Source organism: Spirosoma aureum, from assembly GCF_011604685.1.
GTDB lineage: Bacteria > Bacteroidota > Bacteroidia > Cytophagales > Spirosomataceae > Spirosoma > Spirosoma aureum.
In genome coordinates this window covers 4,391,150-4,448,820 of record NZ_CP050063.1, presented here as the reverse complement: position 1 = coordinate 4,448,820, position 57,671 = coordinate 4,391,150, and the positions used below count along the sequence as shown (strand labels likewise).

Here is a 57,671-nt window from a genome sequence, read left to right as displayed (position 1 = left end):
AACCGGGCAAGCTCAATTTTGTGGCATCCACAAAAAGTCAGCTTCGGTACCAGCTGGCAGCCGTCAATAATCGGGAATTAGCCCTTATCGGTAAAGCCCCGGCCCATACCGACCCAAATTATGTTCGCGATAATCCACAACCCATTATATATGCTGATGCGAGCCAATGCCGGGGAATGCGCTTCGCGTTACGCATTCGGGCACTGCCCAGCGATGGCACCGTCACGACAGATACGGCAGGTATACACGTCAGCCATGCGACCAGCGTCGTGCTGCTGCTCTCTGCGGCAACGAGCTTCAACGGCTTCGACAAGTGTCCGGACAACGACGGTAAAGACGAAATTAAACTCGTAGAAAGCTACCTGAATCCAGCTGCCCGAAAAACATATACGGCTCTGAAACAGGCACACCTACAGGATTATCAAACCTATTTCAATCGTGTTTCGCTGGCCTTGACGGCTAAAAATGGCTCAGCGGATCGTCAGGCTCTGCCGACCGATGAGCGATTGAGCCAGTACGCAACGGGCGAAAATGACCCGACTCTTGAAAGTTTGTACTATCAATTTGGTCGTTACCTGCTTATTTCAAGTTCACGCCCGACTGGAACACCCGCCAATTTGCAAGGAATCTGGAATCCGCACGTTCGACCACCCTGGAGCAGTAACTTCACGATCAACATTAATACGCAGATGAACTACTGGCCCGCCGAGATCAGCAATTTATCTGAATTTCACCGGCCGCTATTTGGGCTAATTAAGGATGTAGCCAGCACCGGAAAAGCCACCGCTAAGAATTTTTACGGCATTGGCGGATGGACGGCCCACCACAACACCGACATCTGGGGCGTTTCTAACCCGGTTGGCGATCTGGGCAAAGGGAGTCCGTTATGGGCCAACTGGGCCATGGGTGGCGCCTGGCTCAGTCAGCATCTGTATGAACACTATCGCTACACGGGCGACAAAACATTTCTGCGCGAAACGGCCTACCCGCTCATGAAAGGAGCAGCCCAATTCTGCTCGGAATGGTTGATACCGGATAACGAAGGGCATCTGGTAACGGCCCCATCGACTACACCCGAAAATGTGTTTGTACTTCCGAATGGCAAACGAGGGGAAGTATCCATAGCCACGACAATGGACATGGGCATCATCCGCGACCTGTTCACGAACGTCATCGAAGCATCGACGATCCTTAATACAGATGTCGATTTCCGGAAAGTGATCAGTGATCAAACTGGGAAGCTATACCCGTTCCAGATCGGCAAAAAGGGAAATCTACAGGAATGGTATAAAGACTTCGATGAGGTTGAACCGCTTCACCGGCACGTTTCCCACCTGTTTGCCCTACACCCCGGTCGGCAGATTGCGCCATTGACGACGCCCGAACTGGCAGCCGCAGCCCGCAAAACCCTCGAACTTCGGGGCGATGAGGGCACAGGCTGGAGTAAAGCCTGGAAAATTAACTTCTGGGCAAGGCTCAATGATGGCAACCACGCTTACAAACTTCTTCGCGAGCTACTGAAACTTACCGGTGTGGAAGGAACCAACTACACCAATGCGGGCGGTACTTATCCCAATATGTTCTGCGCCCATCCGCCGTTCCAGATCGATGGAAATTTCGGAGGTATTGCCGGTATGAGCGAGATGCTCCTCCAGAGTCATCTGGACCATATCGGATTGCTGGCCGCTCTCCCCGACCAGTGGAACAGTGGTCAGGTAAAAGGATTACGGGCGCGGGGTGGATTTGACATCGTTGAAATGACCTGGCAGGATGGCAAAGTGAGTAAGGTCGTTATCAGGTCCAACGTTGGCGGAAACTGTCGTCTTCGCGTTCCCAACGCCCTGAAAGCCTCAGCTGGTGTAGGGCTGAAACCCGCCAGCGGGGCAAATCCGAATCCTCTTTTCCAGGGGCCAACTGTTCAGACCGTGCAGGGGGCAACGGCACAGGTTTATGATTTTATGACCCAGGCAGGACGAAATTATACGTTTGTGATGCAGTGAGCAAAGGATTCGGATAAACGATAAAAAAGCAGCAGATTGCCGGAAATTTTCGCCGGAACAATCTGCTGCTTTTGCAGTAACGGCTGCAATCACTTTACAGTCAATCCAATGAAACCTGCATTTCTACGCTTTGCTTTAGGAATCCTGTTTGGTATTCCGGCCTTTGCGCAGCAACACTCCGAACAGAAACATGACAAGTACATTTGGCCTAAAGACGAACAGGTCAAACAAAAACTGCAATCCTGGCAAAATATAAAATTCGGCCTGCTTATGCACTGGGGCACTTACAGCGAATGGGGAATTGTCGAATCCTGGTCGCTCTGCCCAGAAGATGAAGGCTGGTGCGAACGGAAAGGCCCATATGCTGCCAACTGGTTCGACTACAAGAAAGCATACGAAAACCTCCAGACGACATTTAATCCGGTAAAATTCAACCCTGAACGCTGGGCTGATGCTGCGAAACAGGCGGGGATGAAGTATGTGATTTTCACGACCAAGCATCACGACGGATTCTGTATGTTCGATACAAAACAGACCGACTACAAGATCACAGACCCGAAAACACCCTTCTCCACTAACCCACGAAGCAATGTAACGAAAGAAATACTTGGCGCTTTCCGTCAGCAGGGTTTTATGTTGGGTACCTATTTTTCCAAGCCTGACTGGCATGCAGAAGACTATTGGTGGGCTTACTTTCCTCCTAAAGACCGTAATGTAAGTTACGACCCTAAGAAATATCCTGACCACTGGAAAAAGTTCAGCGATTTTACCTACAACCAGATCGAAGAGTTGATGACAGGATATGGTAAGGTAGATATCCTGTGGCTCGATGGTGGTTGGGTTCGCCCGGCTAGCACAATCGACTCAACAGTAAGCTGGCAACGCACCATTCCCTATAGTCAGGATATTAATATGGCCCGTATTGCCGGGATGGCCCGCCAGCACCAGCCCGGTTTGCTGGTCGTAGATCGCACGGTATCGGGTGAGTTCGAGAACTATGTCACACCCGAACAGCAGATACCCGATCATTACATGCCTATTCCGTGGGAAACCTGTATGACAATGGGCGATAGCTGGTCGTATATTCCAAAGGAGAACTTCAAATCGGCAAGAAAGCTGGTGCAAACACTGGTTGATGTGGTAGCGAAAAATGGAAATCTCCTTCTCAACGTGGCCCCAGGTCCTGATGGAGAATGGCACGAAGAAGCCTATCTGCGGATGCAGGAAATTGGCAAATGGATGAACACAAACGGCGAGTCAATCTATGGTACGAAGCCGCTGGCACCTTATCGGCAGGGTCAATGGGCTTTTACGACCAATGGACAGGCTAGCTATGCGTCTTATTTGTCCAGTGACTCCGAAAAGCAACTTCCGGCTAATTTGGCGCTGCCGACGATCAATATCTCACCAACGGCTAAGATAACCTTGCTCGGCACAACCCAACCCCTAAAAAAGACTAAACTCACAGAGGGGGTAATTACCGTTTCGATCCCCGAAAAAGTGCGTCAGCAGTTTGCCGAACAGCCCGTATGGGTATTCAGGATTAGTGACAGATAGAGGTTGTTCTGCCAACGTAAGCGATAAAATTATCGCTTACGTTGGCAGAACAGTAATTGCTTAATCAACTTCCAGCAATACCTCTTCCATTTCTTCTTTTGGTGCATCACAGGTAGGACACGCATAATCACTCGGCAACGCGCTGAAAGGGGTTCCCGCTGGAATAGCGTTCAATGTATCCCCATATTGTTCGTCATACACTGTAAAACAATGTGGACATTGATATACCTTCGAAATGGGCGATAAGGCTGGTTCCGTTTTTTCGGTTTCCAGCCGAACGACCTCACCACGTTGCGTCAAACGACCTGTGCTGAATTTCCTGCAAAGCCGGTTTATCTGATTAGGCAAATGCAGCTTAAAGAGCCCTTTTTCAAACAGGTGGTACGTTCGGCTATTGGGGTTGAAATTGTCGGTATAATAGACATCGTAGACGCTAAAAAGCGCTAACTGACCAAGTTGAAGCAATGGCCGTTTCCGAACCAGTACCGAACCAAATACTTCCGATTTTGGCCGCGTCTGCACCCCAAAACAAAGCCCGAACGTTCGGGTATCGTGCTTTTCAAAATAGCGCAGCACGTAGTTCTTAAGCTGCGTTCCCTCATTGGTATGATCTTCGGTTTGCCAGGCCAGTTCATTGGCGGCATGGCGTACATTGATGTTGTGTTTGCCAAGAATATGCGACCAGGTAGCCCGGTCTTTTTCTTCAATTCCTTTAATAATGAGCGACTTCCAGGGCGTTACGCATAATTCGCCAACGCGTGTTTTCAGGCATAGCGCGCATACCTCGAGCAGAAACGCCACCGAAAACTGTTCGTCACGGCGGTAAAGGCCAAGCCACGAACGCTGCCCATAGCGGTTAAAGCCTTCGTAATAGGGTAATGAAAATTCGGGAAGTTCTACATCATTCGTTGCTGGTTGCGTAATGAAGCTTCGGCCTGTTGTCACGGCTCTGAAGAGGGCTTCTTCTTCCTGGTGGTCCTGCTCCAACATGGCTTCCTCTACGGCTTTTGCGAGTCGACCCATGTCGTTCGTATAGATCAGTTCCCGCCACCGGAAAAGCGAATTGCTCTGTTTCGGACGGACGTACAGATACCAGAAATGCGGTATCGGCGAAGCAATGAAGTTGAGATTCCCAGTAAAAAAAGGCGTAAAACTCTGGTTCGAATCTGACAGGTTGACTTTCAGACGTGGCTGATAATCAAACTGGTCCAGCACCGTATGGTATTCACTTTCGCGCAGCCATGCGCCCGTGCGAAACACATCTTCGCCACAATACGAGCTAATAATATTTGGGTACTGCTCTGTGTTGGCTTCATACGCAATCTGGTGTTTTTTCAGGTCTTTTTCCAGAAAGCGCATGTCTTCATAATGTACCGTCATCAGTAGTTGCTGCCGGGCACCGAACCGCACCGTATGTACGCCCGCATCATGAGCCAGTGTCAGCACATTCTGCAACGCTCCCGGCGAAACGATTCCAGCGGGCAGGTTGATTTTCAGGGTGTAATAGTCGCGCATAATCAATGACTGAATGTTTGAACGAGTGAATGACTGAATGGTTTGTCGCGGAGTGATCGCTCATTTACCCAGTCACTAACTCGCTCATTGATAACAGAATACTTCGCACTTCGGGTCGGCAGGAGCCACAGCCAGTTCCAGCTCCGGTTTTCTGGCAAAGCTGCTGAAAATCGGTACAGCCTCCCAGAATGGCCTTTTCCAAATTCCCCTGCCCTACCGAGTTGCAGGAACAAACCAGCTTCCCGGCTATCGGATCAACTTTTTTATTGGCTCGTAGCAACTGTAGGCGCTTTTCAGAAAGTTCGGTCCCGTTGGCAATCAGTTCGCGAAACTCCTGAAATTCGTTTTTATCACCGACCAGAATAGCACCGACCAGCCTGTCGCCCTGAACTATACACTTTTTGTAATAACGCTTGGCTTTATCGATGAAAACGATTTCCTCATAATCAGGAGCTCCTCGTTCGGCCGTTCCGGTGTTGGCAGGTACTTCGGCCATCCCTATACTACACAGATGCAGACCCTCCATTTTCAGGATACTGATGGACAAACTCCCCCGGTAGGGTTGCGATACGTCGCCGGCCAGAAATCGGGCTGCAATTTCGGCCTGCTGTTCGGCGGCCAGCGTAATGCCCCACATCTGCCCGTTCCACTGAGCCAGTTCGCCAGCGGCAAAAATATCGGGATCAGAGGTTTGCATGTAATCATTGACAACGACACCCCGGTTGCATACCAAACCGGCATCGCGTGCCAGTTCGATGTTTGGCTCTGTTCCAATGGCCACCACAACGACCTGGCATTGAATCTTTCGTCCCGAATTCAGTTGGATACCCTCTACCTGCCCGTTCCCCATAAACGTCTGAACTTCTTCATTGAAATAGACGTCGATGCCCCGATCCAGCAGTTCGAGGTATAGCAATTCACTGGCGAGCGGATCGAGCTGGCGTTCCATAAATCGCCCACCCCGCTGAATAACTGTAACCCGAACACCAATCTGCCGCAGTGAGGCTGCCAATTCGAGCCCCAATAATCCCCCACCGACAATTACGGCATGGGGTTCGGTCGAATCATCCGGCGATAGTTTCAGAAATGGCAGAAGCGAATCGGCATCCAGCCGGGAACGCATGTTGAAAATACCCGGCAAACGGGGCACACTTTTGGGCATAAATGCCCTGCTTCCGGTTCCCAGCAAAATCTTGTCATACGTGTGTTCAACACCATCGCTATCCGTGACCACTTTCGCCTTCCGGTCGATATGAGCAACGCTGACACCTTTGTGCACAATGATATTCGCTTCGCCAAACTGGTCTTCACGCAGCTTGACCAGTTGCTCCCAAGACTGTTCGCCACTGATGTAATCGGGCAGGAGAACCCGGTTGTAAAACGGATAAATCTCTTTGGAAAATACGTGAATTTCATCGTCGGCATTAACCAATCGGTAGGCATTGATGAAGCCAAGTCCAGCCGAGCCAGCCCCAATAATGATAATTTTTTCCTGCGGCTTACGGTACGGCAAAACCGTTACGGCCGTGAATTTGAAATCAGGTTCTTTAGACCGGGGATCAACGAGCGAATTGGTCAGGTTATTGGCCCGGTTCAGATTGCTGTTGAGAATCTTCCCCCAGTGCATGGGCAGAAAACACAGTCCCGAACGCACATCGTCGGTAATCTTAGCTTTTACCCGAACTTCCCCGCGTCGCCCACGCACGACGACCAACTGCCCGTCCCGAATGCCGTGTGTCCGGGCATCGTCCGGATGGATTTGGAGGAATGGCTGCGGACTATGCTGATTGAGTTTCGCTACCCGTCCGGTCTTGGTCATGGTGTGCCACTGGTCCCGGATGCGGCCCGTGGTCAGTACCAGCGGAAAGTCATCGTCAGTTGGTTCTGAGGCATTGCCATCTGGTACAGCATGAATCTGTGCCCGTTCATTCGGTGTATAAAACCGATGATCCGTAAACAGGCGCTTCGTTCCGATCGGAACATTGTTGTCAGTGTTCACGTCTAATGGCTCGCTGTTTGCCGGAAATGGCCATTGTACTGTTCGTTTCCGTTTCAGTAGCTCATAACTTACCCCCGTCACATCGATGTTGGTTCCTGCCGTGAGTTGGGTATATTCCTGATAAACTTCGGCAGTATTGGCGTAGTTAAATGAATCACCAAAGCCCATTTTCTGCGCAAAGCGCCAGATTATTTCGGCATCGGGCAAGGCCTCTCCCGGAGCATCGATTACGCTGGGCAGGTAGGCAATCCGGCGTTCGGCATTGGTCATCGTGCCTTCTTTTTCGAGCCAGGCCGCAGCCGGAAGTACCACATCGGCAAACGGCACCGTATCGGCCCGGTTCGACACATCCTGAACAACAACGTAACGGGCGTTTTTAAGCGCCTTCTCTACCGCATTGGCATTGGGCATACTCACCATCGGATTCGTATTGATGATCCAGATGGCTTTTAGCTGACCATCGGCCAGCGCATCGAACATTTCGGTAGCGGTCAGGCCGGGTTTGGCAGCAATCCTGACGGGTCCCTGCCAAAATGCTTCTACCTCTGCGCGGTGAACTGCGTTCGTCACATCACGATGGGCGGGTAACACATTGGCCAGTCCACCCGTTTCGCGACCGCCCATTGCGTTTGGCTGTCCGGTGAGTGAGAACGGCCCATTGCCCGGTTTACCGATTCGCCCGGTAATGAGGTGTAAATTAATGAGCGCCAGGTTTTTATTGACACCAACTACGGACTGATTCAACCCCATTGTCCAAAGCGACAGGAATCCCTTCGAGCGGCCGATCCAGTAAGCTGCCTGCTCAATATCATCAGGATCAACCCCGCACAGATCGGCTGCTTCGACCAGCGTCCGCTGCATGACCTGCTCCCGATAAGCCTCAAAGCCATCGGCGTGGTTGCAAATGAATTCATTATCGATGAATCCCTTTTCGATCAGTAACCTCCCAATGGCATTATTCAGGACAATATCGGTGCCGGGTCGGATGGGTAAATGCAAATCGGCCGACCGGGCCGTGTCGGTCCGGCGCGGATCAATACAGATGATTTTAACGTGCGGATTGGCCGCCTTATGCGCTTCGATCCGGCGCCATAGAATAGGATGACACCAGGCCGGATTTGCCCCCTGCACATAAAATACGTCCGCTTCTTCAATGTCATCGTAACAAACCGGCACCGAGTCTTCCCCTAGTGATAGTTTGTAGCCTACCACGGCCGAACTCATACACAGCCTGGAGTTGGTATCGATGTTGTTGGAGCCAATAAATCCTTTGATGAGCTTATTGACCAGGTAATACTCTTCGGTCAGGCACTGTCCCGATACGTAAAACGCTACTGAATCCGGACCATATTTCTGAATAAACGTTTTAAAAACAGCCGCTGTACGCTCCAGAGCCGCATCCCAACTCACCCGTTGCATCGGCATCGACCGATTGAGCCGCATTTGCGGATACAGCAATCGGTCTGACTGATCCATAACCGTGTAATGCAGATTCATGCCTTTCGAGCAAAGCATGCCCCGATTCGACGGGTGCTGCTTATCACCCTCAACGGTCAATCGCCCGTTCGGTTCCTGCCTGACTACGATTCCACAGCCAACGCCACAATAGCAACAGGTCGTTTGATGAGTCATAATGATTTTTGAGTAACGACTGTAGCGTGAAAAGTGAAGAATAGCTACGGGTAATTTATTCTTTACTTTTCACGCTATGTTCTTCACTGTTTAAGCGGTTTGCAATTCTGCTTCAGCTGGTTCGGTTACGACTGTTTTGCCAAAGTTGACCAGGAATAAGGTTAACCCGACGGCTGCAACGATTGCTCCGATGTAGAGGAAAGCCTGTCCGTAGGAAATAGACTGTGATTTGAACAGAAAGCCCATGAGCATTCCACCAACGTTGCCCCCTGCCCCTACCACGCCAGAGATCACTCCAACAGCTTTCGGATTAACAAAGGGAACAATAGCATAGGTACCCCCATTCGACATTTTCAGGAAGAGCGCGAAGGATAGCATGGTTGCAATGGCCATTGGCAGGTTACCGGCCTGCGCAAACAGCATAATGCCAACACCTTCCAGCAACAGCATAGCCGCAAGCAAAACACCTTTTCCACGCATGCCGTATTTGTTACCTACTTTATCGGCCACGATACCGCCCAACGCACGGGCAAAAATATTCATACCGCCGAAGAGCATAGCCCAAAAACCGGCCTGGGTCTCTTCCATCTTGAAATTATCGAAGAAATACAGTGCAGCCACACCATCGAATGTAATTTCCATACCGAAGCAGCAGGCATAGGCCAAGGCCAGCGCCCATACGCGAATGTCGGCGCAGGCCTCCCAGAAACTCACTTTCTCCCCGGTCTGAGTTGACCGCTGAATTTCATTGAAGTTACCGGCGGGGGTGTCTTTCGTAAAACGGTAGTACAAAAACGCCATGATCAGCATCATGATACCCGGTACCACCATCGCCAGGCGCCAGGCCTCTGGTTTTGTATAACCAAAACCAACGATCGCGGCCATGATCACCGGCATTGCCAGTTGCGTGATGCCACCGCCCAGGTTCCCCCAACCACCGGCCACTGCGTTAACGGTCCCTTTAATTTTCGGAGCGAACATCAGGGAGGTGTGCACCTGGGTGATTACAAATGATGCACCAATGACGCCGATGGCTAGCCGAAAGAGTAAAAACGTCGTGTAATCGTGGGCCAGACCAACAAACATAACCGGTAATGCGCCCAATACGAGCAAAGCGGTGTAGGTTTTGCGTGGGCCCCAGGTATCACAGAGTTTCCCCACAATCAGTCGGGCAAAAATGGTGGCCGATACAGCCGCAATGATGGTATTTCCGACCTGTGGTTTAGTCAGACCCAGATCGGCCCGGATGGCGGGCATCAGTGGAGCCAGACCGAACCAGCCAAAGAAACAGACAAAAAAAGTTAACCAGGTGATGTGGAACGTCCGCATCTGGACACCCTCGAAGCGGAAAATATTCAGCGAAGTAAGCGGCTTATTCGATGACAGATTCATGGTTGTATGCGTTTAGATGGTGTTGATTAGCACTGATTACTTTTTGGATGCTAGGAAATCCGGGCGAATGTTGATCATCAGATAGGCCCAGGTGCCGACTTTATCTTTCTGATTCATTGTTCCCTGTTTCGTGTACTCCAGCGTGTTGGTGCCGTTCATGATGGCGTAACCAGCCTCTACAGTAGTGACTTTGTTCAGGGAATAGGTCGCAATCAGGTCGTACTCCATACCCAGTTTTGACGCCAGTGGGGCGGCTGGCAGCGCATCAGGCATTTTGTTGAACGTCGTGTTGGCCAGTGCGAAATAATGCACATCAAACGTCGTGGTCAGCCGTTTTCCAGCGTATTTGAACTTTAGAAAAGCGTCCTGTAATCCACCAGACGGCGAGCCGGTTCCGACGTAGAAATAGTCCATATAGCCCCAGTGCCGATGTGGGGTGCCGTAAAGTGGATCGAATCGACTGGTTTCGCCCGCTTTAATCGTCGCATCATTGTTACCAGACAGTACCTCATAACCGGGTCCAATGCTCAGAGCACCTTTCTGGATCATCAGGTTTGCTCCATAGTGGTAAGCGTTTTTAAGATGTAGTCCATCGCGATCTTTACCCTGCTGCGCATATCCGAAAACCTGCCACAAAGCCTGGTTCGCTTTGGCAAATTGAAACTGTCCCGTCAGCATAGCTCCGTATGTTATCCGCGAATTGGTACCGGCTACGTCATACCGTCTCCCATATACGTAACCCGTACTGACAGCACCAATAGAGTCAATCCGGTACTTCTGAAAATCATCTTTAAAGAACAAAGCCGAGAACTTTGTTTGCCGGGAGGCCGAACTGCCAAACTTACGGGTCAGGTAAGCCATTTGAAACGACTTGAATTGCTGATTTTGACCGTTTGTACTTACCGCATTCGTCACCACGGGTGTTCCACCCTTTCCGCTGGTTGGCAGAAAACCGGCCGGAAGGGCCAGGGTTACGTTTTGGGTCGATAGCGCCGATGTGGGCACGTTGGCTGGCGTATAAAATGTACCAGCAACGCCAAACGCATCGGTGTTTTGGTTAAACCCTGCCCCTAAATCCAGAGCCCAGCCGTGGTGTTGAGCCTTCAGCAATGCCGCATCGAACCGGCGTCCCTGTTGCAGCCAGTCCAGATTGCCCAGCAGTCGCACATCATCGTATACAAGTTCCTGACGACCAATCTTTAAGGACAAATAATCGATCGGCCGGAATTTCATGGTTGTATCAGCTCTATTGATCAGGGCCATATCAGCCCATGCCTCGTGAACCATCAGCCGGTTTCCATCGGCATTGGAAATCGTCGAGGCATCCTGCCCCCAGACACGCACATCCTGAATGGCGAGGCCAAACGTAATGCGGTCCCATTTATAGCCAAATGTCAGGCGGGCTCGCTGTGAGGTGAAAGCAGCCATCGGGCTATCTTTTACAGGCAGATTACCGACGCCGTGACGCAATTCGGTACGTGTACGCAGTTGACCGATCAACGAGAACTGCGCGTTCAGCTGCGACCGAAAACCCAATAGCAATACACCCAAAAGCGATAGTCGCGTTAGGAAAGATTTCATCATGATAGGGATTAATTCAAGAAAATGAATGGTGTCGGCAAACAGTCGTCCTGACTACACAGGCGTAGTAGCTCTCAGACGGTTAGCAAAGTAAGAAGCGAATGTTGGGTTCCGGATCAATGGTGTGCGTGACTGACACCCTGCCCAACGCGAAAGAAGCCGGTTTGCTTTACGTGTTTTTTTTCATTTTCTTTGAAGCGTTTGTGTTATACATAGACAAACCCTGTTTGGCCGATCCAACGGTGCCCCCACACCGGATCGGCCTTTTTGCTAGATGGCCACGCCAGCGTTACGCAAACACTCCGCCACATAGGACGGATGAAGCGAAACGACCTCCCCGATAATCAGCACAGCGGGCGCCCCCACGCCCTGCTCTGCCACCAGCTGAGGTATATTCCAGACCTGACCAACCACGCACTGTTCATCAGCGCGCGTACCGTTCTGTATGACCGCCATGGGCATATAACCACGCCCGGCCTGACAATACATGGCACATATTTCTCTTAATTTACTCATTCCCATCAGCACAACCACCGTTGCTTTGGATTGAACGGCCAACCGCATATCGTCGGCCAGTTCACCATGGCGGGTTGTGCCCGTAATTACCCAGAAGCTTTCGCTCACACCCCGGCTGGTCACCGGAATACCCTGCGAAGCTGCTACGGCAATACTGCTCGATACACCCGGTACTACTTCACAGCAGATTCCATACTGACGGGCGTAGTCATACTCTTCAAATCCGCGCCCAAATACATACGGATCACCGCCTTTAAGCCGGACAACATGCCCATGCTCCTGCGCCAGGCGAATAATCAGTTCGTTGATTTCGTCCTGCGTAAACGATGCTTTTCCAGCCCTCTTCCCTACATATAATTTAAGGGATCGCTCCGGTGCGAACTCCAGTAAAGTAGCATTGGCAAGATCGTCGTATAAAACGACATCGGCTTGCCGTAGCGTCCTGATCCCTTTCAAGGTGATCAATTCGCCGTCGCCGGGACCCGCCCCCACGAGTGTAAGCTTTGGCTGCATATCGATACTATGTCAAATGGTTAAATAGCAACAATGTACTATTTATAGTTAAATACAACTATGCGCTATTTCTGCTTCAAAATTAGAGCATCAATTCTTAAAAACAAGCCTTTTCTGAAAAAATATGTTTCAAAATAGACTTTAAGACAAATATAATGTTAGGTTTTACCAAAATGACCTTTTATTTTTGAGCTATCTTTTTGTGGGGGCAAAAAGCAGTTTTCTGGAAATAATACAATACCATAACAGGGTTTTCATAATGAAATAGTTAGTTATAACTATGAACACAAACAAAAACAATCGAATCGTTGTCATTGGTAATGGCATGGTAGGCTATAAGTTCTGCGAGAAATTAATAGCCAAACAAAAAAATGGGCAGCAGTTTACACTAACTGTTTTTGGAGAAGAACCCCGTGTTGCCTACGATCGGGTTCACCTAAGTGCCTACTTTGCAGGTAAAACAGCCGATGATCTGACGCTGGCACCCGAAAATTGGTACGCCGAGAATGGTATACAGCTTTACCTGAGCGATCCGGCAGTTAATATTGATCGGGAGCGTAAAGAAGTTCGTTCTCATCATGGCCTGGTAGTTCCCTATGACTATCTGATACTGGCCACTGGCTCCGGCGCGTTTGTACCACCCGTAGCCGGAGTCGAAAAAGATGGTGTTTTTGTTTATCGTACGATTGAAGATCTCGACCTCATTCAATCCTATGCGCGTAAGGCAAAAAAAGGTGCGGTTCTGGGCGGTGGCTTATTAGGTCTGGAAGCGGCCAAAGCCCTTCTTGATTTAGGCATAGAAGAGACGCATGTCGTCGAGTTTGCCACCCGCCTGATGCCCCGCCAGATCGATGATGCCGGTTCGGGTATTTTGCAGCGCCAGCTCGAATCACTGGGCCTGACGATTCACCTCTCTAAAAGTACCCAGGAAATTACGGGCGAAGATACCATAACAGGTATGCAATTTGCCGACGGATCCAAACTGGATGTCGATATGCTGGTCATTTCGGCTGGTATTCGCCCCCGCGATGAATTAGCCAGATCGGCGGGACTCGATACACACCCACGCGGGGGAATTATTGTCGATAATTTCCTGCAAACGTCCGATCCATCCATTTTTGCCATTGGCGAATGTGCCGTTGCTCATCACATGATTTATGGGCTGGTTGCTCCCGGCTATGAAATGGCCGAGGTGGTTGCCCTGCAACTCATCGGCGAGTCAAAAGAGTTTAAGCCCTTCGACATGTCGACCAAACTGAAGCTGATCGGCACCGACGTCGCTTCTTTTGGTAATCCTTTTGTGGAAGGACCAGACTGTCGGACAATCGTTTATGAAAACAAAGCCAAGGGCGTTTATAAACGCGTTAATATATCAGCCGATGGCAGGGAGCTTTTAGGTGGTATTCTGGTGGGAGACGCCGATCAGTATAATATGCTGTTGCAGACCTGTAAGAATAAAACCATTTTACCACCCAATCCCGAAGACCTGATCCTGGGTTCCCGCGGTGGTGAAGATTCGGGAGCGGGCATTATGAGCTTACCCGACGATGCGCTGATCTGCTCCTGCGAAGCTATAACGAAAGCCACACTTTGCCATGAAATTAGCCAGAATGGCCATAACACCGTCGACGCACTGAAAAAAGCCACCAAAGCCTGCACCGGTTGCGGAGGTTGTACGCCAATGGTTAAAGATATCATTCAGGGCGTTTTGAAGCAGCAGGGAATTTACGTACGGAATATCCTCTGCGAACACTTTGACTATACGCGTCAGGAATTACTGGATCTGGTGAAAATCAACGGACTGAAAACCTATGGCACCGTTCTGGATCAGTTCGGACATGGCGATGGATGCGAAGTTTGTAAACCTGCCATAGCGTCAATTCTGGCCAGCCTCTGGAATGAAAACATACTGGAAAAAGGCCGGGCAACAATTCAGGACTCTAATGATCGCTTTCTGGCTAACATTCAGAAAGGCGGAACGTACTCCGTAGTGCCACGCATTCCGGGTGGCGAAATCACCCCCGATAAGTTAATCGTTATTGGTCTGGTCGCAAAAAAGTATGGTCTTTATACGAAAATTACGGGCGGACAGCGGATCGATCTGTTCGGTGCACACGTCGGTGATTTGCCAAACATTTGGGAGGAATTAATTGCCGCCGGTTTTGAAAGTGGCCACGCATACGGTAAATCACTGCGCACCGTAAAAAGTTGTGTAGGCAGCACCTGGTGCCGGTATGGCGTTCAGGATTCTGTTTCGTTCGCGATTGAAGTTGAGGATCGGTATAAAGGCGTTCGGTCTCCGCATAAGATCAAGTCGGGTGTATCGGGCTGTATCCGCGAATGCGCCGAAGCCCAAAGTAAAGATTTTGGCATTATAGCTACTGAAAAAGGCTGGAACCTGTATGTAGGCGGTAACGGCGGCTCCAAACCCCAGCACGCCCAGTTACTGGCTTCCGATGTCGATAAGGAAACCTGCATTCGGTACATTGACCGGTTCCTGATGTTTTACATCAAAACGGCCGACCCACTCACCCGCACTGCAACCTGGCTCAACAAATTAGAGGGAGGAATGACCTACCTGAAAGCCGTTGTTCTGGACGATGTTTTGGGCATAGCCGATGATCTGGAAAAAGAGATGCAACTACTCGTCGACACCTTCAAATGTGAATGGACGGAAGTGGTTGAAAATCCAGAGCTCCGCAAGCGATTCACTCACTTTGTGAACGTTCCTGAGAAGAAAGACCCCACTGTTCAATTCGATGCCCTGCGCGATCAGAAACGCGCGAAAGAATGGGCTTAGCAGTATTCTGTTTACGGTATCGGTTTAGTGGCCAGCCCAACGCTAGCTTCAGTAAGTCAAGCCTTGTCAATCTACGACCAGAGTCAAAAACAAATTTCTTCACTCCTTACACTAATACAACCCATGGAAGTTCTTGTTGCACCCAAACACGAAATAACCTGGCATCTGGCTTGTCGGGTAGACGATATTCCCGAAGACGGTGGCGCCTGCGCACTGATCGAAGGAAAGCAGATAGCTATCTATAACTTCACCCGTCGTGGCAAGTGGTACGCCACCGACAACGAATGCCCGCATCGTCAGCAAATGGCTTTGTCACGGGGTATGATTGGTAGCCAGGCCGACGAGCCGAAAGTTGCCTGTCCGTTTCACAAGAAGACATTTTCGCTCCAGACTGGCCAATGCCTGAACGACGATTCTTACCAGATTAACACCTATTCCGTAAAAATTAAGGACGGAAAGGTGTATATTGGGATTTAGATGGTATTCCGCTTACGGCATATAGTGTACTGTATTCGGTTTACGATTGGCAGACGCATGAAGTCGCAAACCGGACACGACCCTCCGGAAACCGAATACGCTAGCCTATGAAGCAACTCGACCAACAGGTAGCCCGTCGGTTAACGCGGTTCTATGTGATGGCCCTCACCGCCATTGCAGTGCTGTCAATCAGCGGATTAGTATTCATTCGAAGTACGCTCAGCAATCACTACGACGATAGCCGGGTTGTCAACGTAACCGGTAGACAACGGATGCTGAGTCAGCGATTGACAAAGCTTGCTTTGTTGCGAACAACAGGACTGTCGGCTGCCGATACCGTTTCGTTCGATTCTCTGTTGCATACGTGGTATCAAACCCACATTCAGCTACGGAATGGGCTACTTAAAATGGAAAAGGACTATTCCGTTCGGAAAAGCAGCCAGCTATCTGGCATGTTTGCCCGGATTGAGCCGGTTTTCCAATCCATTTACCAGAGCTTTAGTCGAATCAATAACCCAAAAACGACGCTTGCCGAAAAAAAAGAGGCTCTTCAGGTCATTCTGCGAAATGAACTTTCTTTCGTGCAACAGATGAACGACATCGTTTTTCAGTTCGACACGGAAAGTTTCGAGCGGGTTCAGTCGCTGGAACGAATCGAATGGTTATTAACGATTGCAACCCTACTGACAATTCTGGCCGAGGCATTATTTATTTTCCGTCCGGTTGTCGGTTACACGAAGAATATCGTTCGGAGACTGGCCCGTTCAGAGAATGCGCTACAACTGGTGAACAGGCAGATGGAAATTACCAACCATGAGCTGGAAGCCACGAATCAGAACCTGGCGGCCTCTAACCGGAAGCTGGTAGCTACTCAACAGGAGCTTATTCGCACTACGGAAGAGAAGTATCAGTTGCAGATCGCTGAAGAGAACATTCGTTCGGCAGCCTTGCTCGAAGGCCAGGAAGAAGAACGGCGTCGGTTTGCCCGTGAGCTTCACGACGGTATCGGTCAAATGTTAACCGGCCTGAAGCTGCACGCGGAAAAAATGAAAACGATCACGTTTCCGGACGAGAAGCAACGACTCCGGTTTGACGAACTGTGTAAGTTGATTTACGAGATTATTCAGACAACCCGACAAATATCCCATAATCTGATGCCATCCGTTCTGGGCGACTTTGGACTGGGCGCTACGTTGCAGTATCTCGCCGAGCAAACTGCCCGGTCGTCGGGAATCGATGTGCTTTTTGAGGGGGATCGCGACGCTAATCGGCTGACTCCTGCTATGGAAATCGGGTTGTATCGCATTGCCCAGGAAGCCCTGAACAATGCTATTAAATATGCAGGAGCACAGACCATACGCATTCATTTACAACAAAATTCGCGTAAACTTGAACTGGCCGTCATTGATGACGGAAAAGGTTTTCAGGTCAAATCAGTTCAAAAAGAACAAGAGGTGCCTACCATAAACGGCATCGAAAACATGCGGACCCGAACCCGCCTGTTAAACGGCACACTGACAATTACCTCAAAACCCAAAAAGGGCACCAAGGTGCTGGTCAGTATCAACGTAGCGGGTAACCTTCATTAACAAATTCGAGATTTGTTGGTTACAGCTGCTTATAGCTGAAATAGAGCAGGCAAACTTTACCATTAAATTACCTTACTATGGCTATTCGAATACTTCTTGCCGACGATCATTCTGTAGTCCGAAAAGGAATTCGGATGTTGCTGGAAGACGAAGCGGATATTCAGATTGTCGGCGAGGTTGCCGATGGCGACGAAGCGATCGATCAGGTTGCCGCGATCAAACCCGATGTGTTGTTACTGGACATAACCATGCCCCGGATGTCGGGCATCGATGCCTTAAAGGTTATTTCTAAACAATACCCAAAAGTTAAAACGGTAATGTTCAGTATGCATAACAACCCGGATTACATTCTGAAAGCTGTCCAGAATGGTGCGGCTGGTTATCTGCTCAAGGATACGACCCCGGAAGAAATCCTGCGGGCGGTGCGGACTGTAATCAGCGGTGAGTTGTACTATCCACCCAATGCATCGTCAATAATTATCCGCCAGCTTGTCTTACCAAACGTTAGCCAGCAAAAGAAAGAAGAACAAACATACAGCCCCCGGGCATCGTCGTCAGTCTGGAATAAAATTACGTCGCGGGAAGCTCAGATACTGACTTGTTTAATTGAGGGCCTGAGTAGTCCCGAAATAGCCGAACGATTTGGTATCAGTGCCAATACGGTGGCCAATCAGCGGGCAAGTATCATTCGTAAAGCAGGCGTAAAAAATACGATCGACCTGATCCGGATTGCGCTGGAAGAAAAAAGTCGGCTTTAAGTAGGCTCCCCCATCGGTCTGACTATGGAACTCAGTTGGCAGTGTAGTTGCCAGCCTGCATGTAGTCATGGTTCCAGCTGTTCCTGATTCTGACCCGCTTAGTTAACATCAAGTTGTGTATAACCCCACCACAAAAGAAGCATTTCTACTTATAATATAACTTTTTATAGATTTTAAATATTTGTTTAAAAAAACTATTCAATAAAGTTGCGTGTTAGAAAAGCAACAAATACTTTTGATCGTCAAATGAAACAGAACATGAATTGTTCCCCTTTTAAATCTACTGAAGAGAAAATCCGGGCGGCTGCCAAGCAGGTCTTCCTGGAGAAGGGGTTTGATGGTGCTACGTCCCGGGATATTGCCGATACTGCCGGTATCAATATAGCCTTAACCAATTACTACTTCCGCAGCAAAGAAAAGCTGTTCATGAGCATATTCGAAGAAATGATCCAACTGTTCTTTAATGGAATGGTTGAGATTATGAATAAGCCAACCGGTCTGCGCGAAAAAATTGCCGAGTTGATCGAACATGATTTTGAGTTGCTTAAAAACAACCCCAGCCTGTCGATCTTCGTCATGAACGAAATCCACCGCAATCCGGAACGAATGGCAACAAGCATTGGCGTCATGAAACAAATTCATCACTCCATGTTTGAGGAACAGCTTCAACAGGAAATTGCTCTTGGCACAATCCGGCCGATCAAGGCGATGCATTTAATGCCAATGATCTTTTGTAATGTGCAATTCTTATTTATTGGCAAAGCCATGCACATGAAAATGTGGCAAATGACCGATGCCGAGTTTGATGAGTTTGCCAATCAGCATAAAAGCCTGGTCATTGACATGATCACCACTTATTTGTTTGAATTCGAGAAGGTGTGATATTTTTTTACCCACGATTTAAACAAATATTTAAAATTCATGATTAATTACAATGTTTAAAACAAATCATTCAACACATGCCATGAAAACCATTCGATGGTACCTTTCCTCGTTCTTCGTACTGGGATTTACAGTAGCCAGAGCTCAGGATTTTACGCTTGATCAGCTGATTAACAAAGCGTTGACTAATAACTACAGTGTTCAGTCGGCCCGACTCGATGAAATCAAAACGGAAGCCCAGATTGCAGAAGTCAAAGCCAGTGCCCGCCCACAGGTGAACCTAACGGGCGATTATAAACGCTACCTCAAAATTCCCGGTCAGGTTATCCCCGCATCGGTCTTTGGCGGACCCGAAGGAACTTATTCGGCTGTAGCGTTCGGGTTGCCTTATAACTTGTCCACGAGCCTTCAGGCCACCCAGGCTCTGTATAACCAGTCGTTGCTGATTGCCACTAAAGCGGCCAAAGCCAGCCGTGATTTGTCGGCGCTGCAAACGCAGAAAACAAAAGAAGACGTTGCTTACAATGTATCAGCGACTTATTACAACCTGCAAACGACTGCTCAGCAAATTGCCTTTCTACGCAACAATTTAGTTTCGACCGAACGGCTGATTCGCATTACTGACCTACGGCGGCAGAACCAATTGGCACAGGGTATTGACGTCGACCGGCTTCAGCTCAGTAAAACCTCTTCGCAAACACAGATTGAATCGCTCCAGGCGACTTACAACCAGCTCCTGAATACGCTGAAGTACCTGACAGGAACACCACAAACGGATTCGCTCCAGGTTCGCACGTCCATCGAGGAAACGATTCCGGTAGCACCTGGCAATGAATACACCATCAACCGAACCGATTTACAGTTGATCGATCAGCAGAAACTAATCAACGGCCTCGAACAGCGCAATGTCAAAACGGGATTTGTGCCTACAGTATCGGCCTACGGTGTTGCCAACAGTTCAGTGTATGCAATTGGTGGCGATAACTCCTACGTTAAAAATTTACCGGGCTATTGGGTTGGTCTGCAATTAAACTGGAATGTGTTCGACGGCCTGGCTCGCAAAGCGAAACTTAGCCAGAAACGCATCGATGATCAAAAATTAGACGTACAGCTTCGTCAGGTTCGTGAGTCCATCTCCATGGATATCACCAATGCCCGCAACAAGTTTCTGGTCGAGCAGCAGAACCTGTCAACCAATAGCGGTCAGGTGAAACTGGCCGAAAAAGTATACACCCAGACCCAGCTTCAATTTAAAGAAGGCACCGTCGACATTACCGATGTGGTACAGGCCGAAAACTCACTTCGGGATGCCCAAAACAACTACCTGACCACACTGGTCAATCTCCGTACCGCCGAACTTGACTGGAAAAAAGCAACCGGCAGTTTAATCAATCGCTAAATCACCCCCATTTATACTACCTGTAATTTCAAACCTCAGCAAAAGCTATGAAACGTATCTGGTTATTACTCGCCCTTGTTGGCACGTTGGGCATGACTGCCTGGACGCTGTTGAACAACAAAAAAGAAGTCGAAGCAAAAATTTACAAACCGAATCCCGACCAGAAGGTGGGTGTTCGTACGGCCGTTGCCGAACTGCGTAACTTATCTCAGAATAGTGAATTTCTGGGTTCATTTGCTGCCAATCGTCAGGTCGAAATCCGGCCACAGGCGGGTGGTCAGATTATTCAGCTTCCCATTGAGGAAGGCCAATCAGTAGGTGCTGGCCGATTAATCGCCAAGCTGGACGATGAACAACTTCGCTATCAGATCGAAGCGCTTCAGGTTACTCTGGAAGGGTATCAGAATGATCTGAAACGCTACGAAAATCTGGTAAAAGGTGATGCTACGCCCGCCGTTAATCTGGAACGTACGCAATTGAGCATTCGCTCAACGCAGGCGCAGATCAAACAGCTTCAGAAGCAGATTGCCAACACCACGATTACGGCACCTTTTGCCGGAATCGTTACCGAGAAGATGGTTGAAAAAGGTTCAGTGGTATCGCTTGGATCGCCAATTGCCACTGTAACAGACATCTCATCCCTGAAACTGGTTGTCGATGTGCCCGAAAAAGCCATTAATCAGTTCCGCGTTGGCCAATCATTATCGGTATCAACCGAGGTTTATCCAGGCGCTCACTTTGCTGGCCGCGTTTCCCTGATCGGGGCTGAGGGTGATGCCGCACACAATTATCCGGTTGAGATTACGGTCAATAATTCGGGAAAAAATCTATTGCGGGCGGGCATGTACGGCTCTATTGCCAACATCAGTCAACTGAAAGGGCAGACCCTGTCGGTTCCTCGCCAGGCCATTATCGGTTCAGAAAAGCAGCCACAGGTTTATGTGGTTGAGGGTGGCAAAGCCGTGTTAAAGTCAGTCGAAATTGGCGCTACGACCAACGATTATTACGAAATACGTACCGGCTTGAAAGCGGGCGATCAGGTCGTTACCAGCGGGCAGATCAATTTACAGAACGGAACAGCGGTTAGTGCGCAATAATCAAAGAGCGAAAGAGTGAATGAGTGCAAGGGCGAACTGAAAACGCAACCTTCGCTCTATCAATTTTCACTCGTTCGCTCATTCACTCTTTCGCTATTTATATCATGAAATTTGTTGAAACAATCATCAAGCGCCCATCGCTCATTATCGTTCTGTTTGCGATTTTGACAATTGGAGGTCTGTTTTCGTATCGAATGCTGAGTTATGAGTTGCTGCCCGAGTTTTCTACGCCGGTCATCACCATCACGACAATTTATCCGGGTGCGGCTCCTTCGGAAGTTGAAACGGAGGTTAGCAAAAAACTTGAAGACGCCGTATCGGGCTTAGATAACCTCGACGACGTAAAAGCCAATTCATTTGAAAATGCGTCGGTCATTGTCGTTCAGTTTAAACCAGGGACCGATATCGATATGGCCCTGCAGGATGCTCAGCGGGAAATTGACAAAATGGTCAGCGATTTGCCCGACGACGCCGAGCAACCATCCTTATCCAAAATATCCCCCAGCGACCAACCAATTATGCAGTTGCTGGCCACTTCGACCCTACCCAATGAAGTATTCTATCAACAGGTAGAAGACAAATACCTGCCGGTTCTCCAGCAAATTAAAGGGGTGGCCGACATCACAATGGTTGGGGGCGACAAACGTGAAATCCGTATCAATGTCAACGACGATAAACTCAATTATTACGGTTTATCACTGCTTCAGGTAACCCAGGCCATCAATCAGGCAAACCTGGATTTCCCAACCGGGAAGGTAAAAAGTATAAAAGAGAACATGACGCTGCGCCTGGCGGGTAAGTTCTCTTCACTAGACGACATTCGGAAGTTAGTCATAGCCACTCCGCCAAACGGTAGCCCTATACGCGTTGGCGATGTGGCCACCGTAACCGATGGTTTGACAGAAGCAACCAGCATCAGCCGGTACAATGGACAGAACGGTATTGGCCTATTCATCAAAAAGCAATCCGACGCCAATGCTGTTGAAATCAGTAAGTTAGTCGAGGAAAAACTAAAGACGATTGAGAAAGAAAACGTTAAGGACAAGGTTACGTTTGCGATTGCCTACGATAGCAGTGTCTTTACGCTGGCATCCGTAGAGGCCGTTACGCACGACCTGATTCTGGCCGTTGGGCTGGTAGCTATTGTGATGCTGCTTTTCCTGCATAGTTTCCGGAATGCCTTCATCGTCATGATTTCCGTACCGGCTTCGCTGATCTCGGCTTTCCTGTTCATGTTCGTTATGGGTTATTCGCTCAACCTGATGACCCTGCTTGCCTTGTCGCTTGTAATTGGTATTCTGGTCGATGACTCGATTGTGGTCCTCGAAAACATCCAGCGACACCTCGAAATGGGTAAAGATCGCTGGCGGGCTACGCTCGATGGTGTGAGCGAAATTGGTTTTGCAGCGGTAGCCATCACCCTGGTTATTGTGGTCGTGTTTGTCCCGATTACGTTCGTGAGTTCGGTCATTGCCGATCTGTTGCGGCAGTTTTCGCTGACAGTTGCTTTTGCGACGATGGTTAGTTTGCTGGTCAGTTTTACATTGACGCCCTGGCTCACATCGATGCTGGCGAAGCTGGAGCACCTGAATCCAAAGAATCCGTTCCAGGCCTTCCTGCTCTGGTTTGAAAAAGGGCTGACTGCGTTAACGAATGGCTATCATCAAAGCCTGGGCTGGGTTTTGAAACATAAACTAGCCTTTACCGGAATTTTGATCGCTATTTTTGTCTTCACGGGTTGGGTCATGAGTCTGGGCATTATCGGTTCCGAATTCGTCGCTCAGGGCGATCAGGGTAAATTTCTGCTGACGATGAAGCTCGACAAGAGCGCTTCACTTCAGGAAAACAACCTCACATCCAGACGTATCGAAAATTACCTGCAAAAGAAACCTGAAGTTCAAACCATCTTTGCCAACGTGGGCGGAGCCAGTACGGGTATCAATAGCACGGGTCAGGGTGCTACGAACCGAACCGAATTGACGGTACAACTAGCCGATGCGGCTGAACGGCCGGGTCATAAGCTAACCGAGCAATACATGATCGATCTCCGCAAAGAACTGGAAGAACGCTTTCCGGCCATTGAATTCAGCTCATCGGTGGTGGGTATTGTGAACTCAGGAACATCTCCTATCGAGATTTTCCTGAGTGGCGACGACGCTAACCAGAATTTAGCCGCAGCCGAAGAACTGGCGAACCGCATTCGGAAAACACCCGGTGCAAACGATGTTAACGTATCGGTTGAATCAGGAAATCCGGAGGTACGGGTCGAAATCGACCGCGAAAAAATGGCCAAACTAGGCCTAAATATTCAGACGGTGGGTGGTACACTCCAGAATGCGTTTGCGGGTAACGATGACTCCAAATTCCGCGATGGTGGTGAGGATTATGACATTCGCGTGATGCTTGACGCTTTCGACCGGAAAAACCCGGACGATGTAAAAAACATCAACTTCTTCAGCCCATCGGCCAATCGATCAGTACGGTTAGCAGAGTTCGCGAACGTAACACTCAGCAATGGCCCTTCACTACTGGAACGGAAAAACCGTCGTTCATCGGTAACTGTTACGGCCAATACGCTCGGTACTGGTTCGGGTACGCTAACCGGCGTGATTCAGGCCGATCTGGCCAAAAATCCATTGCCCGCTGCGGTTACCGTTAGCTGGGGTGGTGATGCCAAAAACCAGAGTGAAGGATTCGGGTCACTGGGTATTGCCATGCTGGCGGGTCTGATGCTCGTATATTTCATCATGGTGCTCCTCTACGACAGTTTCGTTTATCCGTTTGTCGTATTGTTCTCCGTTCCGGTTGCGGTGATTGGCGCGTTGCTGGCTTTGGCCCTCAGCTCTTCGAACATTGGTATTTTCGCCATGCTGGGTATGCTGATGCTGATTGGTCTGGTTGTTAAAAACGCTATTCTGATCGTTGACTTTGCCAACCAGCAGAAAGCCAATGGAACGTATTATAAAGACGCCATTTTACACGCTGGCGAAGAACGTTTGCGCCCCATTCTGATGACGACGATTGCCATGGTCATCGGGATGATTCCAATTGCCACGGCAAGTGGCGCAGGTGCCGAATGGAAAAACTCGCTGGCCTGGGTACTAATTGGCGGTCTGAGCAGCTCGATGGTACTGACGATCTATCTGGTTCCCATGATGTATTACCTCGTTGACCGACTTCAGGAATGGTTCAAAAACCGATTCCGGAAATCGAACGAAACCGAAGCATTGACTGAAGCCGAAGCGGCTGTTTCCTAACCCAATTTGAGGAGCCCTGGAGCATGACTAACATCACTCCAGGGCTCCCGAATCAGGTTTATCCATTCTTTTCATTAACTAACTCAACCAATTTAAACCATGACACTTGCACTGATAAACAGTCGTTTGCAGGACATACTCGTTAATATGGGTGTCAATTTAACGGCGCTCACCGATCAGGCTAACTTCATCCGGGATCTGGGCCTTGATTCACTTGACGTTACCGACCTGCTTATTCAGGTTGAAAATAGCTTTAGTATTCGCATTCCAGATGAGGATTGGTGGAAACTGCAAACGGTTGGTCAATTAAAAAACTACCTTAGTCATGAGGTGACATTTGACTAAATTATTCAGCTAAACAAGTTTTGCCTTTCCTCAGAAACGAGCCATACAGGCAACCGATAGACAGCAAAGCCGCCGTGTTACTCTGAACACGGCGGCTTTGTTTGTATTCAACTAAAGCTTTATCTATGAATTTTGTCCGCAGATGCCAACGTCATTCAGAGACTGTCTACTAGTTTAAGTCCGAGGATCAGGTTTTATTCGAAACAGGATTCATTTTAGGCAGGAAAGTACACGCTGAATGTTGCTCCCTGACCAGGCTCGCTGCTGGCTGTTATAGCCCCGCCATGATTGGTCGCTACTTTCTCGCAAATGGCGAGACCAATCCCGGTTCCTGGATACTGATCTTTTCCATGCAACCGCTGGAATACCTGAAAAATACGATCCAGATACTGTTCCTTGAAACCAATTCCATTATCGATTACATCGACTCGATGATAAGAAGACGCCTGGTGGGTAGGGTTAACTGAGTGAGGCAAGTTATCTTCAGCAACAATCGCTGATTTCACCCTGATATATGCTGGAACGTCTGGTTTTCGGAATTTAAGCGCATTACTGATCAAATTCGAAAAGAGTTGTCTTAGTTGCGACGGGTCACCCAATATGGTCGGCAAGCTGTCGAGTTCAACGACTGCACCGGTCTCTTCGATAGCCATGTCCAGATCGTTCAGAACAGCGTCAATAACCTGAGTCAACGGCACATGAAGGGTACTATCCTGTCGGGTAGAAATTCGCGAGAAGGTGAGTAGATCTTTGATCAGCGTCGACATACGGCTCGCTGCGGATTGCATTCGCTCTATATACTCAACGCCCTCGCCCAAATGCTCGCTGTACTGCATTTTCAGTAAATCGCCAAACGACTGAATTTTTCGCAGCGGTTCCTGTAAATCGTGACTGGCAATGTAGGCAAACTGTTGCAAATTGTCATTTGAACGATTCAACGCCTGATTACTGACTTCCAGATCATTATTTGTTTTGGCCAGCTGCTGGTTATTTACTTCCAGCAGCTGTTGCGTTTGCTTCTGTACGGTCAGATCCGTCAGAATCATGCTTAAACATATACCTCCATCGAGCTCCAGAGCAGTTACGGAAAGCAGACAGGGTACTAATTTACCAGTACTGCTGCTAAGCGCAAATTCAATTTTCCGAATATCGGCCCAGCCTTCATTAAACAGGGCATCAAAATCCGCTTTACTGGTGGTAGCCGCAAACCGATCGAAGGATAAACCAATAACTTTCGATAAAGGCAAGTCAACCATTGAGGCAAATGTTGAATTGCAGTAGAGAATAAGGCCTTCCTTATTCAGCGTTACTGCCCCCTCATTCATGGTTTCAATAAAAATCCGGTACGTATAATCGGCCGTTTTCAGCGTGTAAAGCTCATGACCATCATCGCCCTGAACGACCAGGGCATCGATCTGGCCGGTACGAATCGCCTGTAGTGTTTCGGTTGCTTCTTCAAGTTGCCATCGTAGACTTTCATTTTCGACTACCAGTTGCTCGTATGTTTTAGCCCCGTTCATCCTCATTAAGTAGCAAGTCCTAGTCCGTTAAGTACCTTCCTGGTATCTGACAAGTCACCGATCAATCGTCGCTCAGGTAAGGGAAAGCGTTTGATTAATAAGGGGAGCGCAATCAGCTGTTCCTCTTCGGCCACTTCCCGTTGTTGATGTACATCAATTATTTCCAGCGAGTAGTTACCCGATAAGTATTGATCGCAGATGTGCCTTATATTCTTAATCGCCCGTGTTGAATATAGGGATGCTCCAGTTACAAATAAATGTAAGACATATAACTGGCCTTCGCCATCCGGATCAGTATCCTTATCGTTTAGCGGTGATGACTCAATCATCTATATTATTGCTGGGCGAATGTTCAATCCAACTAACACTTTTTCTTCGTTCGATAAATCGCCAATAATCTTGCGAATCGGCTCAGGTACTTTTTTCACTAAGGTGGGCACAGCTAAAATCTGGTCTCCCTCTGCCAATTGAGGTTTCACCAGTAAATCGATAACCTCAATAATGTATTTACCCTTTAAATGCTCTTCGCAATACTTTTTCAGGTTGGCCAGAGCAGTCTGGGATTTAACTGTATTTCCAGCAACATAGAGTCGCAACTCCCAAATTTCTTCTTTTGTTTTCATTCACCTACAGTTAGCAGACTTATTGATCACTCATTGTGTCGATTACGGGTCATCTGTTCCCGATTCTTTTCCAGAACCTCCTTCCGTAGTTCTTCCTCAATATAGGTCTTATTTAGCTCGTCCTGTACGGATTCAAACTCTTCCTTCAGGCCAGCTATTTTCGACTCAAGTACCAGGCGTTTTCGTTCAATTTCCCGGTCTTTCCTATTGACGGCATTTTCTCTCAGGACAATACCTGTTTCTTCCTGTAATTGCGAGGCTTCGCGCGCAGAACCAGTCAGTACGCCTTCCGGTCCTAAATAAACACTAACCAGATCAAGCCCTTTATCGGTAATGACAAACTCCCGAACCTGATTGGAATGCTTCATGCCGCGCGATTTCATGACATATAATCCCCGGTTTCGCTCCCCATTATGTTCAATATCCTTAACGAGTAACCAGGCATCAACCAGTGAAGATACGCCTTCGTCTGTTTGTTCGTTTATGACATTATTCAGCGAGAGTGCCGTAAACATAACAGTAATTTGCTCAGACTGTAAAAAATCGATTAACCGGATTAACATTGATTTTACATCACTAACTGAGCCAACAGCAATCAGATTGGTTATGGGGTCCAGAATTACGACGGATGGCTTAAACTCTTTTATCTGTTTATGAATGGCTACCAGGTGCATTTCCAGACCATTAAGCGTGGGTCGGGAAGCCTGAAACTTCAATAGACCACTGTCGATATACTGCTGAAGCTTAAGGCCAATCGACCGCATATTCCGTACGATTTGTTGAGGTGATTCTTCAAAGGCAAAATAGATACAGCGTTCATTTCTACGGCAGGCTTCGTTGGCAAACGTAGCAGCAATACTGGTTTTACCAGTACCGGCAGTGCCCGAAACCAGAATGCTGCTACCCCGGTAAAAACCATGCCCTTCCAGCATTTTATCCAGTGCCTGAATACCCGTTGAGATCCGTTCCGATGAAACGGGATGATCTAAGGTTAAGGAAGTAACAGGTAACACCGAAATACCCTTCTCGTTGATCAAAAATGGGTATTCGTTCGTTCCATGCATCGACCCTCGGTATTTGACGATGCGTAGCAGTCGGGTTGAAATCTGGTTACTGATCCGATGGTCAAGCAAAATTACGCAGTCAGATACATACTCTTCCAGTCCATGTCGGGTCAACGTTCCATCTCCTTTTTCGCCGGTGATTATCGTCGTTACCTTTTTTGCCTTCAACCACTCGAAAAGCCGCCTTAATTCGGCCCGCAGAATTCCTTGATTGGTGAGGCCAGCAAACAGATTTTCGATGGTATCCAGTACTACGCGTTTAGCACCGATGCTATCAATAGCATAGCCTAATCGGATAAAAAGGCCATCCAGATCATACTCGCCGGTTTCTTCTATTTCACTTCGCTCGATGCGTACATGATCGAGCTTAATAAGTTTTTCTTTCTGAAGTTGATCGAGATCAAAGCCTAATGAAGCTACGTTTATGGCAAGTTCATCCGCTTTTTCTTCAAAAGCCATAAAAACACCAGGCTCATTATACTCCATTGCACCACGAACGATAAATTCAATGGAGAACAACGTCTTACCACTGCCAGCGCTTCCGCAAATAAGTGTTGGTCTGCCTTCAGGTATTCCACCTTCGGTTATTTCATCCAGACCGGTAATTCCAGTGGGGCACTTTGGTAACGACTTTAAGTTTCTTTTGGGGTTATTCGCTGATTTTAAGCTCATTTACGTGTCAAAAGTGTCTAGTTCTGATTAACGAATGGTGTTACAAAAAAAGTACTGTAATCCATTTGAGTAAAGTCTTTTTCATGGGTTAAGGAAAGACAACCAAGCCTGAAACCAGGCTGATCAATTATTAAGTCTCTGGTAAACTATGAATTACGTCTAGTTCAGCAATACAACGGCAAGATCGATCCACTTACTTGTTCCATCAATCAGGGGTTTTTTATATAAAAACCTTAATTCATTATTCTATAATCACTAAAGGTGCTGAATAGTTTTACGTAATCGACTGTAAACTAAGTTCAGAATGGAGTCAATTCGCCAGAAAAAAGCTGACCAGGTCGTGCAAAAGCGAATCGGCTCTATACGGTTTTACCCCACAAAACAGCTGCTTTTTCGAGTTGCCCAGGCTTAGGCCTTAACAACAGGATTGTTCCTGAAATTACACCGACTCCGGATTTGTTTGGGCCTTTTCTCTAACGTATACCTAAGGTTTTTCTAATCCTCCTCTAATAGGGTCAACTAACCCGAGCCCTACCTTTGTGCTTTTAGTTTAACATGTATTTTAAGGTAGATAATCAATAAACGCCAGCCCTACTGGGACTGGCGTTTTTCATTTATAGTGTTCCTGACCCGGCTTATTGATCGGCAGGAAACGTAATTGTCCCTGCTTCGCCCGCTGGCTCAACTAGCAGAACCTGTATGCCAGCTATATCGTCAGATGCAGCTATTTCTGGCTTTTTTCCCGTAGCCAGATAGACGATAACCTGCTGTTCATTGCCAAACCGGCATTGCTCAAGAGGGTGTTCATAGTGTTTTTTTTCGGGAATATCCGTCAGGTCGCCACTAAAAACAAGCAGGTTAACGACGGTAAAATCAGCGGATCGCCTGGCCATTATTTCCAGATAGGCCGACTGTTCCGATAGATTTTCCCGGCGATTATTCAGAATGGTGTAATAATTTCCCTCGTTGCCGGTATTTTCCAATAGCCAGATGTAAATCGATTCCATAACGTTTTGGATTGTAGTTGATCTGGAAGCCTAACAGACCGAATACCTCTGTTGTTTATGTTGATAAGCAAAGCCATCTATTGTTTCAATCTGGTTTCTGTAGTGAACCATACACTAACAGGTACAAACAACCAGCCTTGCTTTGGTGTCCCTATTTTGTTTCACTAAGCTCCCACTCGGTATGGTCACAAAAAACAAAGACATGAATGGCAATGCACCGGATTCATCCCCGGTTGCACTTCTGATCATTGACATGATTAATGATCTGGAGTTTCCGGGGGGTGAAACGGTACTAAAACCAGCCGTTGCTGCTGCCAAAAAGATCGCAACACTGAAAAAACGGGCAAAAGAGCTGAAGATTCCAGTCATCTATACAAATGACAACTTTGGCCGATGGCGCTCCAATTTCACCGAAATTGTAGACCACTGCCTCAATGATGGTGTTCGGGGGCAGCGCCTGGTTGAATTGCTTCAGCCCGACCACGATGACTATATCGTACTTAAGCCCAAGCATTCGGTTTTTTATGCTACAACACTCGATGCGCTGCTCACTTATCTGCAAGTAGAGCAGTTGATTATAACGGGCATTAATGCGGATGTATGCGTTCAGTTTTCGGCCAATGATGCCTATATGCGTGACTTTGATCTACACGTTCCGGCAGACTGTATCGCCAGTGATTCGGACATACATACGCAAACGGCTATCGATTACATGGAACGAGTTCTACACGCCGATACCACTCCTTCAGAAAAGTTAAACCTCGACTGTTTGCTGGAGCGTTCACCAACTCTACCATTGTAACTCACATTTTATCAGAATACAAGTACTGCCTGGGGTTATAGCCTTTAAAATCAAGGTCATTTCGTTTAAAATTGCCTAATTCTGTATCAGTTCGAATAAAACCAGCGCTCAATTTCGGTAACAACCCCTCTTCGTTTGGGTTACAGCTATAGGTTATTGTCACTGGAACCTGATATGTATGGTGTCAAATCAGCCTCATTAATACTCAACTGTTATGGATACGAAGACAGATAAACGCTTTTTCGCCAATTTGTGGGCCATTTTAAAGGACTCATTCAATGGTTTCCTTGATGATCGCTGCCTGAAATTAAGTGCAGCCCTTGCCTATTACACCGTGTTTTCGCTGGCTCCGTTACTTGTCTTAATTATATCACTGATCAGTCTTTTTCTGGGCGAAGAGGCTATCCAGGGGCAAATTTTTGGCCAGATCAATGGTTTGGTCGGCAACGAAGCAGCCAAGCAGATTCAGGACATGATCAAAAATGTGGAGTTATCAGGTAAAACCAATACGGCCCTGGTTATCGGCATATTAACCCTATTGCTGGGTGCAACCAGTATTTTTGTCGAGATTCAGGATTCGGTCAATCTGATCTGGCGGGTTAAAGCAAAACCCAAACGTGGCTGGTTAAAAATAATAAAAGACAGGCTGCTTTCATCGTCGTTGGTCGTTAGTCTGGGCTTTCTTTTGTTGGTATCACTGGTTATCAATGGACTCGTTCTTGCCCTGAGTGACTTTTTAACCCGCTATATTCCAGGCATTGGCGTTTTCATAATCAGTGCGTTTAATTTGCTGATCAGCACTGGTGTTGTCGCCGTTCTCTTCGGAGTCATTTTCAAGATACTACCCGATGCCAAAATTGCCTGGAAAGATGTGCGATGGGGTGCGTTTTTTACCGCCCTGCTTTTTATGCTGGGACGATACCTGATCGGCCTGTATATCGAAACGACCAGTACCAGTTCAACGTACGGGGCCGCCGGGTCGCTGATCGTTATTCTGACCTGGATTTATTACACGGCCGCCATTCTCTATTTTGGCGCTGAGTTTACCCAGGCCTACGCGAACCGCTTGGGCATAAAAATTGAACCCGCCGACTATGCCGTTTACGTTGAACAAACCGAGCGGGAGCGCGATGTAAAAACAATTCCTACTGAACAGAAAGTGGCCGAAAGCCATTGATTTAGTCTTCTGTAGGCAGTGGGCAGTCTCTGCCTACTGCCTACTGGAGACTGCCTGTTACCATCCTCCTCAGATCCCTATAAATAACGTTGTTTTGCCAGAACAACTGGGTTATCATACCAATATGCTTTTTGCCGGGCATGGTGCTAATTTCATGCTTGATGCCAACTTCCTGAAGCCGTTGGTTGAATTTTCGAGTGCTTCTGACAATGCTCGGGTAGGTGCGTTCACCGACATAGATCAACATGGGTTGGCAACCGGAATCAACGTGATAAAGGGCCGACATTGCTCGCCAGACTTCCTGCTTCTTCCCGAACGGAATCAGGTATTGTTCATCATTCGGGTACTCCATCTTTTGCAGGTAATCATACATATCCAGTCCGGCCGGATCATCGAGAATTGTACCTTTTATGGGACTCTGGACTAACCCTCGATTCGCTAAATACTGGTTGTCGGTAGCCAAAAGACCAGCGATCCCCCCTCCTGCCGAATGCCCCATCAGAAAGATCCGATTCGGATCTCCACCATATTCTGCACTATGTTTCGTAGTCCAGATAACCGCCTGAGCACAGTCATCGACCATATCCGGCACCTGCACACCGGGTGCCAGGCGGTAGTTTACCAGCACAGCAACAATGCCCTGTTTGGCCAGCCTTCGACCGATGAAACTGTATAGGTTTTTGCTGCCGCTATCCCAGCTTCCTCCGTGAATAAACACGACAACTGGCCGGAGTTTTGCCGACGGTTCTTTGGGCGTATATACATCGAGAACATGCCGCTCGGCATCAAAGCAGGGTTGATCGGCAGCGACATAGGCAATATTTTTTTCACGACGACTGGAATGAGCAATTGCATATTCGTTAGCAAAAACAAGAACAATAGTCAGCAGGAGAAGCGCAATAGGAATCTGCCAGAGCAATCGAAGAAAAATCATTTTTTATACATTCAGAAGCGACGATTGGTAGATTGAGGCATTCGCTTCTATCTACCCATACATACACCCAAAATAAAGTTTCAGATTGACAACGCATTCATTTATTTCCGGCATGTCGACAAAGAATTGGGATGGTGTCGGTTAGTATTAACCGACACCATCCCAATTCTTTATGATGCATTAATCCTCCCGCCCTTCTTTCCGATTGGCGTCGGCCATCCGAACGATTTTGGGCGTAAACTTCGCCAATACCGATACCAGATCACGTTGAGCGTTGATGACCGTTTCGATGTTTTTATACACCATCGGTGCCTCATCCAGATCACCTCCAATGAGTTGAATATCAGCTTCCAGCAATGCTTTATTCCATTGTGAGCGCGTCAACGTATTGAACGCCTGAGTGCGCGACATCAGCCGCCCGGCCCCATGCGATGCCGAGTTCAGTGAGTCTGCATTGCCTCGCCCCCGAACGACAAAACCCGGCTGCGTCATTGATCCAGGAATAATTCCCAGTACATCAGGCCCCGCAGGAGTTGCTCCTTTCCTGTGAACAATCACCTCACGTCCATCGGTCAGTTGCTCTTTCCAGGCGAAGTTGTGGTGATTCTCAATCATGGCTAAGGGCTTTTCACCCAGCGCTTTGGCCAGTTTTTTATGAATTTCATGATGGTTGGCCGAGGCATATTCGCCTGCCAGATTCATACCAATCCAGTATGCCTGCCCTTCCTCGGTAGTTAGGTCCAGCCAGGCCAGATGAGCGGCCTGTTTAGGTAGTTTGGTTTTCTGCATCGCCAGTTTTGAATAGTAATTCGCTATGTTTCCGCCAAAGCCGCGCGATCCGGAATGCGATAGCAACGCCAGATACTCGCCCGGAGGCAAGTTCAACCGATCATCCTGTTCATATACTTCAACAATACCCCACTCGACAAAGTGATTACCCGTACCCGAGCTTCCCAGCTGGCGATAGGCTTTGTCTTTCAAATCGCGAATTACTTTCGTGGCCTGCCATTCGGGCAAATCCATCACGCTTTCATCGATCTTCTCGCGGGTTTCGCCACCAATTCCAAACTTGGTTTTTTCTACCAGTGATTTTTTTAGCAAATGCGGTTCGCGATTCAAAAACGCAGGGGGCAAATCAAATACAGAGAGGCACATTCGGCAGGCAATATCGACCCCAACGGCAAAGGGAATAACGGTGTTAGCCTCCGTTGCTAACACCCCCCCAATGGGCAAACCATAGCCCTGGTGGGCATCGGGCATGAGTGCACCCGCCACCGAAACCGGTAAACTTGCGGCTGTTTCCATTTGCATTAATGCACCCTCTTCAATCTGGTCGCGGCCAAAAACGGCATATGGCAGCGGTCCACTGCGCAAATCAAATACCTTCTCCGACTGTTTTTCGTTGGCATCCAGGACATAAGAAACGGGTTCAGTTGGCAAATAAACCTTTCCAGCTTCGCTAAGTGGGACTGAGATACCCTGTTTGTTCAAGTCATAGATTGACTGAGCCAGATTAGTGACTTTGTTTCTGGAGAACGCAAACTTTTTAGGGTTCTGGAGCATCTGTGCCAGCAAACCCATTACTTTTTCTTTAGGATAGTTGGCCCGTTGAATCAGTCCGTTTGCTACCCGCAGAAATGTAGTATGTAAATGATCGGGGATAGGCCCCAGCATCAGAATATCCTCGATTAGAATTGGTGTTTCCATTGGTTTAGAACGTTAAATAAGGTAATGAACAGCCTCGTCTCTGAGCGAAAAACTATACTAATGATGATTCGTTAGCTATTACCCCAGAGCGATACATAGGCAAACGCTTAGCCGGTTCAACTATTGACCAGTGATTTATCGCAACAACGAACCTGCCTGACAAAGATTAGTAGTTACTGCGCACTGTTTTTGCGTAGTTCAAAAAGTTTTTTCATTTTTCTGAAAAATCGAACCATTTCAACGGCGAACCGTCTGATGCCTGCCAATCGAAACGCTCTTGTTCGTTACAAAACTCTGGACGCCTGTCTGCGCAATCGGCAGCGCAGGTGGACACTTGATGACCTGATCGAAACGGTTTCGGAAGCTTTGTATGAATACGAAGGGATCGACAAAGGCATCAGTCGACGCACCGTTCAGGCCGATCTTCAGCTGATGCGCAGTGATAAACTGGGGTATTTCGCCCCTATCGTTATCATCGATAAAAAATATTATACCTACGAAGATCCTACCTACAGCATCACGAATATTCCACTATCGGATGGTGATCTGTCGCGAATGAACGAAGCTGTTGAAGTACTCAAGCAGTTCAAGGGATTTTCGCACTTTAAGGCACTCAATGAAGTGGTTCAAAAGCTGGAAGATCATGTGTATTCGACGGCTAAAAAGTCGGCTCCCGTCATTGATTTCGAGAAAAATGACTACCTGAAAGGTCTTCACTGGCTGGATGATCTGTATCAGGCCGTTATTCAGAAACGTACACTTCTACTTCAGTATCAATCGTTCTCAGCGCGATCTCCACAAACATTTCTCTTTCATGTGTGGTGGCTGAAAGAGTATAAAAACCGCTGGTTTGCTGTGGGCATTCGGGATGGAAAAGGATATATCATGAATCTGGCACTCGATCGAATGCTGTCTGTAACCATCGCCCCCGACATCGATTATGTGCCTAACTACGGCATCGACCCCGATGTTCACTACACGGACGTTATCGGCGTATCGGTCAGCGAAAACATGCGCCCTAGTAAGGTTTTGCTGTTTGTCAACCGACTACACGCGCCCTATGTCGAGACCAAGCCTCTCCACCATTCGCAACAGGTAGTCGAACGAACCGCCGATGGTATCGTTATTCAACTGATCGTACAGCACAATTTTGAGCTAGAGAAAGAAATACTTGGTTTCGGCGAAGGGATGCGCGTTCTCCAACCCGAGCGACTCCGCCGGGTCATTCGACAGCGTTTGCAGGCCGGACTGGATGGGTACAATCCTGAAACGATCGATCGGCCGATCAGTCCTGACGAGACTTCTTCGTTTTAAAGTGTTTATCGGTAAAGAGCAGATACTGTGCCCAATCGTAACTGGTAACGTCATGGCCACCCGATCGAATATGATACCCGATCTGGCCCTGTACCGATTGATTCAGGGCGGGCATTGTGGACGTTGGCAAGCCCTCCGTTCCCAGAAACTGATATACCTGGCTGGCCGCTTTAGCCCCGTCAAATTCGCCTTCGGGGTCAGATCCTTTGTCCTGTATAGCACTGGCCACATAAACCGGGCGGGGCGCAATGAGCGAAATAACCATATGCTGATCAAAAGGCAACAGCGTATCCTGATCCATGTATTTCTTGAAATTGCCACAGTACCAATGCGGAAAAACAGTGCACAATCGCCGGATGTTTTCGCCCACACCCCGGTGAAATAATTTGGCCCCACCGGCACCCGATTCATTACTGATAACCAGCGCAAAACGCGGATCGGTTGCGCCCGCCCATAAAGCAGCTTTCCCTAATCGCGACCAGCCAAATACGGCAACCCGTTTGCTATCAATCGCCCGATCGGTTTGCAGGTAATCCATAATTCGGCTCAGGCCCCACGCCCAGGCCGCAACGGTACCGAAATTGTCGGCCCGATTCTGAAATTCCGGATACAGAGGGTGAACCCCCGTCGTAAATTTGTTGGCTGGTTCATCGGTGGCAATATCCTCCCGGTAGGCTGTTACGAGCGCATAACCCCGGTTCAGAAGGCTATCAACAGGCCATTGCCGGGCGTTGATGCCCCGGCATGCTTCGGTAGAGCAGTGATTGACAACACAGGACACGTCGATATACGGATTCCCCCGACTCGATTCCATCCAGCTCGTAGCGATTCGAATACCGGGATCAGGATTGATGCTGTGATTCCCCCAGAAGTTTAGTCCAACGATAGCGGGAACAGGTCCTTTTACCTGATTGGGAATGTACAGCAACACGTCCATGCGTGGCCCATCGTGTTTGCCATTAAAAAAAACGGCTATTTGTTTGCGGGTGGCTTTACCACCCAGCGCTTTAGTGTCCGTATCGAACACTTCGAATGTCATCTGGGTGGGCTTGCCCGGCGAATGGCCATACATCTCATTGGCGAAGAGTTCAAGGAGTTCGGCCCGTCGCTGCGTATGCCATTGCTTCGCGGTAGTAATCCGGCTTCCCTTGTTGAGAACCAACGGGTCCGGCAATGGAAGCGATTGTGCCTGTAGAGCCAGCGTTAGCAGGTAACAGGTCGAGAAGGCAAGACTTATTCGTTTCATGTTTGCCATTACGATTGGGGGGTTATTAGTATGGCCTGGCCCTCTTTGGCTTTTAACGTTATCGGAAACGTATCGCCTTGTTTTACCACTATAGTCCGCTTGTTGATTCCGCCCGCCGTATCGTCTTCGTAAATTGTTGCCATATAGGCTTTCCCTTTTTCCAGAAAATCAAGTTGCAATGAACCGTTCCAGTCTGCCAGACCAGCCGCTGATCCTACATACCATGTTTTGCCTTTTCGACGGGCTACGCTGATGTGCTTGCCAATTTCACCAGTCAAATATCGGCTTTCATTCCAGACTGTTGGTACAAGTTTGAAGAATTCCGTTTCCTGATCGTCGTTATAATCATGGGGATTTCCATACCAGAAAATAGCCTGCAACGGGCTGAAGTACACGACCGACAAGGCCAGTTGCTGCCCTTTGCTAACCTGCAATTTAGTCTTATACAGGTTATCGGTGAAAAATCGGTTGGAATTTGGGTAGCAAAAGGTGTAATCAGCCGCACCAGCCAGAAACCGGGTAAAAGGCAACACCGTATTATGAAAGGCGTCGGGGTTGTTTTCATTACCGCGTATGCCTTCCTGTGTGAGCAGATTCGGGTAGGAATGGCTTAATCCGGTAGGTTTGTAGTTGTCGTGAATGTCCAGAATAAAACCGTGTTCGTACACTTTTTTAATAGCACCCGCCAGCCAGCTTATACCTTCCTGACTCAGTCCATCTACGAATCCGAATTTAAGCCCGGCAACTCCCCATTTTTTATAAAGGGGCAGAATGGTATCCAGCTTGGCCCGAAGTCCTACCCGATTGACATACAATATAACGCCGATGTTGTTCTCTTTACCATGCTGAATCACCTTCGGCATGTCGATGGCCGGAATGGGTTTTGTTGGATCGGAGCTACCCCGGAATTCGGCCCCGTACCAACCGGCATCGAACATGATGTACTGAAAATTGTGTTTTACCGCGAAGTCGATGCAATCCAGCCCGGCCTGCGTGGTTAACGATGATCGAATAAGTTTCCCCGGTTTTATCCAGTTTGCCATTTCTTTCACTGGTGGAGTCAGCCGAAGTGGCAAATCACTGAATTGGTGGAGGCCAATGGCCGAAGTTGCCACGCTGATGGTTCGCCAGGGCGTTTGAAAATCAGCAGCCGTATTGACCGAATCCTTGTGAAATGCCACGCCCAGCGAGTTAACTATGGCTCCTTTGGTCAACTCCGCTTTCGTATACGTATCGTTGCCAGCCTCACCAATGGAGAGAAAGAGTTTGCCATTGGTCAGCGTTGCCGGAAAATCACAGGTTTTGGTCAGAGCATCAAGGGTAACGGGGGTGAAAACGGTTTCTTCATTGTACTGGTAAATGGTATACGAGTCTGCCAGATTAAATGTAGTTTTCTCACTTATAATCAACGCGTTAACATAACCTTTCTGCTTCGGCAGTACATACCGAAATGCCACAGATCCGTCGAAAACGCGGGCAATGAGTTTGTACAGAAAAGCCCCGGAACGACAATCCAGAACGATCTCGCGGTAATTGTTCTGAATCTGATCGTTTTCACCCAGCGGCCAGGCAAACTGCTCGTTATTTGTTCGCTGCGTGTGCTTCAGAATCGATGTATTTGGCCCCAGGGCAATGAGTTTAAGCTGCAACCCCAACGCCGACCAGTCCAGCACTGGAGCATTGTTTAACAGAACGCGATAGGTCAGGTTTTTCTGTTCATTAACCGTCAGTTCAATTCGGGTTTTGCCATCGGGAGATGTCGCCTGATAGATTTTCGGAGCGGCATAAATCGATGGAATAAAAACGCGAATAGTCAGAAGAAAGATGGTTAGTACGGTTCGGATCAAGATGTTTTCTGTTCTCACAATAAGGAAAAAAAAGGCGCTGTTTCTGATGATTTCGTTGGTGTATGATAGTACTGACAGATTTTATCCAATCTCAGGATTTCTACCGGTATTTTTTCAGGAATCGAAGCCGCGAACTTACCTGTTTAATCCACTCCCTGGCCATTAATTCGTGCGCAAATACCGTCGGATGAATACCGTCCCATATCCAGTATTCTGCCGGAGTATTTTTCATCGCCTTGTCGAATACAGTCGGATAATCCACCAAAACCGCATCAAATTCGGTGGTCAGTTTACGAACGACCTCCTGTCGTTTGGTCGTGTCGTCGCGCCAGAGTTCCCAGTTCTCCTTACGCTTGCCGACTGGATATACAAAGGGAATACCCAGTACAAACAGCGTAGAAGGATTCTGACTTTTGCTGTCGGTGAGCAGTTGACGATAGGCGGTTTCGAATTGCTCGCTACTTATGGCTTCGGCTGGTTTATTCACGACAGCAGCAGTATCGTTGATGCCAATCAATAGACTCAGCACATTGGGTTTAAGATCCAGTGTATCGGCTTGCCAGCGTTTCTGCAAATCAGACACTTTGTTGCCGCTAACACCCCGGTTATAAAACGTGAATCCATTTTCCGGAAAGTCGGCTCCAATTCGACTGGCTATTGAAAAGGCATAACCGTGTCCCATGATATGGTTTGGATCGGCATTCCGGCCCCGGTTTCCATCCGTAATCGAGTCGCCCTGAAAAAGAAAGACTAGTCCGGTTTCTTCGTCTTTCCGATCATAATGACTTAACGTTAAATCAGGTGCTAAACCGGACAATGCCGATACGTGAAGGAATGTACGCCTTGGTAGTTTACGGGGCATATGGATTTTCGTATTTATAGGAGAACTGTTTGACCGACCTGATCCATAAAGCTACTAAGATCAACTGTCTAATTCCCGTTCTCAACCCGCACCCGTAATTGCCCTTTATCATACACCGGCTTTACAGGCTGATGATTGAGAAAAAAGGAATCGGGCATTTTCTGAAATCGGAAACTGGCATTGATCAGCGGCTGGCCCTGTAGGATCAGATTCAGCTTATTGCCGTCTTTGCGGGCCATCATAAACACTTTCGACAATGAGCTAAATACCGTTTCCTGATTTTTCCGAACATAACTCCCGTAGGCCATGAAATAGTCATTTACCTCATCGGGGCCAGCCACCGTTGGGGATGATCCGCGGCCCCGCTGTCTATCGGTATGGTCGGGGTACGTAATTCCGAACAGATACGCGTCAGTATCCCATCCGTTAAACTGATTGACACTGTTGAGGTGCATGATTCGACCGTCGGCCAGCAGATTCAGGTAAACTTCCGTGATTTTTCCGTGTTGTTTAATCCGCACCCCCTGCATGGTTTCGCTGTGCAGCCGTTCAATAATCGGCAGATCTTTATCGTCAGGCGTATCTTTTAGAATAATGGCCGTGATGAACTTCGTTTGCTTCACCGGTTCGGGATAATCAATCGAATAATAGATTTCGGTCGGATGCTGTGGGTCGCGGGCTTTCGGCGCTGTCACTTCAGTTAGTTTCATTTTCTCCGGGAAATCATGGTCGAAGCCCGTCTGTACCAGCGTTTCAGGAAAAAGCGGGCGTACCAATACCGACGATTTTCCCTTCACAATGTTGATATCACCACCAACCTTTTTTGACTCTCCTCCCGGATGCAGAAGCCACTGAAATTTACCTGTTTCGTAGGCTTTCACATCGTCGATAATCAGAATCACCTTGTCCAGCCAGAGATAATGCCGGAAGTTCCGGGAAAAGTTGGCTGATGTTGGACCCGTACCGTTGGCCATAATGTATTTCATGTCGCCCGCATCCATCAATTCGCTGAGTTTACCATTCAACGGAGATCCGTTGTACTGCTGCTCTGTCGGCTGTGCCTTCCCGTTAAACAAAATCACGTTATGAGCCTGACTCTGAAAGAAATAGCCTGGATAATCTTTCGATCCATACGAGCTGTTCCCAGCATCTTTAATAATGTCTTCTCCTTTATGAAACAGGATAAACGAATTGGCATCGGCGTGCGAATGGTTCCAGGTATAACCCGACTTTACGCCCAGCATCGTCGCGTCGCGCTCCCATGAGTTCCGCATACTGGCCCAGTTCATGTCGGCAAACAACGCCGAAGTTGCCAGATTGGGAAGTTTTGGAGCTTTACTCATGTCGGGCTGGTAGACTAGACCAATCGGCATATTCGGAAACAATCCCTCCCGATGCTGACCGTTTGTTAACTGGTTCATATACCACAGATCGTTGGGATTATCGCTACCAAGCGCGTACAGCAGCTTCACTGGCCGATCGGCTGAAACGGTTAAATCACCGTCACCAAAATTCAGTGAATACAGCGGCCCCGTACGCGGGTAAGAAACGTGCGCAAAGAAATCGTCCAGTTTTTTCAAGGCACCCAGATCAGGTTGTTTTTTCCCCGGAAAGGTATTGGCGTAGGCCAGCCGAAAAAACAGGTATTCCGACGAGCCGAAAGAAGCGTAGTTCACACTTTCATACATGCCTCCCGTACGGTCAAACGTTCTGGGCTTGGCCTGAAGCTGATCACCACTGAACCGCATCCATTCTTCCGATGCCTTCGATACCGTTTCGACCCAATCGGCGGCTTCGGGCTGGTCATCGAGAATGGCCAGAGAAGCTATACCCGCCATATCGACGCAGGCACTCCACCAGTTGTGGCCCATCGAATTGAGTGTATGGATGCGGGTATCGGGAAAAACCCAGTCATTCAGTGCTGGTTTAATACCGTTGCGCACAACGCCGTCGACGATGATTTTCCGTTCGTCTTTAGAGAGCGTGTTGTAAATAGCATCGTAGCCAATGGCCACCGACCAGCATCGATCCGCCGTTTGAAGGTCCGATGTCCAGGGCGGATTCCGGTTCATCATCTCCTGGTTCGACCAGGTGGACTGGCTACATAACCGGATCAGTACGTCTTTGACTTTATCGGCGTACTTCTTCTCAGTGGTCATCAGGTAGGCCAGGGCTAACCACTCGATCTTCGTTCGTGCCTGGCCGTCGCCACGGTCACCGTTTGTCAGCAGGTTATCGGCTTCCTGCCTGATGTCGTTCCAGTTACGGGCAATTGCCGTATCGGTTTTGATGCGATTAGTCAGCGTCTCTAATCGCTCTTTACTGAAGAACAAATACGGGTGCGACGGTTTTTGAGCCTGAACGGAGAGCGATAGCGCGATCCAGGCGAGTATGCTAACAAGTACTGATTTCATGTGTTTCGGGACGATGGGCCTTAGCAGTTAGTTCAGATCCCAGTACACCACGTAGCGTTGTCGATGCACTTTGTAATAGGGCTCCATTTCCACTACTTTCCCTTCAGTGGTATTGGTGGTTTCAAATGTTAAGGGTTTCCCGGCAACCGGTTTCAGCCAGTCGGTAATCTTCTTTCCCTGGGTATTGATAGTATGGCTCACGCTGGCTGGAATGGCATAATCGTAGCCATAATATTGATAAGGATCTTCGGGATCATGAAACGGAGCCGTGCCCTTCATATTCTCCTTGCCCATTTCGCCTGCCAACAGCACGGGGCCGTAGGCAATGGCTGCTACCTTTGGGTTGTCGGGTGTGGCGACTAATCGTAGGCTCATTGGATACTTAATTTCTACCCGATCCCCATCCTTCCAGGTCCGGTCGATGATGATGTAGCTACCCGGTTGCTGTGCAATTTTCAGGGCTTTACCATTCACGTTTATCGTCGCTCCGGCTGTTGCCCAGGCAGGATAACGGAGGTAAATCGGCATCCGAACAGTTTCTTTTGTCTGGATCGTTAGTCGGGTGGTTTCTTCTTCCGGATAGTTTGTTTCCTGCGTAATTTTCACTCCTTTGTCAGCCCAGTTTACTTCCGACGGAATAAAGAGGTTCACGTAAATGCCTTTGTCGTCGTGGTAGTAAATACTCTCACCGTACTTGGAATGGCTTTCAAAACCCGATCCGACACAGCACCAAAACGACTGATCGGGTGTGCTATAGAGTCGATAGGCACCCGGTTTCATGGGGGTGAAATAACACACCATTCCTGACACGGGGTCCTGCTGACCCAGAATGTGGTTATAGAGAGCCTGTTCGTAATAATCGGCATATTTCTCGTCGGCCGACCAGGTAAACAAATGCCGGGTCAGCTTAAGCATGTTGTAGGTATTGCAGGTTTCGCTGGTGTTACCCGTCAGGTGTTCCGAGATTTTTCCCGGCTCGAAAAAGTGTTCTTTATCGCTATTGCCGCCGTGGGCATACGTGTGATCCCGAATGACCGTGTTCCAGAAGAAAGTAGCGGCTGTTTTCGCTTTCTCATTACCCGTCAGTTCATAGTCCCGCGCTTCGCCGACCAGTTTAGGAATCACCGTATTGGCATGTAGTTTATTCAGATTATCCTTCCCGTTTTCCAGTGGTTCGAGCGCAGCTTTGTGGTAAAACAACTGAGCCAGTTTCAGGTGATCCGGGTTTGCGGTAACGGCATACAGGTTAAAAAAAGCATCATTCATGCCGCCAAACTCGTTCCGCAACATTTTCTGTAATTGCTCCGGGCTCAGTGGCGACAGCTTTTTTGCCGCCCAGGAAGCCATTCTGGTTTCGATGTCGAGCGCCTGCTGATTACCGGCATAGGTATACATATCGGTGAGGCCAGCAAATAGTTTGTGCAAGGTATACCAGGGGGCCCACACGCTTGTAGCTGCAATATTCCGATCGATGTACTGTTGCGGATAAGCACTCAGATACCCTTCCTGATTCAATACCTTTTGCACGTCGCCCAGAGCCGCAACCAGGCTATCGCCTTTTTTACGGAATGCTTCATTACCGGTAGACGCATACTGCAACGACAGCCCCGACAAAATATGGCCGATACTATGTCCCCGCAACTCCATATCCAGCCCTTCCCAGCCGCCCAGTGGTTTCGGCATTTTGGTGAGGCTACCGGTTTTGGGCGTATTCATACCAGCGTTAACCCGAAAGCTGTGCATCAGTCGTTCGACGGGTAACGAAAGCAGCCACTGGCCTTCCCGATCCATATTCTCCTTAAACGGTCCTTTCGTTATCCGAACATCCTGAAGGTTAAAGCTATACGCTTTGATTGGAGCCTTTATGGATATTTTCTGTTTGTCGCTGGCCTGACCAGCGTATTGCGCCTGCGACGACAGCGAACAGACCAGACAAGCTACAACTAGTTTATACGTACCAGGCCATTTTGCTTCGCGAAAAGTCAGGATATTCGTCATGATGTTAAAACTGATATCAGAATCGGCATATTTGCGCCGATCGCTCACCAGTAAATAGTACCCGAGTGATTCCGAATACCCTCCCAACTTTTTAATTTATTCGTGTGTCAGGTAGATAAATAATTGTGATCAACCCTAAGAAGTGTCACTGGTCTTGACAAAAAACGGGTAGGGAGTCAGTATGACCGACTTATAGTCATTCGGCGTTTATCTGAATCCGACTTTACTTCAATCCTGCAAACCGGAATAATTCATCCGATCATGTACGACATCGTCAAAAATCTGAAGTTGGGTTTGCTTCACATTGGGTTTATCCAGCTAGATGAACGATGGCAATATGACAACGTGATCAGTCCTTTTTCCCGGCTTTACCTCATCACGGATGGCGAAGGGTGGGTGTGGCACAACGGACAGAAGTTTGTGCTGAGACCCGGCTCGCTGTACCTGATTCCGAGCTTCACTTACAGCCGTTATCATTGCGACCGGTTTCTGGAACAATATTATATCAGTTTCTTTGATGAAATGAGTGAAGGCTTGTCGATCTACGACCTGAAGTCAATGGCGTATGAAACGTACGCCAATGAACTGGATTACCGACTAATGGAACGCCTGCTGACGCTGAATCCTGGGCGAACGATTAAAGAAGCGGACCCTAAAACGTACGATAATCGTCCAGAAGTATTGAGCTTTAACCAACCCAAACCGAACCAGTCGACAAGTCAGTACGTTGAAACGCACGGCATATTGTTACAGCTTTTTTCGCGTTTTTTCGCATCTGAAAATGACCAGGATCGGCAACGGGCGAAAGGATTTCACCAATTAGCGGGGGTCTTACAATACATCGACAGCCATCTCCACGAAAAACTTACGGTCGAGCAACTGGCCAGCAATGCCAATCTGAATGCCGATTATTTCTCGCGTTTGTTTCTGAGTATCGTGGGTACACGTCCCGTCGATTACATCATCAATAAGCGATTGGAACGCGCTCAGCTTCAGATGATGACTTCGTCCAGCGCCCTGAAGGAAATCGCCGAATCAGTTGGTATCCCGAGCATTTATTACTTTTCGCGGCTGTTTAGACGACGGTTTGGGATTCCGCCCGGTCAGTATCGGGAAACGATCTGGACCATGTAACAGATGTCCGGTTGATTGCTCTACACGCGCTCCAGCATAATGGGATAGGTCCGGTTTGCATTCCATTGGCAAATGTATAAATTCTGGTCTTCGTCGACGCAGACATCGTGCCCGTGGTAAAACGTATTGCCTTCCTGAAAGAGCTGCTGAAGTGCTCCATTTTTATACACGGGTGCGGTTCCTCCCGGATTTGAGATGACTCGATTGTTCTTATCCAGAATCGTTACGAAGCCCGAATTGTCGAAACGTTTTCCCGTTTCCCGCGATTTTGACCAGCAAACACCTGCATAGATGTTCTCGTTGTGAACAACGGGTCGGCAAACGTATGCCCCTGGTAGCCGAACGGTTTCAAGGTATTTACCGTCGAGCGTAAAAAACTTGAATGAGTTATCCTCCCGCGATGTGCAAATGAGTTTAGGGTTGTTCGGCTGCCGCAGATCGACCGCAACGCCATGTGCGTTGTTGAGGTTATGATCAGGATTAGCGTTGGCATGTCCACCAAAATGCCGGATGTACTGACCCTGGTGATTGTACTGGATAATGTAATCTGAGCCATAGCCGTCGGCCACATAAAAATCGCCATTGGGAGCTACGGCCACCTCAGTAGGCATAAACTTTTGTTCTGGCTTATATACGCCAATGGTCGACGGATGACCGATACTGAAAATAAGGCTTCCTTCGACAGTTGTCTTGAAAATCCCGCCCGACTGCGCATGCCACTTGCTGTCCCGGCCGAAAAAATAGCCGCAATCGGTGATGAAGAGCACATCATCTCCCCCTTCCTTCGCCAGGGTCAGCCCGTGCCCACCCGGATAGCGGGTTCCCCAGGAATCGAGCAGTTTGCCCGACCGATCGTAAATCAGGACATTGTTCTTCACCTCATCGTTGATCATGATCAGCCGCCCTTTCGAGTCGCTGACCATTTCGTGACAATTGAAGACCGGCGTTTTGGCCGGATCGAGAACACCCCATTCTTTATTGACCCGGTAGCGGTAATTACCATGACCGATTATCTCGTGGTCCTGATTACGGGCGTATCCAACGAGATTCACGGCAAGTGAACCTGCCACTACGGCAGTGGATTGTTTCAGAAAGGTTCTGCGGTTTGAATTCATGGTCTTTTTCGGGAAGTTTAGGGTTAAGGAAAATATGTTCAGGCCATAATTCCCTTCACGAGTTTTCCCTCTACATCCGTTAGCCGAAAGCGTCGGCCCTGAAATTCGAAAGTCAGTTTCTCATGATCGATGCCCATCAGGTGTAACAAGGTTGCCTGAAAATCATGCACATGCACCGGATTATGGGCGATATTGTAGCCAAATTCGTCAGTTTCACCGTAGGTAATGCCGGGTTTGATTCCCCCACCTGCCATCCACATCGTGAAGCAACGCGGGTGATGATCACGCCCATAGTTGTCTTTTGTCAGCTTTCCCTGCGAGTAGTTCGTCCGGCCAAATTCTCCGCCCCACACCACGACCGTATCATCCAGTAAGCCGCGCTGTTTAAGGTCCTGAACCAGAGCCGCCGACGGCTGATCAGTCGCTTTGCATTGCCGGACAAGGCCTTTTGGCAAATTGCTATGCAGGTCCCAACCCTGATGATAAAGCTGAACAAATTTCACGTCGCGTTCCAGCAATCTCCTTGCCATCAGGCAATTGGCAGCGAATGTACCCGGATTGCGAGCTTCGGGCCCATAAAGATCAAAAACCCAGTCGGGCTCGTCGGAAAGGTCGTTCACATCCGGAACCGAGGTTTGCATCCGAAAGGCCATTTCATACTGCGCAATATGGTTGGCTACTTCCGGATCACCATAAAGTTCCTCCTGCACCTGATTCAGGTCTTTGAGGGCATCGAGCATGTTACGCCGATCGGCGGTTGTGTAGCCATTCGGGTTGTTCAGATATAGAACGGGATCAGAACCAGAGCGAAACTGAACGCCCTGATGCTTGGAAGGCAGAAATCCATTCCCCCACAATCGGGCGTAAAGCGGCTGATCCTGTGGCGCATTTTTGGAAACCAGCACAATAAAAGCCGGTAGATTTTCATTGGCCGATCCAAGACCATAGCTGATCCAGGCACCAATGCTGGGCCGTCCGGCCAGTTGATTACCTGTCTGGAAGAACGTCAGTGCCGGGTCGTGGTTGATCTGCTCGGTATACATTGACTTGATGAAACACAGCTCATCGGCGACCTTGCTCGTAAAAGGCATCAGCTCGCTGACCCACGCGCCACTTTTCCCATGCTGGGCAAACTGATAAGGTGAGCTAACCAGTGGTAGTGACGATTGCTGAGCGCTCATGCCGGTTAGTCGCTGGCCTTTCCGCACCGAATCAGGCAGGTCTTTACCGTGCATTTTTTGCAGGAACGGCTTGTAATCGAATAGTTCCAACTGCGATGGGCCACCGCTCTGGCATAAATACACGATCCGTTTCGCTTTCGGAGCCCGATGCGGAACCAACGGCAGTTGCTCAGGAGATGGGGTTGAAAACAGATTGCGTGGTAATAATGAACCCAGTGCCAGTGAGCCCAACCCCAATGACACTTTTGTCAGAAACGACCGCCGGTTAACTGTATCGGCCAATTGTTGAGCAAGTTTCTTGTTCATTGCGTTTTTTGGATTCATGCCAACCGGCCGAAGGGTCACTTTGGCCGGTTAATCGTCAATGTTTCGTCACAAAGGCTTCTGAATTCATTACAGTACTGGCCACTACGGCTCCGGCCGCCAGGGCAGGCATATCGGTTACGTTGGCTGGTTTGTGCGCTCCGGCCTGAATCCACCCCCGCACTTTAGCCGGTGACTTCCGAAATTTCTGATACTCCTGCCCATAAAGTCTAGTCAGAATCGCCAGCTCTCTGTTGGTAGGTTTTCGACTGGTCAACAGTTGAAAACTGTAGGTCAACTGGTCTGGCAGAGACTGATAGTGGGTCAGCGACCGTTGGGCAACTACGCTGGCCGATTCAACAAACTGAGGGTCGTTCAGCAGAATCAGCGCTTGAAGGGGTGTACTGGTTTTTTGCCGTTGCACGACGCAATAGCTGCGCGAAGGCGCATCGAAGGTATTCATCGACGGTGGTGGGTTGGTTCGACGCCAGAACGTATACAAGCTGCGACGGAAAAGATTTTCTCCTTTGTCCTGTTTATATACATCGTCATTTACCGCCCACAAACCAACTGGCTGGTACGGTTTTACGCTTGGCCCACCCATTTTTTTCGACAACAAGCCACTGGCGGCCAAGGCATTATCACGAATCATTTCTGCCGTTAATCGTGACGATGGACCGCGCGATAGCCATGTATTTTCCGGGTCGCGCTGAAGTCCTTCGCGGCTGGCGCGGGACGATTGGCGATACGTGGCCGATAGAACGATCAGTTTCTGCATCGCTTTCATATTCCAGCGATCCATTGCATTTCTACCGTCCCGAAACGTGATGGCCAGCCAGTCGAGCAGTTCGGGATGCGTGGGCAATCCTCCCTGATTACCAAAATTATTGGACGATTTCTGGAGACCGGTTCCGAAGTACGTTTGCCAGTAGCGATTCACCACAACACGGGCCGTCAGCGGATTATCAGGATGAAGAAGCCATTTTGCCAGCCCTAGTCGGTTCCGTGGAAATTCCGGCGAAAAAGGCAGAATACTGGCTGGCACATCGGGGCGTACCCGCGGACCATGTGCATCATAGACACCCCGTTTGAGCAGGAAGGTAGGTCGGGGTGTTTTCATCTCCTCCATCACCATTAATTCCGGTATGGCTTCCACAACCTTATTGCGCTCTGTGCGAAGCTGTTGTAAGGTTCTTTGCTGCTGTTGATAAGTCGATGATTTGGTTGACAGGTAGTAGGGAAACGATTCTTTTGCGTCGGTCACGGTTGCCTGACGAGTGGCTAAAGTCCCGGAAGGTGTTGCCAGCAAGGACACTTCAGCAGCCGTGAGTTCTCGGCCGTAGACAACCAGTTCATCGACCAATCCATTTTTTAAACCGGCTCCCCTCATATCGGCACCTACCTGCAAACCGGGCTGTTCCTTCCCTAAATGGGTGCCTTTGGGCCAGACAATGTCCTTGTACAGATTGTCTTTTTCCGTGATCATCGACGCTTCTTTGCCATCGATATATAGCTTCAGGCCACTGGCTTTGCTCGATCCGTCGTACGTCATGGTCAGGTGAATCCATTTTTGCTTCGGCAGCAATGCCTGACTAATCCTGACGATATTGTTGTACGGCCAGGTGTGGGCCATCAGTAGTTCGGCCTTCCCCTCGCGGATGTTCAGGAAATACCCCCTGAAATTGTACAGAATATCACCCTGTCCTTTGTGTAAAATCACGCCCTTGTTCAGTTCTTTGGGAATATTCACCCAGACACCGATCGAAAATGGCTGCGCCCGATGAAAAATACCTACTTTACCGAGGCTAAGAATATCATCGCCGTTGGATTGAAATGCCTGTCCAAACTTGCCCGCAGCCAGTACCGGATCGACCACAGTTCCTTTATCCGTGCCTGATACCTCACTTTCGAATTTCCCATTGACCAGCTTGTCGAATGTAAATCGGGCCTGAAGCCCTGCCTGAGGAGCAAATGAGATTACATTATTTGCCTCTTTCCGCCATTGTTCAAAGGCTGGTTTTTCGGACTGAACGGTTCTGGCAAGGGTTGTTTCCGCCGTTTTGATCTTCGTATCGATAAAAGTCAGCAGACTATCCTGTTTCTTTTCGGTCAGCAACAGGGTAGGTACCGGTATGGCATCGTCCCACGAAATCTGTCCGGCCTCATCAACATTGTTAAAAAACGCAAACAGGCTGTAATAATCCTTCTGCGAAATCGGGTCAAATTTGTGGTCGTGGCAACGGGCACACTCCACCGTCATACCCAGCATGGCCGTACCCAGTGTGTTGGTGCGATCAGCCACGTATTCAACCCGAAATTCTTCGTTAATAATCCCCCCTTCCATATTTTGGGAGTGGTTCCGGTTGAAACCTGTCGCCAGCCGCTGCTCGCGCGTAGGCCGTGGCAGCAAGTCACCGGCCAGTTGCCAGGTAATGAACTGGCTGAACGGTCGATTTTGGTTGAACGATTTAATGACCCAATCCCGCCAGGGCCACATGGCCCGATAGCGATCCACAGTGTAGCCATGCGTGTCGGCATACCGGGCCAGGTCCAGCCAGTCGACAGCCATTTTTTCGCCGTAATGGGGTGATTGTAACAATCGGTTGACTACTTTTTCGTACGCATTCGGCGATTTGTCGGCCAGAAATGCGTCTCTTTCGTCCAGCGTAGGCGGTAAACCCGTAAGGTCGAGCGACACCCGGCGCAGCAGCGTTTCTTTATCGGCTTCAGGCCCGGGTTTCAGCCCTTTCTCCTCCATTTTATGGAGTGTAAAATAATCAATGGCGTTTTTAGGCCAATTCTTGTTCTGTACGTCAGGTAGTTTTGATTTTTCTGGCCTGATGAGCGCCCAGTGCTGTTTATAGTCCGCACCTTGCTCAATCCATTTGATGAGTACGGCCTTTTCATAAGTCGACAGTACGCGATTAGACGCTTTAGGCGGCATCATCTCCTGTTCATCAGCGGTAATAATCCGATGGTATACTTCGCTGTTGTCCAGATCACCGGGAACAATGGCATGCTTGTGTCTGGCTTTTTTTAAGGCTGCCAGAGCTCCTTCCCGGGTAGCCAGTTCCAGACCAGCTTTCTGACTGTTTTTATCCGGACCATGACAGAAAAAGCACTTGTCCGAGAGAATGGGCTTAACGTGTAGGTTGTAATCGACCGTTTCCGGGAGCTTATCCGCCAGTTTAGCAATATCGGCGGGTTTATCGACAGAACTACAGGCTTGCATGAGCACCGCTGTACAGAAACAAATCAGCCCTATCAGCAATAGACTGGATCGGGTTTGTTTCGTAAGTCCTGTGTTTTTCATTGGTTCCGACTAGATAGGCCATTTGCTGCTTAAAGCGAGCATCCTTGTTCATTGTCCGATCACCAGCAAAAGTAGGATTTAAGCAAGCCAATGAAAATACACAAATAAGAGGTTGTTTTACACAAATCCGACTTATGCGTTCATATGGAAGCGCCTACAAACCTGGCTCCCATATGAACGTACCACTATTTGTTAAGAACCAGTGTGTAGCTTTTGCCCGGCTGCGTTGCAAAATCATAGACTGGCCCAATAAACGGCTTCTTCATGATAAGCTGCGCCTGGGGCGAAATGATAGGGTCTTTGATTGCCAGTGTCTGATAAAATGGATTCGGGTTGTCGGCTCCATTGAGCACCGTCGTGAATCCATTTGCCTTCATTTCGTTCGGAACCCGAATTCGGCAGTTTCCTCCCAACGTAGATTTTATTGTGACTTTTGCCACTTTGCCATTTTTCCACTCAAGGGATGTGATCTCAAAACCACCGCGTGCCCGCAGGCCGCTGATGCTTCCGTTCTGCCATCGGTCGGGCAAGGCCGGAAGCAGGTGGATAGCACCGTCATGGCTCTGCATGATCATTTCGGCTATTCCGGCCGTGCAGCCAAAATTACCATCGATCTGAAACGGCGGGTGCGCATCGAACAAGTTCGTATAGGTGCCTCCACCCTGCTGTGAACCAACCGGCGACAGTTGATTGGTAATCAACTTATAAGCCCGATTCCCGTCCAGAAGCCGCGCCCACCAGTTCACTTTCCATCCCATCGACCAGCCCGTAGACACATCGCCCCGCTGTTCCAGGGTGTTGCGTGCTGCCGTAAACAACTGAGGAGTACGGTAGGCCGACAATTGCGCCGATGGGTACAGGCCATACAGGTGTGAAATATGGCGGTGCTTGTCGTCGGGGCTGTCCAGATCGTCGATCCACTCCTGCAACTGGCCATGCTTACCAACCTGCATTGGCGGCAACTGAGCCAGTTTAGACTCTACTATCCTGACAAAATCGGCATCGACGTTGAGTGCTTTGGCCGCCCGAATGGTGCAGGTAAAAATGTCGAAGACAATCTGATTGTCCATCGTTACGCCCGCGTCAATCGAGGTTTTGGGCCGGGTCGACGGAGCATTTTCGGGTGACATACCGGGGCAAACGACCAGATAATGATGATTGGGATCTTCGACCAGATAGTCCACAAAGAACTCGGCGGCCCCTTTTATGGCCGGATAGACTGATTTAAGGTACTTTTTATCGCCCGAATACTGGTACTTTTCCCACAAATGCTGGCTGAGCCATGCACCGCCCATTGGCCACATCGCATAATAAATTGGGTCGACAGGGCCGGTAATTCGCCAGAGATCGGTGTTGTGATGAGCAACCCATCCTTTGGCTCCATACATAACCCGCGCGGTTTCCTGACCCGTCTGCGACAACTCATTTACCATCTTCACCAGTGGTTCATGCAGTTCGGTCAGGTTCGTGACTTCGGCGGGCCAGTAGTTCATTTCGGTGTTGATGTTGATGGTATATTTGCTATCCCAGGGCGGGCTCATCTCATCATTCCAGAGGCCTTGCAGGGTAGCAGGCTGCCCTTGAACCCCATCTCGCCCCGGCTGCGAAGCCGAAATCAGCAGATACCGCCCAAACTGAAAATACAGTGACACCAATTCCGGATCATTGCCCGTTGCAAACTGTTTAATTCGTTCGTCGGTAGGAAGTCCCGCAGCAGCGGCCGAACTACCCAGATTCAGTTTGACGCGATTGAAATAACGTTGATAAGCCGCTATATGATTATTCAGGATAATCGGAAAAGGGCGCTTGATGGCCAGATTCAGGTGTTTATCGGCCAGGGCTTTCGGATCGGCAGTGAGGGTTTTATAATCAACGAAATTAGTAGCCATCGACACGTAAAGGGTAGCGGCATTGGCGCCACTCACCACGACCGACGTATCGGTTTTGCTGGTTTGACCACCTTCCGGCATGACGTGTACGTGCGCATTAAACCGCACTTGTCCCTTCACGCCCTCATGGTCGCTGGTAATGCCCGTTAGCACGAGCTTATTTGTTCCCTCAATGGTTCGCTGGATTTGCTGTGGGCTGTTCAGGAAAGCTGCAAACGATAACTTGCCGGGCTTGTCGGCAGTCAATCGAACTACAATGACCTGGTCGGGTACCGACGCAATCACCTGACGCGTATAACGCACACCATCAACCGTATACGAGGTGGTGGCAACGGCTTTTTCAATATCCAGATCGCGGTAATAATTGCTGTACGTCTGATGATTCGGAAAAGTTAACAGGAGGTTACCGACCGGCTGATATTTCATACCGTTGATTTTGGCTGACTGAATTTTCTCACTCGCCAATTTCTGCGCTTCGTCCTGCTTGCCCTCAAAAATTAATTTCCGAATAGTCGGTAAAGCGGCCAACGCTTCTGGATTGTCGTTGCGGTTTGGCCCGCCCGACCAAACCGTCGCTTCATTTAGTTTAATGATTTCCTGCTCAGGGTTTCCATAAATCATGGCTCCTAATCGGCCATTGCCAACAGGCAGCGCATTCGTCCAGGTGGTTCCGGCTGGTTGTTTGTACCAGAGTTTTAGAGCTTTAGGTTGCTGGGCAAGTGTCGACAGAGAAACGCAGAGAAGACAAATAGTTACTCGAAAGATCGTCATAATGAATAGTCAGACTGTTTATCGGCTAATGGGACTGAGTCATTTCCCCAGCTTTTTTACCCATCCCGATGCAATTTTATCGCAAGAAACCGGATAGTCAGCACGTGGATGTAAATAAGTCTTATCACGACTACATTTAGCTTTCCACTCCTTTTTTCAGTATGCTTCGCTTGTTCGGTCAGGGCTTTGGACTAGTGCGCCACTCCGTTTACTTAAAGTCCGGCAAGATCACATCCTTTGCTCGTTTGGCAGGTGTTACAGTCAGTTTTTCGACTTTCCCGTTGACAAATCGGCCTTCTACTGTGGTCTTGTAAGGTGCATGAAGCTTAAACGTTACGTCCCAGTTTCTGGGCCAGGCCGGAAGCAGCCGGATCACCTTGCCATCCGTCTGCATCAGCATTTCCTGAAGACCGATCATGCCTGCCCCACCCCAGTTATGGTCGGGCGTCCAGTCGAAGCCAGGTCCCCAGAAAGCCGGGAAGCGCCGACCGGAATTTCCTAGCTTTAACGTAGTCAGGCGGGCGGCTTCATCAGTCAGGCCAAGCCGGGCGGCAAAAATGCTATGCTGCCGCCAGCCAACATGGCTGATCTGTTTGACAACATCCGGGTCATATTTGTAGGTATTGATGGCCGTATCGAGGCCGGGTTTACCAAGCCCATACGTACCCCATGGGAAAACCGGATACAGTTGCGGACTCTCTGTATTATTGATTCGTTCCCAGAGCTTTGCGGGAGAAATAGTCACATGCCCATCGAACTCCCGAAAACTGATCGGCGGAATTCGCCTGAGCATCTCGGTCCAGGTTTTGCGTTTCTGGTCGTTCAGATAAGTGTCCGGCAAGTCAAGCAGTCGCGTCAAAACGGTTGTCAGCCCCGCTACAGTTGACGACGGATTATAGGCCATTTTATATGTCTCAGCCGCCGAACCCGGATAGATAACAAGTTGCTTTTTTTCATCCAGTGCGCTGGCTCCCCGCTTCCGCGCCAGATACTGATAATGCTGATCGAAAAAAGTCAGGCAGCTTTCAATAAACGGGATATAGGACGAAATATCGTTCCCGGTGTATCGCTCTTCGTCCAACATCATCAGGCAAAATTCCAGCGATGTATCCCAGAGGTATTCCAGCCAGCGATTGTATTCCATGCCCTGGTCATATTCGGCAGGGCGTTTGTACCCATATTCAGCAGGGTTTGGCAACCCGAAATTCTCAATCTGTTCGGTAAAACTTGCGCCTTCGTGCCCCCAGTAGTGCTTTGTGCGCAGCTCGGCCGTTTTTAGAAGTCGCAGGTAGAAATCGAACTGGGGCTTCATCAGGTCAAAATCACCGCTCTTCAGCATCGGGAAATAGACTAGCCGCTGATTTTGTGCCGTGTGGGTTCCACCACCCCAGTTTCTGAAATCAGGCGACAACGTATCGTTTTTGTTCGTAAAAACAGGGTCATAGGTAAACAACCCGCCGTTGAATTTCGTCGGCCATTTTCCCAGTGCATTGCAACCAAGCATGTAGCGAAACAACTGGTAATTACGGCCAATCTGCCATGTCGCCGATGCCGTATCGGGTCGGTCGGGCTGAATAAAAATAGCGCTTCGGTTCCAGAATTGCTTCCACCAGTCGAGTGTTTTTGGCAATGCCGTCTTCTCTGTCTTTGTCGCATCGACTATGAACTGGCGCACTCCCCTCTGCCATTCCGCTACGCTCTTCACCGTGTCGGTGTGCAGGTAAACCGTAATTGTATGCGACCGCTCGGGTGATACACTGGCCAGCTTCCAGCCTTCAAAATCAGTATCGATGTATTTTCCAGCCGTTTTTCCGGCGGGGTGCATGTTCTGCCCGAGCATTGTTCCGCCGAAAATCAGATCCTTCATCGGGTTGTACAATTGCTCTTTAAGACCTTCCAGACCCTGTTGTTTTACTGTCATATCGAACACGGTCGTTGCCCGATTCTGGTGGTAAAACTGCACGGCATCTGACTGAAAATTAATCGTATCCCGAAAGGTGGTTACCTCACCAGAAAACATATGCTTCCAGGTATTTGCCTTGTTCGCTTCCCCTTTACTGACTCGATCTTTCGTTCGCCAGGTTTCATATGTAGCCTCAACTTTTGTTGCTTTACTGCTCTGAATATCAACGTGGATAACCGGCCGAAATACATCAACCCAAACGCGCAAATCGGCGCTTAATGCACCATTGGTTCCGTGAATTTTCACATGCCCGTCCTGAAGCGACAATTCCTGCCGAAACGACTTCCCATCTAATGGGTTAGGCGACAATCTTACCCGCACACGGCCTGCTTTGAGTGACGCATTATTTTCGTCGAATACACCACTTTGAGCCATATAAAAAAGGAGTTCACCGTTCTCAACCCAAACATTCAGGCCAATGTCGCCCCCTCCGCAAGGCATCGATTCTGATGAGTTGCGGCATTGACTGGTCCAGATAACATTATAAGATGACAAGGTCTGGGCTTGTGAAACACTGCACGGTATTCCAGAAATGGCGAGAATCAGAACCAGGAGGGTTATTTTCATTCGTACAGGAAAAACGGGAATCAACAGCACAAAAGTAAAGCAATCTGGTTCTATCCGTAAATTCACGATGCAGGCTTTCTTTTATCCGATTCTGACTCCAGTTCACAAAACCGATGTATTCGGGTACTGTATAGGCCAGTACAGACTATTTTCTTTTATTTATTATTATTTTCCATTATTTAAGAAAATCATAGATTTGCAGTAAGTTTAATCCAATTAAATTACCCTTACTATACAAATAGGCACGAGAATATGGCCAAAAGTCTTTTTTTCGAGCATACTACACCCGGTAAACGAAAAAATTAGAAACTTCATCCAGAAAATCAGCGGAGTAAATAAGTGGATCAGACTCATGGGCAACTGATTTACTAAGGAAAACGCTCAAAATGAATAGACCATTTAACCAAAACCTAAACAAATGCATAAAACGGGTTTATTGGTGCTGCTGGGTTTCCTGATAGCGCTCTCTCCTGCCGTGGGTCAGTCAACATCGGGCAAACCACGTACCATTGTCACCACCGATGGCGAAGTGGACGATGTCGATACGTTCATTCGGATGCTCCTGTACAGCAATGAGTTTGACATTGTGGGATTGGTGTACAGCAGTTCACAGTGGCATTACAAAGGGGATGGCAAAGGCACCCGGTTCACGTCTGAGATGCCCAATACGGCAAAACGCTATGGCGAACGAACGGAACTCCGCTGGCCCGGAACAACCTGGATGGAGGACTATATTGACAAATATGCCAAGGTGTATCCGACTCTGATCAAACATGCAAAAGGTTATCCCACTCCCGAGCATCTGCTGAGCCTGATTCGAGTTGGCAATATTGATTTTGAAGGGGAAATGAGCCGCGATACCAAAGGCTCTGAGCTCATCAAGAAAATTCTGCTCGATACTGATCCCAGCCCCGTTTACCTCCAAATATGGGGAGGGAC

Annotated in this window: 38 protein-coding genes (2 of these 38 running past the window's edge); 16 read left to right on the top strand and 22 right to left on the bottom strand. The window is 48.7% G+C overall.

The window, feature by feature from the left end:
* Both G8759_RS17530 and G8759_RS17525 read left to right on the top strand, forming a co-directional pair.
* Nucleotides 1-2,000 carry the 3' portion of a glycoside hydrolase family 95 protein gene (locus G8759_RS17530; RefSeq protein WP_167210173.1) on the top strand. Its footprint begins 538 nt before the window's first position, so the window shows 2,000 of its 2,538 coding nt (coding positions 539-2,538); the start codon falls outside the window, past its left edge; its stop codon occupies nucleotides 1,998-2,000.
* Between the two features lie 108 nt (nucleotides 2,001-2,108).
* Nucleotides 2,109-3,557 (top strand): alpha-L-fucosidase, encoded by a 1,449-nt coding sequence (locus tag G8759_RS17525; protein WP_167210171.1) that lies wholly within the window; start codon nucleotides 2,109-2,111, stop codon nucleotides 3,555-3,557.
* Between the two features lie 60 nt (nucleotides 3,558-3,617).
* Here the strand turns inward: G8759_RS17525 and G8759_RS17520 are convergent, their stop codons facing one another.
* From G8759_RS17520 to cobA, 5 genes are all read right to left on the bottom strand, one after another.
* Nucleotides 3,618-5,072, bottom strand: a complete 1,455-nt coding sequence (locus tag G8759_RS17520) for a rubredoxin (RefSeq protein WP_167210169.1) — start codon at nucleotides 5,070-5,072, stop codon at nucleotides 3,618-3,620.
* A gap of 64 nt (nucleotides 5,073-5,136) precedes the next feature.
* Nucleotides 5,137-8,703: a nitrate reductase gene (locus G8759_RS17515; RefSeq protein WP_167210167.1), complete on the bottom strand. Its 3,567-nt coding sequence runs from the start codon at nucleotides 8,701-8,703 to the stop codon at nucleotides 5,137-5,139.
* Between the two features lie 90 nt (nucleotides 8,704-8,793).
* Nucleotides 8,794-10,095 (bottom strand): MFS transporter, encoded by a 1,302-nt coding sequence (locus G8759_RS17510; RefSeq protein ID WP_167210165.1) that lies wholly within the window; start codon nucleotides 10,093-10,095, stop codon nucleotides 8,794-8,796.
* Between the two features lie 36 nt (nucleotides 10,096-10,131).
* Nucleotides 10,132-11,676, bottom strand: coding sequence for an alginate export family protein (locus G8759_RS17505; protein WP_167219054.1), 1,545 nt, complete (start codon nucleotides 11,674-11,676; stop codon nucleotides 10,132-10,134).
* 270 nt (nucleotides 11,677-11,946) lie between these two features.
* Nucleotides 11,947-12,705 (bottom strand): uroporphyrinogen-III C-methyltransferase, encoded by a 759-nt coding sequence (gene cobA, locus G8759_RS17500; protein WP_167210163.1) that lies wholly within the window; start codon nucleotides 12,703-12,705, stop codon nucleotides 11,947-11,949.
* A gap of 280 nt (nucleotides 12,706-12,985) precedes the next feature.
* Between cobA and nirB the strand changes: the two genes are divergently transcribed.
* The 9 genes from nirB to G8759_RS17455 all read left to right on the top strand — a co-directional run bounded on the left by nirB (nucleotide 12,986) and on the right by G8759_RS17455 (nucleotide 25,309).
* The gene (nirB, locus tag G8759_RS17495; protein WP_167210161.1) at nucleotides 12,986-15,505 is read left to right on the top strand and encodes a nitrite reductase large subunit NirB; all 2,520 of its coding nucleotides are present in this window, start codon (nucleotides 12,986-12,988) and stop codon (nucleotides 15,503-15,505) included.
* A gap of 123 nt (nucleotides 15,506-15,628) precedes the next feature.
* The gene (gene nirD, locus G8759_RS17490) at nucleotides 15,629-15,982 is read left to right on the top strand and encodes a nitrite reductase small subunit NirD (protein WP_167210159.1); all 354 of its coding nucleotides are present in this window, start codon (nucleotides 15,629-15,631) and stop codon (nucleotides 15,980-15,982) included.
* A gap of 107 nt (nucleotides 15,983-16,089) precedes the next feature.
* On the top strand, nucleotides 16,090-17,571 hold the full coding sequence (locus G8759_RS17485; protein WP_167210157.1) for an ATP-binding protein: 1,482 nt from the start codon (nucleotides 16,090-16,092) through the stop codon (nucleotides 17,569-17,571).
* A 77-nt stretch (nucleotides 17,572-17,648) separates the two neighbouring features.
* Nucleotides 17,649-18,329 carry a response regulator transcription factor gene (locus G8759_RS17480; protein ID WP_167210155.1) on the top strand — a complete coding sequence of 227 codons (681 nt, stop codon included), beginning with the start codon at nucleotides 17,649-17,651 and terminating at the stop codon, nucleotides 18,327-18,329.
* A gap of 258 nt (nucleotides 18,330-18,587) precedes the next feature.
* The gene (locus G8759_RS17475) at nucleotides 18,588-19,211 is read left to right on the top strand and encodes a TetR/AcrR family transcriptional regulator (RefSeq protein WP_232074290.1); all 624 of its coding nucleotides are present in this window, start codon (nucleotides 18,588-18,590) and stop codon (nucleotides 19,209-19,211) included.
* 82 nt (nucleotides 19,212-19,293) lie between these two features.
* Nucleotides 19,294-20,610, top strand: coding sequence for a TolC family protein (locus tag G8759_RS17470; protein ID WP_167210153.1), 1,317 nt, complete (start codon nucleotides 19,294-19,296; stop codon nucleotides 20,608-20,610).
* A 47-nt stretch (nucleotides 20,611-20,657) separates the two neighbouring features.
* Nucleotides 20,658-21,707: an efflux RND transporter periplasmic adaptor subunit gene (locus G8759_RS17465; protein ID WP_167210151.1), complete on the top strand. Its 1,050-nt coding sequence runs from the start codon at nucleotides 20,658-20,660 to the stop codon at nucleotides 21,705-21,707.
* Between the two features lie 104 nt (nucleotides 21,708-21,811).
* Complete coding sequence (locus G8759_RS17460) at nucleotides 21,812-24,964, top strand: efflux RND transporter permease subunit (protein WP_167210149.1); 3,153 nt, start codon at nucleotides 21,812-21,814, stop codon at nucleotides 24,962-24,964.
* 99 nt (nucleotides 24,965-25,063) lie between these two features.
* A complete protein-coding gene (locus G8759_RS17455) occupies nucleotides 25,064-25,309 on the top strand; it encodes an acyl carrier protein (RefSeq protein ID WP_167210147.1) in 246 nt (81 codons plus the stop codon).
* 215 nt (nucleotides 25,310-25,524) lie between these two features.
* Here the strand turns inward: G8759_RS17455 and G8759_RS36310 are convergent, their stop codons facing one another.
* From G8759_RS36310 to G8759_RS17430, 5 genes are all read right to left on the bottom strand, one after another.
* Entirely contained in the window at nucleotides 25,525-26,829 is a 1,305-nt protein-coding gene (locus G8759_RS36310; protein WP_167210145.1) for a sensor histidine kinase, read from the bottom strand.
* A 5-nt stretch (nucleotides 26,830-26,834) separates the two neighbouring features.
* On the bottom strand, nucleotides 26,835-27,158 hold the full coding sequence (locus G8759_RS17445; RefSeq protein ID WP_167210143.1) for a circadian clock KaiB family protein: 324 nt from the start codon (nucleotides 27,156-27,158) through the stop codon (nucleotides 26,835-26,837).
* Nucleotides 27,159-27,452, bottom strand: a complete 294-nt coding sequence (locus G8759_RS17440; RefSeq protein ID WP_167210141.1) for a circadian clock KaiB family protein — start codon at nucleotides 27,450-27,452, stop codon at nucleotides 27,159-27,161. It lies immediately after the preceding gene.
* Nucleotides 27,453-27,478: 26 nt separating this feature from the next.
* Nucleotides 27,479-29,188 (bottom strand): circadian clock protein KaiC, encoded by a 1,710-nt coding sequence (gene kaiC / locus G8759_RS17435; protein ID WP_167210139.1) that lies wholly within the window; start codon nucleotides 29,186-29,188, stop codon nucleotides 27,479-27,481.
* A gap of 635 nt (nucleotides 29,189-29,823) precedes the next feature.
* On the bottom strand, nucleotides 29,824-30,195 hold the full coding sequence (locus G8759_RS17430) for a hypothetical protein (RefSeq protein ID WP_167210137.1): 372 nt from the start codon (nucleotides 30,193-30,195) through the stop codon (nucleotides 29,824-29,826).
* Between the two features lie 181 nt (nucleotides 30,196-30,376).
* Between G8759_RS17430 and G8759_RS17425 the strand changes: the two genes are divergently transcribed.
* On the top strand, nucleotides 30,377-30,997 hold the full coding sequence (locus G8759_RS17425; RefSeq protein ID WP_167210135.1) for a cysteine hydrolase family protein: 621 nt from the start codon (nucleotides 30,377-30,379) through the stop codon (nucleotides 30,995-30,997).
* Between the two features lie 214 nt (nucleotides 30,998-31,211).
* A complete protein-coding gene (locus tag G8759_RS17420; protein ID WP_167210133.1) occupies nucleotides 31,212-32,174 on the top strand; it encodes a YihY/virulence factor BrkB family protein in 963 nt (320 codons plus the stop codon).
* A 40-nt stretch (nucleotides 32,175-32,214) separates the two neighbouring features.
* Here G8759_RS17420 and G8759_RS17415 read toward each other — a convergent pair whose 3' ends face one another.
* Both G8759_RS17415 and G8759_RS17410 read right to left on the bottom strand, forming a co-directional pair.
* Nucleotides 32,215-33,108: an alpha/beta hydrolase gene (locus tag G8759_RS17415; RefSeq protein WP_167210131.1), complete on the bottom strand. Its 894-nt coding sequence runs from the start codon at nucleotides 33,106-33,108 to the stop codon at nucleotides 32,215-32,217.
* 180 nt (nucleotides 33,109-33,288) lie between these two features.
* Entirely contained in the window at nucleotides 33,289-34,815 is a 1,527-nt protein-coding gene (locus tag G8759_RS17410; protein ID WP_167210129.1) for an RtcB family protein, read from the bottom strand.
* 189 nt (nucleotides 34,816-35,004) lie between these two features.
* Here G8759_RS17410 and G8759_RS17405 point away from each other — a divergent pair, with 189 nt between their 5' ends.
* Complete coding sequence (locus tag G8759_RS17405; RefSeq protein ID WP_317166792.1) at nucleotides 35,005-36,129, top strand: helix-turn-helix transcriptional regulator; 1,125 nt, start codon at nucleotides 35,005-35,007, stop codon at nucleotides 36,127-36,129.
* Here the strand turns inward: G8759_RS17405 and G8759_RS17400 are convergent.
* The 5 genes from G8759_RS17400 to G8759_RS17380 all read right to left on the bottom strand — a co-directional run bounded on the left by G8759_RS17400 (nucleotide 36,101) and on the right by G8759_RS17380 (nucleotide 44,496).
* On the bottom strand, nucleotides 36,101-37,384 hold the full coding sequence (locus G8759_RS17400) for a glucuronyl esterase domain-containing protein (protein WP_167210127.1): 1,284 nt from the start codon (nucleotides 37,382-37,384) through the stop codon (nucleotides 36,101-36,103). The genes G8759_RS17405 and G8759_RS17400 overlap by 29 nt on opposite strands.
* Nucleotides 37,384-39,240: a glycoside hydrolase family 97 protein gene (locus G8759_RS17395; protein ID WP_232074289.1), complete on the bottom strand. Its 1,857-nt coding sequence runs from the start codon at nucleotides 39,238-39,240 to the stop codon at nucleotides 37,384-37,386. Before G8759_RS17395 ends, G8759_RS17400 begins: the two co-directional genes overlap by 1 nt.
* A gap of 82 nt (nucleotides 39,241-39,322) precedes the next feature.
* On the bottom strand, nucleotides 39,323-40,084 hold the full coding sequence (locus G8759_RS17390; RefSeq protein ID WP_167210125.1) for an SGNH/GDSL hydrolase family protein: 762 nt from the start codon (nucleotides 40,082-40,084) through the stop codon (nucleotides 39,323-39,325).
* Nucleotides 40,085-40,152: 68 nt separating this feature from the next.
* A complete protein-coding gene (locus G8759_RS17385; RefSeq protein ID WP_167210123.1) occupies nucleotides 40,153-42,498 on the bottom strand; it encodes a heparinase II/III domain-containing protein in 2,346 nt (781 codons plus the stop codon).
* Nucleotides 42,499-42,525: 27 nt separating this feature from the next.
* Entirely contained in the window at nucleotides 42,526-44,496 is a 1,971-nt protein-coding gene (locus G8759_RS17380) for a glycoside hydrolase family 127 protein (protein ID WP_167210121.1), read from the bottom strand.
* Between the two features lie 261 nt (nucleotides 44,497-44,757).
* Between G8759_RS17380 and G8759_RS17375 the strand changes: the two genes are divergently transcribed.
* Nucleotides 44,758-45,630 carry an AraC family transcriptional regulator gene (locus tag G8759_RS17375; protein WP_167210119.1) on the top strand — a complete coding sequence of 291 codons (873 nt, stop codon included), beginning with the start codon at nucleotides 44,758-44,760 and terminating at the stop codon, nucleotides 45,628-45,630.
* Between the two features lie 20 nt (nucleotides 45,631-45,650).
* Here G8759_RS17375 and G8759_RS17370 read toward each other — a convergent pair whose 3' ends face one another.
* The 5 genes from G8759_RS17370 to G8759_RS17350 form a co-directional block, all read right to left on the bottom strand.
* Nucleotides 45,651-46,745 carry an NHL repeat-containing protein gene (locus tag G8759_RS17370; RefSeq protein ID WP_167210117.1) on the bottom strand — a complete coding sequence of 365 codons (1,095 nt, stop codon included), beginning with the start codon at nucleotides 46,743-46,745 and terminating at the stop codon, nucleotides 45,651-45,653.
* Nucleotides 46,746-46,783: 38 nt separating this feature from the next.
* Complete coding sequence (locus G8759_RS17365; protein ID WP_167210115.1) at nucleotides 46,784-48,232, bottom strand: DUF1501 domain-containing protein; 1,449 nt, start codon at nucleotides 48,230-48,232, stop codon at nucleotides 46,784-46,786.
* Nucleotides 48,233-48,287: 55 nt separating this feature from the next.
* Nucleotides 48,288-51,542 carry a DUF1553 domain-containing protein gene (locus tag G8759_RS17360; protein WP_167210113.1) on the bottom strand — a complete coding sequence of 1,085 codons (3,255 nt, stop codon included), beginning with the start codon at nucleotides 51,540-51,542 and terminating at the stop codon, nucleotides 48,288-48,290.
* Nucleotides 51,543-51,727: 185 nt separating this feature from the next.
* The gene (locus G8759_RS17355) at nucleotides 51,728-54,202 is read right to left on the bottom strand and encodes a glycoside hydrolase family 95 protein (protein WP_167210111.1); all 2,475 of its coding nucleotides are present in this window, start codon (nucleotides 54,200-54,202) and stop codon (nucleotides 51,728-51,730) included.
* Nucleotides 54,203-54,410: 208 nt separating this feature from the next.
* Nucleotides 54,411-56,732: a DUF5703 domain-containing protein gene (locus G8759_RS17350; protein WP_167210109.1), complete on the bottom strand. Its 2,322-nt coding sequence runs from the start codon at nucleotides 56,730-56,732 to the stop codon at nucleotides 54,411-54,413.
* A gap of 418 nt (nucleotides 56,733-57,150) precedes the next feature.
* Between G8759_RS17350 and G8759_RS17345 the strand changes: the two genes are divergently transcribed.
* On the top strand, nucleotides 57,151-57,671 hold the 5' portion of the coding sequence (locus tag G8759_RS17345) for a DUF1593 domain-containing protein (protein ID WP_167210107.1). 985 nt of this gene lie beyond the right edge of the window; 521 of the gene's 1,506 nt are visible here — the first part of the coding sequence; the start codon lies at nucleotides 57,151-57,153; the stop codon falls past the right edge of the window.

Bases quoted from the DNA above. Each gene is read 5' to 3' on its own strand.
- G8759_RS17515 (WP_167210167.1), bottom strand. From the start codon at position 8,703: ATGACTCATCAAACGACCTGTTGCTATTGTGGCGTTGGCTGTGGAATC.
- G8759_RS17375 (WP_167210119.1), top strand. From the start codon at position 44,758: ATGTACGACATCGTCAAAAATCTGAAGTTGGGTTTGCTTCACATTGGG.
- G8759_RS17485 (WP_167210157.1), top strand. From the start codon at position 16,090: ATGAAGCAACTCGACCAACAGGTAGCCCGTCGGTTAACGCGGTTCTAT.
- G8759_RS17425 (WP_167210135.1), top strand. From the start codon at position 30,377: ATGGTCACAAAAAACAAAGACATGAATGGCAATGCACCGGATTCATCC.
- G8759_RS17505 (WP_167219054.1), bottom strand. From the start codon at position 11,676: ATGAAATCTTTCCTAACGCGACTATCGCTTTTGGGTGTATTGCTATTG.
- G8759_RS17460 (WP_167210149.1), top strand. From the start codon at position 21,812: ATGAAATTTGTTGAAACAATCATCAAGCGCCCATCGCTCATTATCGTT.
- G8759_RS17385 (WP_167210123.1), bottom strand. From the start codon at position 42,498: ATGAAATCAGTACTTGTTAGCATACTCGCCTGGATCGCGCTATCGCTC.
- G8759_RS17420 (WP_167210133.1), top strand. From the start codon at position 31,212: ATGGATACGAAGACAGATAAACGCTTTTTCGCCAATTTGTGGGCCATT.
- G8759_RS17350 (WP_167210109.1), bottom strand. From the start codon at position 56,732: ATGAAAATAACCCTCCTGGTTCTGATTCTCGCCATTTCTGGAATACCG.
- G8759_RS17400 (WP_167210127.1), bottom strand. From the start codon at position 37,384: ATGGCAAACATGAAACGAATAAGTCTTGCCTTCTCGACCTGTTACCTG.
- nirD (WP_167210159.1), top strand. From the start codon at position 15,629: ATGGAAGTTCTTGTTGCACCCAAACACGAAATAACCTGGCATCTGGCT.
- G8759_RS17520 (WP_167210169.1), bottom strand. From the start codon at position 5,072: ATGCGCGACTATTACACCCTGAAAATCAACCTGCCCGCTGGAATCGTT.
- G8759_RS17390 (WP_167210125.1), bottom strand. From the start codon at position 40,084: ATGCCCCGTAAACTACCAAGGCGTACATTCCTTCACGTATCGGCATTG.
- G8759_RS17475 (WP_232074290.1), top strand. From the start codon at position 18,588: ATGAATTGTTCCCCTTTTAAATCTACTGAAGAGAAAATCCGGGCGGCT.
- G8759_RS17480 (WP_167210155.1), top strand. From the start codon at position 17,649: ATGGCTATTCGAATACTTCTTGCCGACGATCATTCTGTAGTCCGAAAA.
- G8759_RS17380 (WP_167210121.1), bottom strand. From the start codon at position 44,496: ATGACGAATATCCTGACTTTTCGCGAAGCAAAATGGCCTGGTACGTAT.
- G8759_RS17355 (WP_167210111.1), bottom strand. From the start codon at position 54,202: ATGACGATCTTTCGAGTAACTATTTGTCTTCTCTGCGTTTCTCTGTCG.
- G8759_RS17470 (WP_167210153.1), top strand. From the start codon at position 19,294: ATGAAAACCATTCGATGGTACCTTTCCTCGTTCTTCGTACTGGGATTT.
- G8759_RS17510 (WP_167210165.1), bottom strand. From the start codon at position 10,095: ATGAATCTGTCATCGAATAAGCCGCTTACTTCGCTGAATATTTTCCGC.
- G8759_RS17410 (WP_167210129.1), bottom strand. From the start codon at position 34,815: ATGGAAACACCAATTCTAATCGAGGATATTCTGATGCTGGGGCCTATC.
- cobA (WP_167210163.1), bottom strand. From the start codon at position 12,705: ATGCAGCCAAAGCTTACACTCGTGGGGGCGGGTCCCGGCGACGGCGAA.
- G8759_RS17370 (WP_167210117.1), bottom strand. From the start codon at position 46,745: ATGAATTCAAACCGCAGAACCTTTCTGAAACAATCCACTGCCGTAGTG.
- G8759_RS17445 (WP_167210143.1), bottom strand. From the start codon at position 27,158: ATGATTGAGTCATCACCGCTAAACGATAAGGATACTGATCCGGATGGC.
- G8759_RS17360 (WP_167210113.1), bottom strand. From the start codon at position 51,542: ATGAAAAACACAGGACTTACGAAACAAACCCGATCCAGTCTATTGCTG.
- G8759_RS17440 (WP_167210141.1), bottom strand. From the start codon at position 27,452: ATGAAAACAAAAGAAGAAATTTGGGAGTTGCGACTCTATGTTGCTGGA.
- G8759_RS36310 (WP_167210145.1), bottom strand. From the start codon at position 26,829: ATGAACGGGGCTAAAACATACGAGCAACTGGTAGTCGAAAATGAAAGT.
- nirB (WP_167210161.1), top strand. From the start codon at position 12,986: ATGAACACAAACAAAAACAATCGAATCGTTGTCATTGGTAATGGCATG.
- G8759_RS17430 (WP_167210137.1), bottom strand. From the start codon at position 30,195: ATGGAATCGATTTACATCTGGCTATTGGAAAATACCGGCAACGAGGGA.
- G8759_RS17465 (WP_167210151.1), top strand. From the start codon at position 20,658: ATGAAACGTATCTGGTTATTACTCGCCCTTGTTGGCACGTTGGGCATG.
- kaiC (WP_167210139.1), bottom strand. From the start codon at position 29,188: ATGAGCTTAAAATCAGCGAATAACCCCAAAAGAAACTTAAAGTCGTTA.
- G8759_RS17365 (WP_167210115.1), bottom strand. From the start codon at position 48,232: ATGAACAAGAAACTTGCTCAACAATTGGCCGATACAGTTAACCGGCGG.
- G8759_RS17455 (WP_167210147.1), top strand. From the start codon at position 25,064: ATGACACTTGCACTGATAAACAGTCGTTTGCAGGACATACTCGTTAAT.
- G8759_RS17525 (WP_167210171.1), top strand. From the start codon at position 2,109: ATGAAACCTGCATTTCTACGCTTTGCTTTAGGAATCCTGTTTGGTATT.
- G8759_RS17415 (WP_167210131.1), bottom strand. From the start codon at position 33,108: ATGATTTTTCTTCGATTGCTCTGGCAGATTCCTATTGCGCTTCTCCTG.